Here is a 54,705-nt window from a genome sequence, read left to right as displayed (position 1 = left end):
CTGCAACTACGCCTACATCGGTGAGATTTGGCCCCAGCTCGACTGGTATCTCGATGGCGGCGACTTCTACGTGGGCGTGCAGACCAAGCGGGGCTGTCCCCACAACTGTTGCTACTGCGTCTACACGGTGGTGGAAGGGAAGCAGGTGCGGGTGAACCCGGTGGCGGAGGTGATCGCCGAGATGGGCCAGCTCTACGCCAAGGGGGTGCGGGGCTTCTGGTTCACCGATGCCCAGTTCATCCCGGCCCGGCGCTACATCGACGACGCCAAGCAGTTGTTGCGGGCGATTCAGGCCCAGGGTTGGAGCGATATCCGCTGGGCCGCCTACATCCGCGCTGACAACCTCGACGCCGAGCTAGCTGAGCTGATGGTGGCCACCGGCATGGATTACTTCGAGATCGGCATTACCTCCGGCTCCCAGGAGCTCGTGCGCAAGATGCGCATGGGCTACAACCTGCGCACCGTGCTCGAAAACTGCCGCTTGCTGGCCCGGGCAGGGTTCCGCGAGCACGTGTCGGTGAATTACTCGTTCAACGTGATCGACGAGCGGCCCGAAACCATCCGCCAGACCGTGGCCTATCACCGCGAGCTGGAGCGCATCTTCGGTGCCGACAAGGTGGAGCCGGCGATCTTTTTCATCGGCCTGCAGCCCCACACCCACCTGGAGCAGTACGGCTTTGATCAGGGCCTGATCAAGCCCGGCTACAACCCAATGAGCATGCTGCCTTGGACGGCTCGTCAGCTGCTCTGGAACCCTGAGCCGATGGGCAGCACCTTCGGCCGCATCTGCCTAGAGGCCTTCGAGCGCAACCCCGGGGATTTTGGGCGCACCGTGATGGACCTACTTGAGCGTGATTACGGCCTCGCCCCACTGGAAGAGGCCCTGCATGCTCCAGTCGAAGGTCGCAAGGCCCTAGCTACGGCGACCCGCTAGCCCCGTCCTTGCTCCACCAGCGGCGGCGAATCCAGAGCAGGGCGCCTAGGCCTATCCAGCCAATCAGTCCGCCGATCGGGTTGATGTCGGCGCCACCGGGCCCCACCAGCCAGCCAGGCGCTGCTGGGGAAATCTGCAGCAGGCCCTTCTGCACTAGAAACCAACCCCCCACCAGGCCGCCATGCAGGCCTATTGCTCCCCATAGGGAGCCCGCGTCGGCTCGCCGCTGCAGAGCCAGCACCAGACCCAACAGAATTAGGCCCCCCAGCAGCCCCAAGGCTTCGAGCCCAGGGGCCCGATACCAGGGGTGCAGCAGGGCAAAGATCAGCGCCTGCAGCACCAGCGCCCTGCGGGCCCCCAGCTGGAGCTCCAGTTCGCCCCATAGCCAGCCGCGAAATAGCAGCTCTTCGGCAAATCCCACCCCTGCCAGTAGCAGCAGGCCGTTGAGCAGCAGGGCCCCATTGAGCTCTCCAAGCCATTGGGCTTGGCCCGCCAGCATTAAGCCAGCGGCTACTAGAGCAAGCAACAGCAGCGCCTTCAGCAGCCCCCGCACGCCGCTGCGGAGGGCAAGGGCCGCTGGCACAGCCAAGCCCAGGCGCCGCCAGGGATTGGGCTCCTGCCAAACCCGCCTAAGCCTTAGGGGCAGGCTGGTCAGCAATAAAACCAAGGCCACTACCAGACCCGCCAGATCCACCTGGTCGGAGCGCCAGTTGGGGGCTAGCAGGGCAAGCGGCCTGGCCACCAACCAGCCGGCTAGGTAGAGCAAGGGCACGTAAAACAAGGTGCCCCACCAGTGCGGTCGCACTGCCGCATTAGCTGCCGCAGCAGGCGGCTCCATCAGCTTTCGGGCTCGAGGCTGCTGCTCAGGCCCTTGCCCTTCAGGGTTTCGCAATAAAACTCAGCAGGCTCTAGATCGCAAACGATCACCAGTCCTACGCCGGTGTTGTGGGCTTCCAGCATTACGGCAATGGCGTCCTGCTCACTGAGCGAGGGCACTACTTGGCGCAGGGTGGTCACCACGTATTCCATCGAGTTGACGGGATCGTTGTGCAGCAGCACCTTGTAGCGAGGCGATGGCTTACGCACCCGCTCCGGGGCCTTCTCCATCACGGCTGCCCCGCCGCTCTCGCGGCCGGGACTCTGGGTGGCGATTGGCATAGGAGTCATGGCAACAGACATGACGTTTGCCCTATTAAAGGGCCCGGATGCGCCCCATGGCTTCCTCCACGTTCTCGCGGCTGTTGAAGGCCGAAAGGCGGAAGTAGCCCTCCCCGGCGGCGCCGAAGCCGCTGCCGGGGGTGCCCACCACATGGGCCTGGCTCAGCAGACGATCGAAGAAGCCCCAGGAATCGAGGCCATCCGGCGTTTTCAGCCACACATAGGGGGCCTGCTCGCCGCCATACACCTGGATGCCCGCGGCGCTGAGCTCGCGCCGGATGATCGCCGCGTTTTGCATGTAAAAGGCCACCAGAGCTTGCACTTGGGCCTGCCCCTCGGCCGAATACACCGCTTCGGCGCCCCGCTGCACGATGTAGCTGACGCCGTTGAATTTGGTGCACTGGCGCCTGTTCCACAGGGCCCACAGCTCCACCGCTTCGCCATTGGCGGCGGTGCCCATCAGGCCGCGGGGCACCACGGTGAGGGCGCAGCGGGTGCCGGTGAAGCCGGCGTTCTTGGAAAAGGAGCGAAACTCAATGGCGCACTCGCGGGCGCCGGCGATTTCGTAGATCGAGTGGGGTAGCTCGGGGTCCTGGATGAAGGCCTCGTAGGCGGCGTCAAACAGGATCAGGGCATCGTTGGCGCGGGCGTAATCGACCCAGGCCTGCAGCTGGGCCTTGGTGGCTACAGCGCCGGTGGGGTTGTTGGGGAAGCACAGGTAGATCAGATCCACCTTCTCGCTGGGGATCTCGGCGGTGAAGCCGTTGGCAGCGGTTATCGGCAGGTAGGTGAGGCCGCCGTATTGGCCAGCGTCATCGGCATCGCCGGTGCGGCCCGCCATCACGTTGCTGTCCACATACACCGGATACACCGGGTCGGTCACGGCGATCTGGTTGCCCTCGCCCAGGATGTCGAGGATGTTGGCGCTGTCGCACTTGGAGCCATCCGACACGAAGATCTCCTCGGCGCTGATCTGGCAGCCGCGGGCCTGAAAATCGGCGGCGGCAATTTTTTCCCGCAGCCACAGGTAGCCCTGCTCGGGGCCATAGCCGTGGAAGCCCTCACGGGTGCCCATCTCATCGATGGCCGCTTTCATGGCGGTGCGGCAGGCTTCTGGCAGGGGCTCTGTCACGTCGCCGATGCCCAGGCGGATGATCGGCGCGCTGGGGTTGGCCTCGCTGAAGACCTTCACCCGCCGGGCGATCTCTGGAAACAGGTAGCCCGCCTTGAGCTTGAGGTAGTTGCCGTTGACCTGGGCCATGGTGCGCGGGGTGGGCCGCCGCCGGGCCCGGTGAGTGATGGGCAGATTGTCCTATGCGGGTTGCTGGCCCACCTCCAGGGGCGGCCGCACCCAGATGCCCGGGCGGATCTCGAAGCTCGTTTCCACCGGGGCGATCAGTGAGGCCTGCTCCGGTTGGAGCTGCTCCACCAGCTCATGGAAGCCGCGGGAGAGCTTCGGTGCCTTGGAGAGCTTGATTTCATAGACCCGCCGGCGCTGGCCCCGCTCCAGCACCAGGTCGAGTTCGGCGCCGTGGCCGGTGCGCAGGAAATGGGGACGCCAGCGCGGATGGGCGGCGATCAGCTGCTCAATCACGAAACCCTCCCAGCTCTCACCGGCCTGCGGGTGGGCCAGCAGATCGTCGTAGCTCTCGATGCCGAGCAGGTTGTGCAGCAGGCCGCTGTCGCGCAGGTAGAGCTTGGGCGAGCGCACCAGCCTCTTGCTCAGGTTTGCCTCCAGGGGCGGTAGACGCCGCAGCATGAAGGTGTGCTCCAGCGCCGCCAGCAGCTTCTGCAACCGGGCGCTGCTGAGATCAAGCAGGCCCGCTAGCCGGCTGGCATTGAGGGTTTGCCCCTGGAGGTGGGCCAGCAACCGCCACAGCCGCTCCATTAACGGCAGCGGCAGCCCGAGCTCCAGGGCGGCGATGTCGCGGCCCAGGAAGGTGCGGATGAAATCCTCGCGCCAGTCGATGCTGTCGTCGTCTGCACTAGCCAGCAGGCTCTCGGGGAAGCCGCCGCGCAGCCACAGCTGCTGCCAGCGGATGGCGGGGGCCACTTCGCTCAGTAGAAACGGGGTGAGCTCCACCTGGGCGATGCGGCCGGCCAGGCTTTCCTGGCTCTGGTGCAGCAGCGGGCCGGAGGCCGAGCCCAGCAGTAGGAACCGCCCGGGCCGGCGATCCCGGTCGATCTCGCCGCGCAGCAGACTGAAAAATTCTGGCAGTAGCTGGATTTCGTCGAGGCACACCAGGTCGTGGCGGTGGGCCTCGAAGAACAGCTCCGGCTCCTGCAGGCGGGCTCGATCGCTCCGGTCCTGCAAGTCGAGCAATACGGCATCACCGCGCTCGGCCAATAGTTGGCGCGCCAGCGTTGATTTGCCGCACTGCCTGGGGCCCAGCAGCAGGGCCGCCGGCGCCCGGTTCAGGGCCTTGCTGAGCGCCAGCTGGGCTTGCCTGGGTAAATAACCGTGCATTTCTGCAGCATAGGCGCCAAATTGCACGGTTATTACCGGTGTTGCGGGCATGCATACGATTGAGCTCTTGCCTGCCGTCGGCACCTGTGACCGTTGCCACCTCGGCTGATGCGCCGGTCGACTTCGACGCCCTAGTGGATCTGGGCATCAGCAAGCCCGCCCGCTACCTGGGCAATGAGCTGGGGGTGAAGCCGCGCGACTGGGAGGCCGATTGGAAGCAAGTAGGGGTGCGGTGGGCGCTCACCTACCCCGAGGTCTACGAGGTGGGGGCAAGCAACAGCGGCCACATCATTCTTTATTCAATTCTCAACGCCGTTCCCGGCCAGCTGTGCGACCGCAGCTACCTGCCGGCGCCTGATCTGGCCGCCCGCCTGCGCGAGCGCGGCGCGCCCCTGTTTGCGGTCGAGAGCCGGAGGCCCCTGGCCGCCTTCGACATCCTGGGCTTCTCGCTCAGCTACGAACTGGGCGGCACCAACATCCTCGAGATGCTGGAGCTGGCCGGCATCCCGATCCGGGCGGCCGACCGCGGCGACCTGCCCCTGGCTCACCCGGATGCGCCACCGCTGATCTTTGCCGGCGGCCCCACCGCCACCAGCAACCCGGAGCCCTTCGCCGCCTTCTTTGACTTTGTGGCCCTCGGCGATGGCGAGGAGCTGCTGCCGGAGATCGGCTTAGTGGTGGCTGAGGCTCGCGCTGCCGGCCATACGCGCCGGCAGCTGCTGCGCGATCTGGCTCAGGTGCCTGGCGTGTACGTGCCCTCGTTGTATGGCCCCGGCGTCGATGGGGTGAGCATCGAGCCGCTCGAACCAGGCGCCCCTGCTCGGGTTCAGCGGCGCACCGCCACGCCCATGCCCCACTACGCCATGGGGTTGGTGCCCCATATCGAAACCGTGCATGACCGGCTCACGGTGGAAATTCGCCGCGGCTGCACCCGCGGTTGCCGCTTCTGTCAGCCGGGGATGCTGACTCGCCCTGCCCGCGATGTGGAGCCAGAAGCGGTCATTGAGGCTGTTGAGGAGGGCATGGGCCGCACCGGCTACAGCGATTTCTCGCTGCTGTCCCTGAGCTGCTCGGATTACCTGGCTCTGCCTGCGGTGGGGGTGGAGCTGCGCAACCGCCTGGCTGACAAAAACGTGTCCCTCACCCTGCCTAGCCAGCGGGTGGATCGTTTCGATCAAAACATCGCCCACATCCTGGGCGGTACCCGCAAGGCGGGCCTCACCTTTGCGCCGGAGGCCGGCAGCCAGCGCCTGCGCGACATCGTCAATAAGGGGCTCACCGATGCGGAGCTGCTGGCCGGCGTGCGTACGGCGATGGAGAACGGCTATCGCAAATTGAAGCTCTATTTCATGATCGGCCTGCCGGGTGAAACCGATGCCGACGTGCTTGGCATCGCCGATACCTGCCAGGCCCTGCAGCAGCAGTGCTCAGATCTGGGCCGGCTGGAGCTCAACCTCACGATCAGTAATTTCACGCCCAAGCCCCACACGCCATTCCAGTGGCACAGCGTCAGCACCGATGAATTTCGGCGGCGTCAGGAGCTGTTGCGCCGCGCCCTGCGCCAGTTGCGGGGCCTCAAAACTAATTTCAGCGATGTGCGCCTTTCCGCGGTGGAAGACTTTGTTGGCCGCGGCGACCGCCGCCTCTCAGCGGTGATTGAGGCGGCTTGGCGGGCCGGGGCGGGCTTGGATGCCTGGTTTGAGTCGGCCGAGCGCAGCTACGCCGCCTGGACCGGTGCGATCGAGGCGGCGGGTCTAGGCGGCCGCTATCGCCAGCTGGAGCTAGGCGCTTGGAGCGCGGTGGAGGCGATGGATGCTGCTGACCTGGAGACCTTTTGCGAACAGAGCCTGCCCTGGGACCACATCGATTCCGGCCTGGATAAGCGCTGGCTGGCTGAGGACCTGCAGCGAGCCCTGGCTGCCACCGTGGTGCCCGATTGCTCCTTTGAAGGCTGTAGCAGCTGTGGTGTGTGCGGCCCGGAGCTTGGCCACAACGTGGTAATTCCGCCGCCTGCCATTCCGGCGGCCCTTCCCCAGCGGGCCCCTGCCAGCGACCGGGTCGACCGGCTCCGCATTGGCTTTGCCAAAACTGGCTCCCTTGCTTTGATTAGCCACCTAGACACCTTGCGGATGCTGGAGCGGGCCCTGCGCCGCTCCGGCTTGCCGGTGAGTTTCACCGGTGGCTTCCATCCTCTGCCTCGCCTGCAGCTAGCCCTGCCGCTGCCCTTAGGGGTAGAGGGCAGCGGTGAGTGGCTGGATTTGGAGTTCACCGAACAGGTGGATCCAGGCCTGGTGCGCTCTCGGTTGCAGCCTGAGCTTCCACCTGGCTTCCAGTTGCTCTCGGCTATTCGGGTTGAGGTGTTTGGCGTCAGCCTTTCCCAAGAGCTGGCTTCTGCCCATTGGCAGTTTGTTTTGCAGTCCCAAGCCGGGGCGGCACCGACCCTGGAGCAGTGGCAGCAGGCCCGCGCCAGCCTGCTCGCCGCGGAGACGCTGACCTGGAACGACACAGATAAAAAAGGTCGCCCCCGCAGCCGCGATTGCCGGCCGTTTCTGCTCGATTTGCAATGGGCGGAGCCGCAGTCGGATGGCTCCTTGCTGTGCAGCCTATGGGCTGCGATTGATGCCGCTGGCCGCAGTCTCCGCCCTGAGCAGGTGCAGCACTGGCTCGCTGAACGGCTCGGTCAATCCCTTGCCCTGAGTGGCTTGCGGCGGAAGGACTTGGTGCTGAAGCCGTGCTAATTTCCTACCAAGGCGAATAGCCGATTGGGCTCGGTTTATTGATCGAGTTCCAGCGGTTGCCGGTAGCCAGGTTCGCTGGTTTAACCGCCCCAGGACACCTCTGTCCCAGTCTTCGCCCCACCGCTCTCAGGAAGCTCGATTCTTGAAAGCTGTTTCGCGGCACTTGATGCGCGAAAGATTCAGAACAGCATTTTTTGCAGCATTGCCGCCAGAACGATCCGGATTTGCCGGCGTTCCGATCATTTTCTGGGCTTCCAATAGTCCAAGTTTTTTGGCTTGTTGATGTTTGTCTGGCCTGCCCCCGTAGGGCTTGCACCAGGTTTCAGCCTTCAAGTCCGCCCATATCCATCGTCTTATCCCTGGCCGGGCCCGTCGGGCCCATCCCATTCCCCATGCCCCAGCAGATCGTCATAGCCGAGCAACTGCGAATCGCCGCAGTTCTCAACGACGAACGTGTTGATGAACTGGTTGTAGCCCAAGGCCGCTATCAGATCGGAGACGTCTATCTAGGCACCGTTGAAAATGTGTTGCCTGGCATCGATGCCGCTTTTGTAAATATCGGCGAAAGCGAAAAGAACGGCTTTATTCACGTCACCGATCTGGGTCCCCTGCGGCTGCGCAAGGGAGCGGCCGGCATTACCGAGCTACTGGAGCCGCGCCAGAAGGTGTTGGTGCAGGTGATGAAGGAGCCCACCGGTACCAAGGGCCCCCGCCTCACCGGCAACCTGGCCTTGCCGGGGCGGTTTTTGGTGCTGCAGCCCCACGGCCAGGGAGTGAACATCTCCCGCCGCATCAACGGTGAGAACGAGCGCAACCGGCTGCGGGCCCTCGGTGTGCTGATCAAGCCACCAGGCGCCGGCCTGCTGATCCGCACCGAGGCAGAAGCTGTTAGCGAAGAGCTGCTAATTGACGACCTTGAAGCCCTGCTGCGCCAGTGGGAGGGCATCCAAACCGCCGCAGAAACCGCCAGCCCACCGGTGCTGCTCAACCGCGACGAAGACTTTGTGCATCGCGTCTTGCGCGATCTCTACAGCCCAGAGCTGGTGCGGGTGGTGGTTGATACCCCGGAAGCGGTTGCCCGGGCCAATGCTTTTCTTGGCTCTGATCACACCACGGTGCTGGTGGAAGCTCACACCGAATCGGCGGAGATTCTCGAGCACTTCAAGGTCAATGCCGCCATTCGCGATGCCTTGAAGCCGCGAGTTGATCTGCCTTCCGGCGGCTACGTGATTATCGAGCCCACCGAGGCGCTCACTGTCATTGATGTCAACTCCGGCTCCTTCACCCGCTCGGCCAACTCCCGCGAGACGGTGCTCTGGACCAACTGCGAAGCGGCGGTGGAGATCGGCCGCCAACTGAAGCTGCGCAATATCGGCGGCGTAGTGATCATCGACTTCATTGATATGGAGTCCCGTCGTGATCAGCTGCAGCTGCTCGAGCATTTCACCCAGGCTGTTCGCGACGATGCCGCCCGTCCCCAGATAGCCCAACTCACCGAGCTCGGCCTAGTGGAGCTCACCCGCAAGCGCCAGGGTCAGAACATCTACGAACTGTTTGGGCGAGCTTGTCCCAGCTGTGGGGGCTTGGGTCATGTGGCCGTGCTGCCAGGCAAAGACACGCTGCAGCCCCTGGCAATCCTCACCGGCCTGGTGCGCTCCGCCGCATCGGCTCGCGCTGAGGTACTCAGCCCCGCCATCCCCGATGCCGCTACCGGTCGCCGCCGCCGAGGCGGTCGAGGCGGGCGCAATGGCAGTGAGTTCCTTGATGCGCCTGGCACGCAGGCCGCTGATGGGGTCGAGATCGTCCCGATCGAGGCACCTGTCTCAGGCAGCGGCGCCAGCATGGAGCCGGCCCCCCGCCGCTTTGATCAGGAGCTGGTGGCCGTGCCGATGGATGCGGACCAGGAATTGGTGTTTGGCTGGATGGGCCTCAATCCCGCCCTGCTGCTAGAGCAGCCCCCCAGCAACGACAACGTCGTGGTCAGGGTGGTTCGCCCCGGCATGGAGGCGGAAGAAGTGCTGGAGCAAGCCAGGCAGCAGCTGGCCGCTGCCGGTTCCCGTCGTCGCCGCGGACGAGGTGGTCGTGGCGGTACCGCGGCCGCCGCTGACGCTCAGTACGGCCATGGAGATATGCCGGCCTCAGGCTTAGATGCTGTGGCTATGCCGGCCCCGGTGGAAATAACGCCCCTGCCAGAGCTCAGCGAGCCCGAGACTGTGGTCACGGTGTCGGTGCCGACCACTGCCAGCATCGCTCCTCCTGAAGTCGAGATTCCAGCTCGCCGCGGTCGCACCCGCAGTTCTGCGGCCAAAACCCCTGCAGCGAAAACCCAAACCTCCCAGGCCACAACCCCCCAAGCCCCAACCTCCCAAACTGACACCGCGGTGGCAGTTGCTGAGCCAGAGCTTGATGAGTCAGGCGAACCGCGCCGCCGCCGCCGTCGCTCCTCGGCCTCCAGCTGAGTGGGCCGGCCGGAGCCGGATCCCTGGCAGGGCCGGGATCCGGGCGAGTGCGCCGGCGTTGATGAGGTAGGTCGTGGCTGTCTGTTCGGCCCTGTGTTTGCCGCTGCGGTAGTGCTGCCGGCCGCAGCGCTACCGCCCTTGGCTGGTCTGGGGCTCACCGATAGCAAAAAGCTCACCGCCCGGCGCAGGGCGGCCCTGATACCCGTTATCCAGCGTCTGGCGGCTTCCTGGGCCCTCGGCCAGGCCTCAGCGGCAGAAATCGATCGCGGCGGCATCCGGCTAGCAACCGAGCTGGCCATGGCCCGCGCCCTGCAAAAACTGTCGTGTCCGTTTGAGCTGCTGCTGGTGGATGGGGTGCTGCCCCTGCGGGGCTGGCACGGCGACCAGATCACAATTGTGCGAGGCGATAGCCACTGCCTGGCGATTGCGGCCGCCAGCGTGCTGGCTAAGCAGGCCCGGGACGCCTTGATCACCGCCCTGGCGCAGCGCTATCCGGGCTATGGGCTGGAGCGACACGCTGGTTATGGCACGGCCTTGCATCGCGCCGCCCTCCAAAACCTCGGCACAACGCCGCTGCATCGTCATAGTTTTTTGGGGCGGCTGGAGCTCAGTGCTCCTGGCACCAGAGGCGATAGTCGCTGAGTAGCTGCTGCCCCACCCGGCCCTTGATGCCCAGCAGGATGCCCGCCAGCAGAGAGCGGCCGGTGGCCTCCAGCACCTTGGCTGGAATCAGTTTGAGCAGCGATGGCTGGCTCACCGTCACGGCCAAGCTGGCTTCCCCTTCCAGCCCGTTGGCACCCGCTGCCAACCAGGATCCCAGGGTGAGCTGGAAATCATCCACTAGCCCCAAACCCTCCAGTTCACACTCGGTGGCTTCCAGCACCAGCCGTTCTTGGGCCAGACGGATGCGCAGATCTACCACCGGCTGAATCTGCAGTTGAAATACCTGCAGATGGGTCACCGCGTAGCGATAGCGACCTGGGCCAAGGGGCTCGAGCTGGTTGGGATCCAGCAGGGCTTTGACCACCCGATCCTGATCGCTCAAGTAGGCGGCCAGCCGTTCGGGCTGGTGGCTCACGTCAAGTTGCAGTTGCTGACTGGCGCAGAAGGCCAGGGGCATGGCCTGCGGGCCGGCGCGGCATGATCCTATCGGTCACCACTCGATGGCCTCTCCTCGGTTTCGGAAACGATGCGTTTTGCCTTCCTCGGGCCGGCCGGCACCTACGGCGAGCAGGCAACCCGGCAACTGGCCGAGTTGGAAGGTGTCGCCAACCCTGAATTGGTGCCTCAGCTAGGTATCCGGGCTGTTGTTCAGGCCCTAGCCCAGGGCACCTGTGATGCGGCAGTGGTGCCTGTAGAGAATTCAGTGGAGGGGGGGGTGACGGCCTGCCTGGACGCGCTCTGGGAGCATCCGGATCTCAGCGTCGCCCGTGCCTTGGTGCTGCCGATCCGCCATGCCCTGCTTGGCAGCGGCCCGATTACGGGCGTGAGTGAGGTGTTGTCCCATCCCCAGGCCCTAGCCCAGTGCAGCCAGTGGCTGTCGGAACACCTGCCCCAGGCCCTGCAGTTGCCCACCAGCTCCACGGCGGAGGCGGCCCGCATGGTGGCGGGCAGCCGCTTCCGCGCAGCGATCGCCTCCCAGCAGGCCGGCACGGAGCATGGCCTGCTGGAGCTGGCCTATCCGATCAATGATGTGGCGGGCAACTGCACCCGCTTCCTGTTGCTGCGGCGGGGCCCGCGCTCATCGCAGGGCCCGATGGCAAGCCTCGCCTTTTCCCTGCACTCCAACCAGCCAGGGGCCCTGCTCGAAGCGCTTGGCTGCTTTGCCCAGCGCGGGCTCAACATGGGCCGGATCGAGTCGCGCCCATCAAAGCGGGAGATGGGCGAGTACATATTTTTCGTTGATCTGGAGCTTCCCGATGGATCGACCCCTCTGGAGGCAGCCCTTGCTGAGCTAGCGCCCCTTTGCGAGCACCTGGCCCTATTTGGGGCCTACCCAGTCACCAACCTCGCTTAGGCCTGGCTGGGCTTGCGGCCGCGAAAGACGCCAAATTGCATCAGTCCGGTGGCGAAGGCCCAACGCATCAGCAGGATCGTGGGAGTTTCGCGCAGGCCTTGCAAAACTGCGGCGGGACCCAGGCCCAGGATGGCGCCGGGCCGGCGTACCCCCTCAAAGATCGATTCGATCCAGGAGGGCAGGGTGGCGCTGGTCCAGTCGCCTGTTTCGATGCTGATGCCACCGGATTGGGCGCTTGATTCCAGGTGCTTTTGCAGTCCGCGGATACTGGCGAATTCAGGATGGGCCCACTGTTCAAGCAACTGACGCATCACCCAGCGCTCTCGCCGATCCATGGCGCCATCGGCCGGATCGCGCCGGTTCCAGTCGGCTACAGCCAGCAGGCCGCCTGGTTTGAGCACACGCAGCAACTCATCGGCGTAGCGCTGCTTGTCGGGCATGTGGGGACAGGCCTCCACACTCCAGACGGCATCAACGCTGGCATCGGCAATTTCCAGGGCCAGGGCATCCATCACCGCAAAGCGGCAGCTGAGGCCGGCTGGCGTTAGGGCAGTGGCCCGGGCTATCTGGGCCGGGCTGATGCTGATACCCAGGACGTTCAGTCCATAGTCCCTCGCCAGGATGCGGGCGCTGCCGCCAATGCCGCAGCCCACATCAAGCACGGTGGAGCCGCGGGGCAGTTGGTCGAGGCCGCTCCAGCGCGCTAGTTCATGGACGAAGGTTTCTTTGGCAACTCGGAAATCCTGGTGGCGCGACCTGGCGCTACCACTCTGGCGGTAGTAGCCCAGGTGGATATGGTCCCCCCAGAGCCGCTCCAGCAGCTGGTCATTGGTCCAGCGGTCGTAGGCGTCTGCCACGCTTGCTGAGGATTCATAACGCCGCCGGCGTTTCAGCCAAAGGCGTGCCGATAGGGCGACGGCAAGGCAGCCAAGGGCTCCGGCCCCGATGGTGGCGGCCAGGGGCCAGCTCAGGACGGTCATGGCAGGAGTTATTGGGGCTGGAAGGTGTCTTTGAGCACGGTGCGTGCCGCCAACTGCCTCCTGGTCTGGTCCAGCAGTTCGTATTCCTGGCGCAGGCGCTCGCTGGTATCAGTGATCTCCAGCAGGGCCTGCTGGTGGTCGGCAACGGGGCCACCTAGGTGGGCTCCGATCCAGAACGACAGCTCCCTGGGTAGGTCGGGCAGGTCGTTGGGCAGGCTGGTGGGTTTGCCAATCAGCTTGCCGGTTAGTTCCACCACATCCCGCAGGGCTTGGCCGACATCGCCCGCCAACGCAGCCAGCTCCGCATGGCTTGTCTCGGGTTCATCCTCAATCCAGCTAACCATTCCCACCCGAAAGGGCGCCTCACGCACGATGTCGAGTACGCGAAAACGCTGTTGCCCCATGGTCACGATGTTGCTGTGGTCGTCGTCCTGGGTCTGACAGTGCAGGATCTCGGCACAGCAGCCCACATCGGCCATTGTTTGGTTTTGGGGGTCCCAACGCACAACTCCGAAGCGCTGGTCTCCGGCCATCACCGTGCGCAGCAGCATCCTGTAGCGGGGCTCAAAAATATGAAGTGGCAGTACTTCCTGGGGGAAGAGCACCACGTCGGGCAAGGGAAACAGCGGCAGCTCCCTTACGGCCAGCTCGCCCATGGCTTGAACAGGAGATGCGACTCCATCCTAGAAAAAATGCCCCTGCCACGCGTTGGCGTGACAGGGGCTCCGGCTGCGGTCAGCGACTGGGCAGGCAGGATCACCCGAGATTGGGCTCAGAGCTTGACTTCAATATCAACGCCGCTGGGCAGGTCAAGCTTCATCAGTGCGTCGATCGTCTTTGCCGAAGGGCTGTAGATATCGATGATGCGCCGATGGGTGCGGGTTTCGAAGTGCTCGCGGGAGTCTTTGTCGACGTGGGGCGAGCGCAGCACGCAGTAAATCTTGCGCTTGGTGGGCAGCGGAATGGGGCCGATCGCCGTTGCGGCGGTGTGGTCGGCGGTTTCGATGATTTTTTCGCAGGAGAGATCAAGCATCCGGCGATCAAACGCCTTGAGGCGAATGCGGATCTTCTGCTGGGCAATGGCTGTGGACATGTCGGATCAGGCGTCAGGAAGCTCCTGGGCGAAACGCCCGGGTGGCTGGTGGAGCTGGATTGTCGAGGAGCGGCAGGTGGGGTGGAGACCGTGGAGGTCCCACCCCAAAAACCTACCTCAGGATCAGGCGATGATCTTGGAGACCACGCCAGCACCGATGGTGCGGCCACCTTCGCGGATAGCGAAGCGCATGCCCTGCTCAATGGCCACGGGGCAGATGAGCTCGCCGGTCATCTTGATGCGGTCGCCGGGCATAACCATTTCGACGTTGGCACCGTCGTCAGAGGTGAAGGCGGTGATCTGACCAGTTACGTCCGTTGTACGGATGTAGAACTGGGGGCGATAGCCAGCAAAGAAGGGGGTGTGGCGGCCGCCTTCTTCTTTCTTCAGCACGTAGACCTCACCTTCGAATTTGGTGTGGGGCTTGATGGAGTTGGGCTTCACCAGCACCATGCCGCGCTCGATGTCCTCCTTTTGGATACCGCGCAGCAGTAGTCCACAGTTGTCGCCAGCCAAACCCTCTTCGAGCAGCTTGCGGAACATTTCCACGCCGGTGACAGTGGTCTCGCGGGTGTCGCGGATGCCGACGATTTGAACGGTTTCGCCAACCTTGACCTTGCCGCGTTCGATACGGCCGGTGGCCACGGTGCCGCGACCGGTGATCGAGAAAACGTCCTCGATGGCCATCAAGAAGGGTTTGTCTACTTCGCGCTCAGGCTCAGGAATCGACTCGTCGACTGCGTCCATCAGGTCGAGGATTTTGTCAACCCACTCATTGGCACCACGCTCGGCCTTGTTGCCAGCTTGGATAAATTCGAGGGCCTTCAGGGCTGAACCTGCCACCACGGGGATGTCATCGCCAGGGAAGTCGTAGCTGCTGAGCAGCTCGCGCATTTCCAGTTCGACAAGCTCGAGGATTTCCTCGTCGTCGACCATGTCCTTCTTGTTGAGGAACACCACTAGGGCGGGAACACCCACCTGTTTGGCAAGGAGGATGTGTTCCTTGGTCTGGGCCATCGGCCCGTCGGTCGCGGCTACTACCAGGATCGCGCCGTCCATTTGGGCGGCACCGGTGATCATGTTCTTGACGTAGTCAGCGTGGCCGGGGCAGTCCACGTGAGCGTAGTGACGCTTTGTGGTCTCGTACTCGACGTGCGCCGTGTTGATAGTGATGCCCCGCTCTTTCTCCTCAGGAGCACCATCGATCTCGTCGTAGGCCTGGGCCTTGGCCATGCCTTGGGACGCCAACACGTTGGTGATGGCAGCCGTGAGGGTGGTTTTGCCGTGGTCAACGTGGCCGATAGTGCCAATGTTGACGTGGGGTTTGTTCCTTTCGAACTTCTCGCGTGCCATGAGTAGAAAGAATCGGGGGGGTTAGTGGGTAGAGGAGAGATCAGGAATTGCCCTGATTCTTGGAGATGATGGCCTCAGCCACATTGCGAGGAACTTCCTCGTAATGGCTGAACTCCATCGAGAAAATACCCCGACCCTGGGTCATGGATCGGAGCTGGGTGGCGTAGCCGAACATTTCGGCCAGGGGCACTTTTGTTTGGACCTTGGACTGACCATTATCAATGGACTGTCCTTCGACCTGGCCTCGACGGGATGAGAGGTCGCCGATGACCGACCCAAGGAAATCCTCGGGGATCTCGACTTCCACCTTCATCATTGGCTCAAGAAGTACGGGATTGCACTTCTTGACGGCGTCTTTAAAGGCCATGGATCCGGCAATTTTAAACGCCATCTCCGAGGAGTCGACGTCGTGGTAAGAGCCGTCAACCATGGTTGCCCTGACGTCGATCATGGGGAAACCAGCAATCACACCGGATTGGCAGGTCTCCTTCATGCCGGCTTCTGCGGGACCGATGTACTCCTTGGGAACGATGCCGCCAACAATTTTGTTGACAAATTCGAATCCTGTGCCTGGCTCGCCGGGCTCCATTTCGATCACTACGTGACCGTATTGGCCTTTACCACCGGTCTGACGGGCAAATTTGCCTTCACCCTTGGAGCTGGTGCGAATGGTTTCGCGATAGGACACTTGGGGAGCGCCGATGTTCGCTTCAACCTTGAACTCGCGCAGCATCCGATCCACCAGGATTTCAAGGTGGAGTTCTCCCATGCCAGCAATAACTGTCTGGCTGGTTTCAGGATCGGTGGAGACCCGGAAAGTGGGGTCTTCTTCTGAAAGTGACTGAAGAGCTTTGGAAAGCTTCTCCATGTCACCCTTGGTTTTCGGCTCAACAGCCACCGAGATCACGGGCTCGGGGATGAAGAGCGATTCGAGAATGATCGGGTCAGATTCGACGCAAAGCGTGTCTCCAGTGGTGGTGTCCTTAAGGCCCAAGACAGCCCCAAGATCACCGGCACGCAGCTCATCAACCTCTTCACGGTCAACAGCCTTGAGCAAGATCAAGCGGGAAATGCGCTCCTTCTTGTCTTTGGTGGAGTTGAGCACATAGCTGCCTTTGTTGAGCACCCCGGAATACATGCGCACAAAAGTGAGCTTGCCGTAGGGGTCAGCCATCACCTTGAAGGCCAAGGCGCTGAAGGGCGCGCTGTCATCGCAGGGGCGGTTTGACTCGCTGCCGTCTGGCAGGAGGCCAGTGATGGGAGGCACATCAACTGGTGCTGGTAGGTAGTCGACCACTGCGTCCAATACCAGCTGCACGCCCTTGTTTTTGAAGGCTGAGCCACACACCATCGGCACCAAGCCGTTGTGGATGGTGGCCTTACGGATGCCTTTGATCAACTGCTCTTCGGTGAGCTCGCCATTTTCCAGGAAGGGATCGATTAAGTCTTCGTCGGACTCAGCGACCGTTTCCATTAACTTGAGGCGCCACTTTTGAGCCTCTTCAATCATATTTTCAGGAATTTCACCTTCAATGATGTCGGTGCCGAGATCATTGGTGTAAATAATCGCCTTATTGCGCACAAGGTCGATAATTCCCTTTAGTTCGCCCTCTGCTCCGATCGGCAGCTGGATCGGTGCGGCATTGGCTTTGAGCCGATCCTTGATTTGGTCGTAGACCTTCAGGAAGTCGGCACCGGTCCGGTCCATCTTGTTGACGAACACGATGCGAGGCACGTTGTAGCGGTCAGCCTGACGCCAGACGGTCTCTGACTGGGGCTGTACGCCACCAACGGCGCAGAAGACAGCAACCACGCCGTCCAGGACCCGCATCGAACGTTCCACCTCGATGGTGAAGTCGACGTGCCCGGGGGTGTCGATGATGTTGATGCGGTTGTCTTTCCAAGTGGTGGAAATGGCAGCCGCGGTGATCGTGATACCACGCTCACGCTCCTGCTCCATCCAGTCGGTGACCGCTGCACCGTCATGTACCTCGCCCATCTTGTGGACGACGCCTGAATAGAACAGAATCCGTTCAGTAGTCGTGGTTTTGCCCGCATCGATGTGGGCGGCAATACCAATATTTCTAACGCGTTCCAGTGGAAAGGCGCGGGCCACGGGGGAGGTCTCCGAAAGGTCAACAAAACGTGGGCGTCACTCTACAGACTGGGTCTGTTGAGGCTGAAGTCGCCCTGGGCTTCAGCAGTTCAGGCGGGATCAGTAGCGGTAATGGGCGAAAGCCTTGTTGGCTTCAGCCATCTTGTGGGTCTCTTCCCGCTTGCGAACCGCGCTACCGGCTTCGTTGGCTGCATCCATCAGCTCACCAGCCAATTTCTGGGCCATGCTGCGACCGTTGCGGGCGCGGGAGAAATTCACCAGCCAGCGCAGAGCCATGGCTGTACCGCGCTCCTGGCGAACTTCCATCGGGACTTGGTAGGTGGCACCGCCAACCCGGCGGGCACGAACCTCAACCAACGGAGTGGCATTCCGTACAGCTGTCTCAAACAGCTCAAGCGGATCATTACCAGTGCGGTCATTGATCAAGGAGAAGGCATCCGAAAGGATGCGCTGTGCCGTGGACTTTTTGCCGTGCTTCATGAGCCGGGCCACGATCATGGAGGCCAAGCGGCTATTGAACTGGGGGTCGGGAAGCACTGGGCGCTTCTCGGCGGCATTGCGGCGAGACATGGTCGACCGGAGCGGGGAGAACTAGGGGAAGGGAATTGAGCGGGCATCGGTGAAGCCCTTTGCTGAAGTTGCTGGTCAGCGGCTAGTCACGCTGATCTAGGCGGGTTCAGTTCTTTGGCGTCTTGGCGCCGTACTTGGAGCGGGACTGGCGACGGTCCTTGACGCCCGCGGTGTCCAAGGTGCCGCGGATGATGTGGTAGCGGACGCCAGGCAGATCCTTGACGCGTCCACCTCGGATCAGAACCACAGAGTGCTCCTGAAGGTTGTGCCCAATGCCAGGGATGTAGGCGGTCACCTCAAAGCCAGAGGTGAGACGCACCCGAGCCACCTTGCGCAGGGCCGAATTCGGCTTCTTTGGGGTGGAGGTGTATACGCGTGTGCACACACCGCGGCGCTCGGGACAAGCGCGCAGGGCGGGCGACTTGGTCTTCCGGGAAAGACTCTGGCGCTCAGTACGGATTAGCTGCTGAATGGTGGGCATCGAGGACCGGGGTCTGGTCGGAGAATATTGGTCGGACGTCCGACCGATTTCGACAATCCGTCACCTTACTGGGTCGCCTGTCGTCCTCCTCCTGAGCGGCTGAAGGCAGTGCCGCAGGCGCAACTCACCGTGCCTTCGCCTGGACGTACCAAAAAGCCGCCGCCGCTGATGTCACCCCGGTAGTCCAGGCTCAGGCCGCTCAGCAGGTTCAGCTGCTCTGCTGGCGCATAAAGGGTGATGCCATCGGCGCGGGCAATCGGCGTGCCCGCCAGGTGGCCGGGGCGCAAGCGAATCGCCCAGCGCTCACAGCGCCCATCTACTAAATCCAGATGCATCATCCCGGGGGTGCCCGCCACAGCTGCGTGCCGGCCCAGCTCGGCGGCGGCGGCGGCGGTCACGCGCAGGCTGTGCGCCTTGGCCATGGGGATGGGAGGCTGCATATCTGAGCTCACTTTGGCAGCCTGCTTACGGCACCAGTCCGACACCGTTGTGAACCGATCCGGCCACACCCCGCCCTTTTACCTGCAGGGACCCCCCCAGTACCAGCCCGGTGGAGCTGCCGCCATCGAGATTCAGGGCGTCTTGCAGTCCTAGCTGTTGCAGCAGGGCCGCTGTTTCCCCCAGGGAGGGGCCGCTGTCCTGGATCCCTTCCAGGGTGATCAGCCAAATCTGGCGGTCGTCTCTGGCCAGCACGGTGCGGGGTGCTCCTTGGCTGAGGAAGGCGGAACTGAAGTTTTCAGCGGCGCCATTGAGCACGATGCGGCCAGCCTGCAAAAGCAATGGCCCCCCGCCGATCACGTGTGTTGCGAGGCCGAGGCTGCTGCTGGGGCGGCTTTCGATCTGGAGCCGATCGCCCAAGCCCCAGGGCAGCTCACTGCCGCCCCTTCCCACCAGCAGCAGGTCATCGCCCCGTAGCGGCACACCCGCATCCAGTTCCGAGGGGCCAAACTGCTGCCGCACCAGGCCCCCTTGGATTAATAAGCCAGTCTCAGAGCCACTGAGGGCTCGGTAGTTGGGCCCCCAATCGGCTGTATAGCGGCTGATGCCTCGCTGCACGTAGCCACTGTTGACAACGGCGACCGGTAGACGCAGAGCTCCGGGGCCCACAACCCATTCTGAAAGCTGTAGCCGGCCAAAGCGGGGCATGGTTCGCTCGTCCCAGGCGGCGACTCCCCGGTTCAAAATTGGCCCGGAAAGCCAGCGGCCGTCTTGTTTTACAGCCCCCAAGGGCAGGCGCCTTACCCGGTTGAAGTAACCCCCATTGATCGCTACCCAGGCCTGCTGCTGGTTGGCGAGCTGCACCAGGGAGCTGAGGCCCTCCATGGCTCCAGGCCTAGCCAGGGGCCGCAGCTGCAATGAGGCGTTAAGTGGATCAACGCGGATCGCGTTAATGCGCACCCCCTGGCGGACCAGGCGATCCCACTGAAGTTCCTTGCCAAGCAGGTCCTGCAGGCGCGGATCGATCGGGGCTGGACTGTCGGGGCGGCTAGCGGCCCCCTGGTCCGGCCACTCGATCACCACCCGGTTGGGTTCGCCAAGGCTGAATACCCGCGTCAATTTGGCTGCGGAGGGTTTGAGCCTCAGCCCGGCGCTGTCCTGCTGGGCCTGGAGGCCCAGACTCCCCAGCAGGGTCTGTTGGTCGCTGCGGCTGAGCAGGTCGACCACAAGTCCGGCGTCGTCTCTACCAATGGTCGCCGGGCCGCCCAGATCGAGCACGATTCGCTTGACGGGGCCAGGGTTTGAGCTGCGCACCTGGAGTAGCTGGGGCCTGGCCAGCTCCAGGCTGAGCAGGCTGCCCTCCTGGCGTAGGCCCACGCCGATGCGGCCGAACAGGCTGCTCACCTCTACCGCTACCTCGTCTTCAAGGCTGCGTTGGGCGCTGGCGGACACCTTGAGTTCCTGGCCAAACCACTCCAGCTCCAGAGTCCCATCGCTGCGGCTGCGGCTGGAGACCCCGAGCTGGTTCTCGAGCACCTCTAGGGGTATCCACAGTTGTTGGGGCGTGTTGCCCAAGCCCCCAACCCAGAGCCAGCGGGCGCTCTGGAGCCGGCCGTTGATGCGGATACTGCTGCCCTGGCGCTCAGTTGCGGCGGCTGCACCGATTGGGACCAGCGGCGGTGGCGGCGGCGGCGTAATCGGCATGGCCTGGCCGACCCCTGGCAGGCACAGAACCAGGAGCCAGCCAGCCAGCAATGCAGTAGGGGCCATGGGCCAGCCAGGCCGACAGCCATGAAAGCTAGCCCTCTTTATGAGTGAGGGCGCCCTGGTTTGGGGATGTGCATCCCTAGGATCGGCAGCTCTGCTGTTGCCAGCACCTATTGGTGTTAGCGGCGCTGCCCTGACAGATCACCTGCCGGACCGTCTCGGGTTATGCCTCACTTCTCTCGCCCTGTTTGGCCCCATTGCGATAGCGCTGCTCCGGCCGCTGTCGCTGGCGAAAAGGACGCCTGTGGTGTGGGCTTTCTGGCCAATCTTCAGGGCGAAGCCAGCCACTGGGTGCTGCAGCAGGCCCTGCGCGGCCTCGACTGCATGGAACACCGCGGTGGTTGCGGTGGTGATGGTGATTCCGGCGATGGGGCCGGGGTGCTCTGCGGCATCCCCTGGAGCTATCTAGAAGAGGTATGGCCTGAGGCGGCGGCAGCCAAGGGAGCGGCTCGCGGTCTGGGCATGGTTTTCCTGCCAGCCGATGCTGCAAAGCGCGAGCAGGCAAAACTTTTTTGTGATGATGAGGCCGCCAAGCTGGGGCTGGTCAGCCTGGGTTGGCGTGCAGTCCCTCTGGATGCATCTGTTCTCGGCCCCCTGGCCCGCCAGACCGCTCCGGCCATTGAGCAGTGGCTGCTTGCCGCCGACCAAGCTGGTGATGACCTGGAAGCGCTGCTGTTTCGACTGCGCCGCCGTTGCGGCGATCGGGCCCGCGCCGTTTGGGGGCCAGGGCCGGGTGAGCTCTATTTCGCTTCCCTGAGCAGCCGAACTGTTGTCTACAAGGGCATGGTGCGTTCAGCGGTGCTGCCTGCTTTCTATGGCGACCTGCGCGATGCACGCTTTGCCGTGAGCTTTGCGGTGTATCACCGCCGTTTCAGCACCAACACCCTGCCCCGCTGGCCCCTGGCCCAGCCCATGCGGCTGCTCGGACACAACGGTGAGATCAATACTTTGTTGGGCAACCTCAACTGGGCAAGGGCTTCGGAAGCCAATCTCGATGCGGTATGGGGGGAGGCGGCTGCAGAGCTGAAGCCAGTGGTGAACCCCGCCTTCAGCGATTCCGCCAACCTCGACGCCACCCTTGAACTGCTGGTGCGCAGCGGCAGGCCGATCACCGAGAGCCTGCTCACCCTGGTGCCAGAAGCTTTCCGCGACCAGCCCGAGCTGGCAGATAAGCCCGATATCCAGTCTTTTTACGAGTATTCCGCCTGCACCCAGGAGCCATGGGATGGTCCGGCCCTGCTGGTGTTCGCCGATGGCCGCTGCGTGGGAGCCACCCTCGATCGCAACGGCCTGCGCCCCGCCCGCTACTGCATTACCAGCGACGGTTTCGTGGTGATGGGCTCAGAAACCGGTGTGGTCGAGCTTGAGGAGAGCCGCATCATCGAAAAGGGTCGCCTCGGCCCTGGCCAGATGCTGGCAGTGGATCTGGAGCAGGGCCGCCTGCTGCGCAATTGGGAGGTGAAAGCCGAGGTGGCCGCCCGCCATCCCTACGGTGACTGGTTGGCGCAGCATCGCCGCACCCTCGTCCCCCAGCCCTGGACCCAGGAGCGTCAGCTGGGAGATCTGGAGCTGCTGCAACAGCAAACGGCCTTTGGCTTCACCGCCGAAGACTTCGAGCTGGTGATCGAGGACATGGCCGGCGCGGCCAAGGAGCCCACCTACTGCATGGGCGATGACATCCCCCTGGCGGTGCTCTCAGACAAGCCCCACCTCCTCTACGACTACTTCAAGCAGCGCTTCGCCCAAGTCACCAACCCGCCGATCGATCCGCTGCGGGAAAAGCTGGTGATGAGCCTGGAGATGCATCTGGGCAAGCGGGGCTCGCCGCTGCGCCCCGAAGCTGCCTCGGCGGCGGTGCTGCACCTGGCCAGTCCGATCCTCAATGAGGCGGAGCTTGCGGCGGTGAGCCAGCAGGGCCTGCCCACTACCACCCTTTCCACGCTGATGGCCGTCACCGATGGCCCTGGAGGCCTCGAGGTTGCGGTGCAGCGCCTGCGCAGCGCTGCCGAGGCGGCCGTGCGCGCTGGCAGCCAGATCCTGGTGCTGAGCGATCGGGGCGGCGAGGCTGGTGGGATCAATGCCACCACGGCCACCATTCCACCGCTGCTGGCCGTGGGCGCGGTGCATCACCACCTGCTCAACCTGGGCCTGCGGCTGCAGGCTTCCCTGGTGGTGGAAACGGCCCAGTGCTGGAGCACTCACCACCTGGCCTGCCTGATTGGTTATGGCGCCAGTGCCGTCTGCCCCTGGCTCACCTGGGAAACCAGCCGCCACTGGCTAGCCCACCCCCGGGTGCAGAAGCTGATCGAAACCGGCAAGCTGCCGGCGCTCAGCCCCGATCAGGTGCAGGCAAATGTGCGCAAGGCCCTAGAAGACGGCCTGCGCAAGATCCTCTCCAAGATCGGCATCTCCCTGCTGGCCAGCTATCACGGCGCCCAGATCTTCGAAGCCATCGGCCTTGGCGCCGATCTGATCCAGCTTGCCTTCAGTGGCACCACCAGCCGGGTGGCTGGCCTGAGCTTGGGCGAGCTGGCCAGCGAAACCCTCAGCTTCCATGCCAAGGCCTTCCCCGAGCTCAACCGCACCAAGCTCGAGTTCATGGGCTTCGTGCAATACCGCACTGGCGGCGAGTATCACCTCAATAGCCCGGAGATGGCCAAAGCCCTGCATGCCGCTGTCAAGGCGGGCCCCGGCTACGACCACTTCTCCACCTACAAAACCCTGCTGGAGCACCGGCCAGTCACGGCCCTGCGGGACCTGCTGGAACTCAAGCCCGCGCCCGCCCCACTGCCTATCGAGCAGGTGGAGAGCGTGGAGAGCATCTGCAGCCGCTTTTGCACCGGAGGCATGAGCCTCGGTGCCCTTTCGCGCGAGGCCCACGAGGTGTTAGCCATCGCCATGAACCGCATCGGCGGCAAGAGCAACAGTGGCGAGGGCGGCGAGGATCCGGCCCGCTTCCACACGCTCAACGATGTGGACGGCGACGGTCATTCGCCGACCCTGCCCAGCCTCAATGGCCTGCGCAACGGTGATACCGCCTGCTCCGCCATCAAGCAGATCGCCTCAGGGCGCTTCGGTGTCACGCCCGAATATCTGCGCAGTGGCCGCCAGCTGGAGATCAAGGTGGCCCAGGGGGCCAAGCCGGGTGAGGGCGGCCAGCTGCCTGGTCCGAAAGTGGATCCCTACATCGCCTGGCTGCGCAACAGCAAGGCCGGTGTGGCCTTGATTTCGCCGCCTCCCCATCACGACATCTATTCAATTGAGGATCTGGCCCAGCTGATCCACGACCTGCACCAGGTCCATCCCGCCGCCAAGGTGAGCGTGAAGCTGGTGGCTGAAATCGGCATCGGCACCATCGCCGCTGGCGTGGCCAAGGCCAACGCCGATGTGATTCAGATCTCCGGTCACGACGGCGGCACGGGCGCTTCACCACTCAGCTCGATCAAACATGCCGGCAGCCCCTGGGAGCTAGGCCTCACCGAGGTGCACCGGTCCCTGCTGGAGAACGGCCTGCGCGATCGGGTGCTGCTGCGGGCCGATGGCGGCCTCAAAACCGGCTGGGACGTGATCATCGCTGCCTTGCTGGGCGCCGAGGAATACGGCTTTGGCTCGGTGGCGATGATCGCCGAGGGCTGCATCATGGCCCGCGTTTGCCACACCAATAACTGCCCGGTGGGGGTGGCGACCCAGAAGGAAAACCTGCGCAAGCGCTTCCCCGGCGTGCCCGAGCACGTGGTGAATTTCTTCCTGTTTGTGGCCGAAGAGGTGCGCCAACTGCTGAGCGTGCTCGGTGTGGCCCGCCTCGAAGACCTGATCGGCCGCAGTGAATTGCTGCAGCCCCGGGCCGTGGCCCTGGCTAAAACCCAGGCCTTGGATCTCTCCTGCCTGATTGACCCGATCCCCGCTGCTGCTGATCGCAGCTGGCTTCAGCACGACGCCCAGGCCCACGGCAATGGACAAATCCTGGAAGATCAGCTGCTGGCCGATGCCGAGGTGATGGCGGCTATCGAGGGCCACGGCCGCGTGGCCCGCATCCTGACGATCGTCAACACAGATCGCAGCGTGGGCGCCCGCCTCTCCGGTGAGATTGCGGCGCGCCACGGCAACACCGGCTTCCAGGGCCAACTGGATCTCACCTACCTAGGGGCAGCTGGTCAGAGCTTCGGGGCCTTCGTGCTTCAGGGCATGAACGTGCGCCTGGTGGGTGAAGCCAACGACTATGTGGGCAAGGGCCTCAATGGTGGACGCCTCAGCGTGGTGCCCCCCGCCGGCGTCAACGACCCTGGCAACCAGGTGATCCTGGGCAACACCTGTCTCTATGGCGCCACAGGTGGAGAGCTGTTTGCCCTAGGCCGCGCCGGTGAGCGCTTTGGCGTGCGCAATAGCGGGGCCAAAACCGTGGTGGAGGGCGCCGGCGATCACTGCTGCGAATACATGACCGGTGGCGTGGTGGTGGTGCTGGGCAGCACCGGTCGCAATGTGGCCGCCGGTATGACCGGTGGTGTGGCCTTCATCCTGGATGAAAGCGGCGGCTTGGCGGAGCGGGTAAATCCGGAGATCGTGGCCATTTGTGAGCTCACCACCCCAGAGCAGGAGGCCCTGCTCAAGCCCTTGCTGGAGGCGCACCTTCAGGCAACCGGCAGCGCCAAGGCAGGCGCGATTCTGGCCGATTGGGAAGGCTGGAGGGGCCGTTTCAAGCTGCTGGTGCCCCCCAGCGAGAAGGCCAGCGTGGGTCTGGCGGAACGGCAGGCCGTGGCGGCTTAGCGCGGATACTCCCGCATCAGCCGCTGCACCTCGCCGGCGTGATAACTGCTGCGGGTGAGCGGGCTGCTCACCACTTGCAGGAAGCCGAGCTTCTGCTCGCCGTGCTGCTTGAACGCCGCAAATTGCTCCGGGGTCACGAAGCGATCCACTGGCAGATGTTTGGGGCCTGGCGAGAGGTACTGGCCGATGGTGACGATGTCCACCTGATGTCGGCGTAGATCGGCCATCACATCGAGCACCTCGGTGTCGCTTTCGCCCAGGCCAGTCATCAGGCCGGATTTGGTGTAGGTGCGCGGCCAGCCGCTACGCACCCGCTGCAGCAGCTCCAGGGAGCGCTCGTAGATGCCCTGCGGCCTGGCTTTTTTGTAGAGCCTGGGCACGGTTTCGATGTTGTGATTGAGCACCTCAGGGGCGCCTTCCATTACGGCGGCCAGCGCCTCCCAGTTGCCGCAGAAATCGGGGATCAGTAGCTCGATCGTGGTGAGTGGTGAGCGCTGGCGCACCTGCGCGATGCAGGCCACAAACTGGCTGGCGCCGCCGTCTACCAGGTCGTCGCGGTTAACCGAGGTGATCACCACGTGGCTCAGGCCCAGGCGGGCTACGGCTTCGCCGAGTCGTTCAGGTTCGCTGGGATCGAGCTCCCTCACGCTCTTGTCGAAATCGATGTCGCAATAGGGGCAAGCGCGTGTGCAGCCCGGCCCCATGATCAAAAAGGTGGCCGTGCCGCCGGCAAAGCACTCGCCAATGTTGGGGCAGCTGGCCTCCTGGCAGACGGTGTTGAGCTTGAGATCCTGCAGCAGGTCTGCCACCTCACCAATGCGCTCCCGCTGGGGGGCCTTGACGCGCAGCCAGTCGGGTTTGAGCAAGGCGCCAGTAGGGCCCCGGGGGGCCAGAAGAAGGGCTAAGACCAACTTTAGGAAGCCAGCAGCAGGCCAAGGCCTACAGCCGAGTTGATCCCCTAAACTCGCCTCATCGGGATGTGGCGCAGCTTGGTAGCGCACTTCGTTCGGGACGAAGGGGCCGCAGGTTCGAATCCTGTCATCCCGATTCTTTCAGCTGAGCTCGGCTCCCGGGTAACCCCTGGGGGTCACCATGCGTCCGTCTTTGGCGTAGCTGCTGCTATTGCCAATCAGCACCAGGGTCAGCATGTCCACTTGCTCCACCGGTAATTCGCCCAGGCTATGCAGGCTGACGGCCTCATCGGCTCGCCCTAGTTGGCGGGCCAGGGCTACCGGTGTTGAGGCCGGCCGGCCCTCCAGCAGCAGCTCCCTGGCTCGGGCCAGTTGCCAGTCGCGGCCCAGGGAGCGGGGGTTGTAGAGGGCTACTACAAAGTCTCCCGCAGCCGCTGCTTGCAGCCGCTTTTCGATCACTTCCCAAGGGGTGAGTCGGTCGCTGAGGCTGATGGTGCAGAAATCATGCATCAAGGGAGCTCCGGCCCTGGCAGCGGCGAGTTGCAGGGCCGAGATGCCCGGATGCACGCTGAAGCTGGGCCGGCCATCGGCTGGGCTGGCCAGCCAAAGCTCCAGGGCCAGGCCGGCCATGGCGTAGATGCCGCTGTCGCCAGAAGAGACCAGGGCCACATTCAGCCCCTGGCTCGCTAATTCCAGGGCCAGGGCGCAGCGGGCCCGTTCCTCGGTGAGTTGGCCGTTCCAGCGCAGCTGATCAGGTCGCCGCAGCGGTTCAAGCAGGTCGAGGTAAAGGCCGTAGCCCACCCACACCGTGGCTTCCGCTAGGGCGCGGCGGGCATCCGCAGTGAGCAGCTCCAGGCTGCCCGGGCCACTGCCCACTAGATGTAGCTGGCCCCGCTCGGGAGCCCATTGACTCTCGGCCAGAGCCACTGCCAGGGTGGCTGCCCCGAGCTCGCCTGGGTTGGCATGCTCGATGCGCTTGGTTTGCAGCAATTGGGCTGCGGGGCCAGCTGCCAGCAGGGCTGCGGCCTCGGCCACGCTGGCGGTGCCCATCTCTTGGGCCACGGCCGCCGATGGGGTGGGTACTGGCACTGCAGCTAGGGAATCGGCCCCAAACCAGCGCACTGGCCAGCCTCTTTTAGCTGCTAGAGCAAGCAGGGCCGGCTCATCGGCCTTGCGGTCGATGCTTGCCAAACCAGCTACGGATTCAGGTGCCAATTGCTGGTCGCCCAGGGTCTGTTCCAGCAAGCGCTCCAGCAGGCTCAGGCTGGTGTTGCGTTCACAGCCCATACCAAGCCAAAGGCTCGGCGGATGCCAGCGGCAGCCAGCGCCGGTGTGGATATCTACGACCAGATCTGCCTCTGGGTTCTCGCCAGAGCCACTGCCAGAGTCACCAGCGCGCTCTAGCAGGCAGGTGGCGGCCTCGAGCTCTAGCCAGCGGCGGCTGCCGTGGTGAGCTTCCAGCCGCAGCGGTTGATCCACATGGGCTGCCTTACGCATCAGGGCGCTCCAATCGCCCTGCCCCCGCTGCCAACCCCAGTCTTTGCCGAAGCTGTCGAGGCTCAGTAAGCCTGCTGCAGCCGTTGCCCCGGTGAGCACAGCCTGGCCGCCCAGGCAGGCGGCAATCTGGTGGCTCAGTCGCTCGGCCCCGGCCGCGTGCCCGCCTAGCAGGGGAATGGCGAACCGACCCTGGGGATCCATCACCACCACGGCAGGATCGCTCGTTTTATTCCCGAGCAGCGGCGCAATCAGCCTGGTCACAAGGCCACAGGCACCAACGACTACAAAGCCGCTGGCCGTTGACCACTGCTCAATTAAGCAATCCCCTGCGGCGTGCTGGTCGTCAGGTCCCACCTGGGAGTCGATCAGGCCGGCCTGAAGGAGCTGGTCCAGCACGGGGGCGCTGGCAGGGCTGAAGCCCAGGCCCCAGCGGCGGGCGCGCGGCGCGGCCTGCTCGGGGCGGTTGTTTGGTGAAGTCACGTACCTAGCTTCTGACGCAGCCCGGCCAGGGGACCGGGCGCCTTGGGCTTGAGCAGGGAACCATCTGGATTTAGCTGGCTGCGGGCCGATCCCCCCAGGCTGGTGGAGGTGCTGATCCGATCAGTGGGGGCCGTAGAGCTGGCGGCCGCTGGTGGGGCATCTTGCTGCGCAGGTTCGGCTAACTCAGCTTCAACAGCGGGCTCCAGCTCAGGCAGTTGTTCCGGCTCAGGCAGGGGCTCGGGTTCGGCTGGCGATTCTGGTTCCGGCGAAGCTTCCGGTTCAAGTGGGGATTGGGGCTCAGTTGCGGGCAACGGTTCAGCCACGCTTTGGGGCTCGCTGACCGGCGGCGGATTGATTTCTATTGCTACTACTGGTGCCTCTGGGACTGGTTCAGGTTCTGGTTCTGGAGCCGCCGGCGTTGCAGGCTGCTCTCCCAGCAGCTGGGCTAACTCGTTGGCATCCAGGCGCCCCCGCTGCCAACTGGGCGGGGGCAAGGAACTATTAATCGTCACCTCGTTAACCAAGGTGTTGAAAGGGGGGTTAAGGGGGGCGCCGCGGCCATCAACCAGCTCCATCAGCACGCTGTTGCTGCCGCTGTGCCAGCCCTTGAGCCACAGAGGCGAGTTCTGATCCACCAAAAAACTGTCACCGTTGACCGTCACCCGCAGGCGCCAGCTGCCGTCGTTGTCGCGCAGGCCCTGGAGGGGAGCGTCTATTAACAGCCAGTCGAGCAGCACCGGTTCGCGAGCGGCCAGATCTGCTGTGCTTACGCCGATCAATTGGGGTGTGCCCAGCTGGGGAGTGGCCAGCGGATTGGCGGCCACCCGGTTTACCCGCACCTGGTCCCAGGCGCCTGGACTTTTCACCACTTCCCCCCAGGGTTTGGCCGCATAGGCGGTAAGGCGATGGCTGCCCGGGCCCAGGGGCGGAAGTTCGGCGTCCAGACGAGTTGGGAATTGTCCAGAGCGTGAAGCGGTGAGGCGTTGGGGCGGTAGGTCATCAACTTGCACCACCAGGTGAGGCCCCAGCCCGAGCCCTCCCGCATCAACTAAAGGCCAATCACGAACCTCCACTTGCAACTTGACCGGCCCGCCTGGCAGATCGCTGCCATTTCGCGGGATCTGGATCGTTACCTGGGGCTGGCTTTCGGCGAGGGCCGCTTGAACTTGTTGTACGGCGGCAGGTGGCGCAACTTCCTGCAAGCGGCCACTTGGCCCTTGGACTGGAAGAGGAGCTGGGGCTAGGCCGCTGCTGCGGCTAGCGGCTACTCGATTGCAGCCTGCCAACAACATCAACACTGCCACTAGCAGGACCGCTAGCAGTCTCTGACGCCATCGCATGGGGCGACACGGGAGGGCTGGATGGGTTGCGCTGCCTGCGCCCACTCTGGGTTGCTCAGCTTGTAGTGGATGCATTCTGCTGGCCGGTGCCACCCCGGGGAAACGGGATGCGGCAGACTGCTGTTTTTGACGCTCTCTAAGTAATAAAAAATCTCCCGCAAGATGGTTGAAGTTGATGATTCTTTCTGTTCTGTAAAGCCCTGTGCTGGCCTGGGAAGCGCCGGGATTGAACCTTTGTAACTGCTAGTCAAAACCTCTCGGAAACGACCCCTATACTTCGGCGAGCGGTCCCCTAATTGGGGCCCAAAGCTCCAGTTGTGGCAAGCGGTTTTGCGTTTTCGTGGACCCCCTTCCCGGCTGGTGCCCATGAACGATCGGAGGCCTCGGCCGCCGGTCGTTCATGGGGCCCAACGGCAGGCTCTCCGGCCTGCTGCAGGGGTGGACCCACCACCTCGATCCCGTCCCTCGAGGAACGTCTCGATGACCATCAGCCCACCAGAGCGTGGGGAAAAGGCGAAGGCCATGGTCGACCGGAACCCAGTTCCGGCCACCTTCGAATTGTTCGGCAAGCCCGGCCATTTCGATCGCAGCCTTGCCAAAGGTCCCAAAACCACCACCTGGGTTTGGAACCTCCACGCCAATGCTCACGATTTCGACAGTCACACGAGTGACCTTGAAGAGGTCTCTCGCAAGATCTTTTCGGCTCACTTCGGCCATTTGGCCGTCATCTTTATCTGGCTGAGTGGCGCCTTCTTCCATGGAGCGCGCTTCTCCAACTACACCGGTTGGTTGACCGATCCCCTGCACGTAAAGCCTTCGGCGCAGGTGGTGTGGCCCATTTTCGGCCAGGAAATTCTCAATGGAGACATGGGTGCCGGGTTCCACGGCATTCAGATCACCTCCGGCCTCTTCCATGTCTGGAGGGCCTGGGGCATCACCAATGAAACCCAGCTGATGGCCCTGGCCATCGGTGCGTTGGTGATGGCCGGCTTGATGCTCAATGCCGGCGTCTTCCACTACCACAAGGCGGCTCCCAAGCTCGAGTGGTTCCAGAACGTTGAGTCGATGCTCAACCACCATCTGGCCGGCCTGCTCGGTCTGGGATCTCTCTCCTGGACAGGACACCTGCTGCATGTGTCCCTGCCCACCACCGCGCTGATGGACGCCATCGACGCCGGCCAGCCGCTGGCGCTCAATGGCAAAACCATCGCCACTTACGCCGACATTCCCCTGCCCCACGAGTTCCTGAACCAGGACGTGATCGCCCAGATATTCCCCGGTTTCGGGGCTGGCGTTTCAGCCTTCTTCACGGGCAACTGGGCCGCTTATAGCGATTTCCTCACCTTTAAAGGTGGGTTGAATCCTGTGACCGGCAGCCTCTGGATGACCGACATCGCCCATCACCACTTGGCGATCGCGGTGTTGTTCATCGTGGCTGGCCACATGTATCGCACCAACTGGGGCATTGGTCACAGCATCAAGGAGATTCTCCAGGGCCAGAAGGGCGATCCCCTGCTGTTCCCCGCTCCCAATGGTCATGACGGACTCTTCGAGTTCATGACCACCAGCTGGCACGCCCAACTGGCTGTGAACCTGGCGATGCTCGGCTCTCTGAGCATCATCGTGGCCCAGCACATGTATGCGATGCCTCCCTATCCCTATATCGGGATTGATTACCCCACCCAGCTGTCGATCTTCACCCATCACATGTGGATCGGTGGTTTCTTAGTTGTGGGTGCTGGTGCGCACGCCGCTATCGCGATGATTCGCGATTACGACCCCGCCAAGCACGTCGATAACGTGCTGGACCGGGTACTTAAAGCTCGTGATGCCCTGATCAGCCACCTCAACTGGGTGTGCATCTGGCTCGGCTTCCACAGCTTTGGCCTTTACATCCACAACGACACGATGCGTGCCTTGGGGCGTCCCCAAGACATGTTCAGCGACTCCGCCATTGCCCTGAAGCCTGTCTTCGCGCAGTGGATTCAGGGTCTGCATGCTGCTGCTGCAGGTGGCACTGCGCCCAACGCCCTCGCGGGTGTGAGCGAAGTGTTCAACGGCACCGTTGTAGCGGTGGGCGGCAAGGTGGCCGCCGGTCCGATTCCTTTGGGAACGGCCGACTTCATGGTCCACCACATCCACGCCTTCACGATCCACGTCACCGTGCTGATCCTGCTGAAGGGTGTGCTGTATGCGCGTAGCTCCCGCCTCGTTCCTGACAAGGCGAATCTTGGCTTCCGCTTCCCCTGCGACGGCCCTGGCCGTGGCGGTACCTGCCAGGTGTCGGCTTGGGACCATGTGTTCCTTGGCCTGTTCTGGATGTACAACTCCCTGTCGATCGTCATTTTCCACTTCTCCTGGAAGATGCAGAGCGACGTGTGGGGCACCGTCAACGCTGATGGCAGCGTCCAGCACATCACCAACGGCAACTTTGCCCAAAGCGCCATCACTATTAATGGTTGGCTGCGGGACTTCCTCTGGGCTCAAGCCGCACAGGTGATCAACAGCTACGGCTCGAGTTCCAGTGCTTACGGCTTGATGTTCCTTGGAGCCCACTTCATCTGGGCCTTCAGCCTGATGTTCCTGTTCAGTGGCCGCGGCTACTGGCAAGAGCTGATCGAGTCCATCGTCTGGGCTCACAACAAGCTGAGGGTTGCACCCGCGATCCAACCGCGGGCGCTTTCCATTACCCAGGGCCGTGCTGTCGGTGTCGCTCACTATTTGCTGGGCGGTATTGCAACAACCTGGGCATTCTTCCTGGCCCGCATCGTCGCGGTCGGCTGACCTTTTCTGACCTCTCCCAATGGCAACGAAATTTCCTTCGTTCAGCCAGGGTCTGGCACAGGACCCGACAACCCGCCGGATTTGGTACGGCATTGCCACGGCTCACGATTTCGAGAGCCACGACGGCATGACCGAGGAGCGGCTTTACCAAAAGCTGTTCTCCACCCATTTCGGTCACCTGGCCATCATTGGCCTCTGGGTTTCGGGCAACCTGTTCCATATCGCCTGGCAGGGCAACTTTGAGCAGTGGGTCGCCGATCCTCTGCATGTGCGTCCCATCGCTCACGCGATCTGGGATCCCCACTTCGGCCAGGGAGCTATCGCCGCCTTTACCCAGGCTGGTGCTACCTCCCCTGTGAACATTGCTTATTCGGGTCTGTACCACTGGTGGTACACGATCGGGATGAAAACCAACGCTGAGCTTTATCAGGGTTCCATCTTCATGATGATCCTGTCTGCTTGGGCGCTGTTCGCAGGCTGGCTCCACCTTCAGCCCAAGTTCCGGCCTTCCCTGGCCTGGTTCAAGAATGCTGAATCCCGCCTAAACCACCACTTGGCGGTTCTGTTTGGTTTCAGCTCTATTGCTTGGACCGGTCACCTGGTTCACGTGGCTATCCCTGAGGCCCGTGGTCAGCACGTTGGGTGGGACAACTTCCTCTCAGTGCTGCCTCACCCCGCTGGTTTGGCTCCGTTCTTCACCGGCAACTGGGGCGTGTACGCCCAGAACCCTGACACCGTCTATCAACAGTTCGGAACTGCTGAGGGTTCTGGCACCGCGATCCTTACCTTCCTGGGTGGCTTCCACCCCCAAACAGAAGCTCTTTGGCTCACGGACATTGCCCACCACCACCTAGCGATCGGTTGCATCTTTGTGATCGCTGGCCACATGTACCGGACAAACTTCGGTATCGGCCACTCGATTCGCGAGATTCTGGAAGCCCACAACCCACCCAAGGGCACCCCTGGTGACCTCGGCGCTGGCCACAAGGGCCTCTACGACACGATCAATAACTCGCTCCACTTCCAGCTTGGTCTGGCTTTGGCAGCTCTGGGTGTGGTCACCAGCCTGGTGGCCCAGCACATGTATGCGATGCCGTCCTACGCGTTTATCGCTAAGGACTACACAACGCAGGCTGCGCTTTATACCCACCACCAATACATCGCCATCTTCCTGATGTGCGGTGCTTTCGCCCACGGTGCGATCTTCTTCATCCGCGACTACGACCCGGAAGCCAACAAAGACAACGTGTTGGCCAGGATGCTTGAGCACAAGGAAGCCCTAATCAGCCACCTGAGCTGGGTCTCCCTGTTCCTTGGCTTCCACACCCTGGGTCTCTACGTCCACAACGACGTGGTCGTGGCTTTTGGTACTCCCGAGAAGCAGATCTTGGTGGAGCCCGTCTTTGCCCAATTCGTTCAGGCCGCTTCCGGCAAGGCGATGTACGGCATGGATGTGCTGCTATCCAATTCCGCATCCGCAGCTAGCACCGCTAGTGCGGTTTATCTGCCCGGTTGGATCGACGCCATCAATGGTGGCAACGACCTCTTCCTGCAGATCGGTCCGGGTGATTTCCTTGTTCACCACGCCATTGCGCTTGGTCTGCACACCACGACTCTGATCCTGGTGAAGGGTGCCCTGGATGCCCGGGGTTCCAAGCTGATGCCCGACAAAAAGGACTTCGGCTATTCCTTCCCCTGCGACGGCCCTGGCCGTGGTGGTACCTGCGACATCAGTGCCTGGGACTCTTTCTATCTGAGCGTCTTCTGGGCCCTGAATACCGTCGGTTGGGTCACCTTCTACTGGCACTGGAAGCACCTCGCCATCTGGCAGGGCAACGTGGCTCAGTTCAACGAATCCAGCACCTATCTAATGGGTTGGTTCCGCGACTACCTGTGGCTTAACTCCTCTCAGCTGATCAACGGTTACAACCCGTTTGGCAGCAACAACCTTGCCGTCTGGTCTTGGATGTTCCTGTTTGGTCACCTGGTTTGGGCCACCGGTTTCATGTTCCTGATCTCCTGGCGCGGCTACTGGCAGGAACTCATCGAGACCATCGTCTGGGCTCATCAGCGCACCCCGCTCGCCAACCTCGTTGGCTGGCGCGATAAGCCTGTCGCTCTTTCGATCGTCCAGGCTCGTGTTGTGGGTCTTGCTCACTTCACTATCGGCTACATACTCACGTATGCAGCTTTCCTGATTGCTTCTACCTCGGGTAAGTTCGGCTAATCGCGGCCTGCTTGATTCCCTCGAGGGACGAATTAACCCCGGCGCAAGCTGGGGTTTTTTATTGTCCATTGGTAGTTGGTTATCTTGCCCATCACTGATCACCACTGCCCAACATTGCCCAGCGCCGGCTCATTCCCCCAAGGGTGAGAGCTTTGCTCCCAAGAGCTTGGCTCGTGGCTCGGTGGCCACTGGCTATCAAGCTGGCTTAAACAAGATCATCCCAATCAAAAGCCCAATAAAGGATCATTAAAAACATCCAATAAAAAAGCCCCGCCTTGGCGGAGCTTGCAGGGGATTGGAAAACCGCTTGGGATTCAGTTGACGCTCCAGACGCCGCCGGCGATGTTGACCAACGGGGCAACGATCGCGGTGCCGGCCAGGAACCAGGCAAAGGCGGCGCCACCGCAGCCACCCAGCCAGAAACCACTGGCAAATTCTGCCCAGCCAGCCTTGGTGAACAGGTCTGCGGGTGGGTTGTCGATGGTGGCGTCAGCCGGCTGGATGTTGGGTCCGTTGCCAGCGGTGCCGTAGATCGAGAGACATACGGTCAAGATCGACACCAGTCCAATGCTGGCGAGTAAACCAGCGGTGCTGGCGTACTCGGTGAGCCGCAGGGGCCCACAGACGGCGAAGGGTCCGTAAAGAAAGAAGCCATGGGCCATGCCCACTTCCAAACCACGACGGTTCGGAGATAGGGAGGGGCGGTAGGCGGGCAGGGCGTTTATGAAGGCCCGGCTGAAATAGCTGCTGTTGACGGGGGTTGCCAGATTGCCGACGCAGGGGTCGGCCACGGGGGTCACGGTCATGGTGGCGGGGGTAGGCGGTGAGGCTGAGCGACGGCTTGGGTCGGGCTCAGTCGCGGGCTTCGATTACGTTGAAAAGCAGGGCCATGGCCACGGCTGGGCCGAGGATTCCAACAAGTGGGACTAACACCGAGGGCAACCAAGCGGCAGCAAATTCTCCAGTCATGGCGCGGGCCAATAGCAACCGTTAATACTGTACGAAGACCTCCCGAGGCAGCCTGCGGGGTCGGCAAGTGCGACATAAAAATTCAATCCCTTTGCCACGCCCCTCAGCCGCCGGATCCGCGCACGATGCCGCGCACCCGGTAGATCGGTCGTCCCTGGCTTTCGTGGTACGTGCGCATCTGCAGTTCGGCCAGCAGGCCAAAGCAGAACAGCTGCACCCCTGTCAGAAAACTCAGTAGGGCCATCAGCAGCAGGGGGCGATCGCCAATGTCTGCGCCAAACAGCAGTTTCTCGCCTACAAGCCAGAGGCCGATCAGCAGCCCTGCGCCCATGGCGGCCAGGCCGCCGAAGCCGAAGACGTGCATCGGCCTGGTTAGAAAGCGCTTCATGAACCAGACCGTCAGCAGGTCCATCAACACCCGGAAGGTGCGGTCGAGTCCGTATTTGCTCTCCCCATAACGACGGGGATGGTGGTTTACTTTCACCTCGCTGATCCGGGCACCTTCGATGAAGGCCAGGGCAGGCAGGAAGCGGTGTAGTTCGCCGTACAGGTTGAGATCACTCACTACCTCGCGCCGATAAGCCTTCAGAGAGCAGCCGTAGTCGTGGAGTCGTACCCCAGTTACCCGGGCAATCAGGCTGTTGGCGATGCGGCTCGGCAGCAGCCGTTGCATGGCCGCATCCTGGCGCTGGTGGCGCCAGCCACTTACCAGGTCGAAGCCTTGCTCGAGCTCAGCTAGCAGTAGGGGGATATCGGCTGGGTCGTTCTGCAGATCGCCATCGAGGGTCACGATCACCGCCCCGCCGCTGGCGTCAAAGCCGGCCGCCATGGCCGCCGTCTGGCCGTAGTTGCGGCGCAGCAGCACTGCCACCAGCTCAGGAACCGTGGCGGCCAGCTGGCTGAGCAGCTTCGCTGTGCCGTCCTTAGATCCGTCGTCTACCAGCACCAACTCAAAGCCCAGCTGCAGCGGTCGCAGTGCCGCCAGCAACTGCTCCACCAACTGGGGCAGGCTCTCCTCCTCGTTGTATAGGGGCACCACTACGGAAAGCTCGGCCAGGCCTTCCCCCGTTTGCTGCATGTCTTTGTCAGCCCTAGGCATCGACCCTAGGTGGGTAGGGGGCTGCCGTTATGGCTGTGCATTACCCGCCCCGCTCCCCGCAGTTCCAGTCGGTAGTGGCGCGCCACCGGGTCGGGGTTTTGGGGCGCCAGGTTGTCGAGGCCGATGCCGTTGCGGCCGTGGGCGACGCCGGAGCTATGTAAATAGCGGCCGCCACCTAGGTGCAGTCCCACGTGGCTGCAGCGCTGGGGTGTGCCAAAAAAGATCAGGTCGCCAGGCTCCAGCAACTGCACCTGGCCAGGGCGCACCGCCACTGGCTGACAGAACCGCTCCTGTAGGTAGGCATCGCGCGGAATCCAGATGCCGGCGCTGGCATAGGCCCGCTGCACCAGACCGGAGCAGTCGTAGTTGGGGCCCAGGCTGCCGCCCCAGAGGTAGGTGTTGGCTAGGCGCTGGCTGGCCTGAGCGAAGCTCAGCACCTGCTCAAGCCTGCGGGCAATGCTGCAGCGCTGCAGGAGTTGGGGCTGGGGCGGGAAGCAGGCCACTGCTCGCCCCAGCAGGGCATCGGGCTCAAGCCAGCCTGGGTAGCCATCGTCGAGCGTTCGTACCCGCAGGCGCATTCCTGGTTCTGTAGCTGCAGGGCTGGTCAGGATTTTCAGGTGGCGGCCAGGCCAGGCCTGGCTGGCTAGCCCCTCACCACGGGCCTGGCTGTAGAGGTCGACGCTGCCAGTGAGCTGCCAGTTCGTGCCGGCGAGGAGCCATTCCGGCGCGGCTGGGGTGCCGGCAGCCAGCGGGGCAGGGTTGATGGTGTTCACTGTCAGCACAGCTAATCTCGCCAATACGTTGGCCGGCGGTGATGGCTTTTTACAGCCCCGATCCAGCCATGGCTCAGATCCTGGCCGATCTGGTGCGGGCTCTAGAGCTGGAGGGACGACCTGGTTTAGCCCAGCACCTCTCCATTACCTGGCTCCGCTACGACCAGCCCTTGCTTGGCCGGGCTGCCGATCTCGATCCCGATAAGTTCTGGGCCCAGCCGGTGCAGGGGGCGAGCTGGGCTGGGGATCGGCCCCGCTACCCAGCCAGCGTGGTGAAGCTGGTGTACCTGGTGGCGGCCGAGGCCTGGCGCCAGGCTGATTTGCTTGCGGATACGCCCGAGCTGCGGCGGGCCCTTTCAGACATGATTCGCGACTCCAGCAACGACGCCACCTCCCTGGTGGTGGATTTGCTGAGTGGCACCACCAGCGGCCCTTCTCTGCTCCCCGAGCGCATGGCCCACTGGGTGGAGCAGCGTCAGCTTGTCAATGGCTGGCTGAGCGAGCTTGGCTGGCCGGAGCTGCAGGGCTGTAATGCTTGCCAGAAAACCTGGGGAGATGGTCCCTACGGGCGGGAGCGGGACTATTACGGCAGCGAGCTTGAAAACCGTAATCGCCTCAGTACCGACGCGGTAGCCCGTCTGTTGCAGGCCTTGCTGGCGTCGGCCCTGGTCTCGCCACCGGCTTGCGCCCGGATGACAGCTCTGCTGGCGCGCAGTCTGGATCCGGCCCTGAGGCTTGAGGATCCAGAAAACCAGGTGGATGGCTTCATTGGTGAGGGTTTGCCTCTGGGCTCTCGCCTCTGGAGCAAGGCGGGCTGGATGAGCCAGGCCCGGCACGATGCTGCCTACGTGGAGCTGCCAGCTGAGGGCTCAATGCCAATAGCGGCGCCCTTCCTGCTGGTGATTTTTTCCGAGGGCCAAGCCTGCGCCCAAGATCCCAAGCTCCTACCCGAGATAGCTAGCCGGCTGGCTGCAGCCAGCCGTAACTAAGCATCCGGACTTAACAACGGAGAGGGAGGGATTCGAACCCTCGACAAGAGTTGCCTCCTGTAACTCCTTAGCAGGGAGCCGCTTTCAACCACTCAGCCACCTCTCCAGGGGCTTGCTGACTTTATCAGTGAGCCCTATCGCCTGGGGCCTCCCAGGCGGCCTGGGCGGCGGTGAGTCGCGGCAGGCGGTGCTTAAAGCCGCAGAGGATTTCCCAGGGGATGGTCTGGCAGCGATCGCTCCAGTCGGTGGGGGTGATTTGTTCGCTTCCCTCCTGGCCTAGCAGGGTCACCACCGACCCCACCTCCAGTTCCGGGCAGTCGGTGGCATCGAGCACCATTTGGTCCATGGTGATGGCTCCCACTTGGGGCAGACGTTGGCCTGCAAACAGCACTTCCAGCTGGTTGGAGAGCTGGCGGGGCACTCCATCGGCGTAGCCAATGCCAACAACGGCCAGACGGCTGGGGCGGCTGGTGCGGAAACGATGGCCGTAGCTCACCCCCACCCCGCTACCCACCTCCCGAATCAGGCTGACGCGGGCGTGCAAGGTCATCGCTCCCTGCAGGGGTGTGACAGAAGCCAGGTGGGCCGCAGGGCTGTGGCCGTAAAGCGCCAAGCCGACTCGCACTAGGTCGTAGTGCAACCCTGGGCTGCGCAGGGTGCCGGCCGAGTTGGCTAGGTGGCGGATGCCAGCCTGCAGGCGCTGGTGCTCCAGGGTCTGAAGCACCGTCTCGAACAGTCGCTGCTGTTGATCGGTGAGCCCGTCATCGGCGTCCGCTGATGCATCGGCACTGGCGAGATGGGAATAGAGACCGGCCAACTGCACGGCTTCCAGTTCCGTGATCGCGGCCACGAGTCTGGGCCCCTCTTGCCAATCGGCCCCGAGCCGAGCCATGCCAGTGTCGAGCTTGAGCTGCAGGGCCATCGGGCGGCCTTGGCCGCTGGCGAGGTTTTGGCAGAGCAGGGCTTCGCGCATGCCGCTGATGGTGGGCATGAGCTGCCAGTGCAGACAGCTGCGCAGCTCCTCTACCTGGGTGAGGTTGCCGAGCACCAGGATTGGTGCTTCGATGCCGGCCCTGCGCAGCTCGATGCCTTCGCTCAGGGTGGCGACACCGCACTGACTGGCTCCACCAGCGAGGGCGGCCCGGGCCACGGGGATCGATCCATGGCCATAGCCGTCGGCCTTGACCACAGCCATCAGCTCGGTGCCATTGCCTATGCAGCGTTTCAGGCTGCGGGCGTTGGCACTTATGGCGCCGGTATTCACCTCTACCCAGGCCCGTTGCCGAGCCAGGCTGGCCTCATGGGCCGGGGCACTCCAGCTGGTCTCGGTCGCTTGGGTCACGGATTACAGCGAAGATTGCCACTAGCATGCCGCCGATCACGGGTGCTGGCATGGGCCACGTTCTCGTTCTAAACGCGTCCTACGAGCCCCTCAACATCACCACCTGGCGTCGTGCGGTGGTGATGGTGCTGAAGGGGAAGGCGGAGGGGCTTGAGCATGACCCGGACCGCAGGATTCGCGAGGACACCCTGCTGCCCACAGTGATCCGCCTGCGTCATTTCGTGCGGGTGCCCTACAAGCCGTTGCCCCTGACCCGCCGCAACCTGTTTCACCGCGATGGCCATCGCTGCCAGTACTGCGGTGCCAGCGCTGAGCAGCTCTCTGTCGACCATGTGGTGCCCCGCAGCCGCGGTGGCCTCGATACCTGGGAAAACGTCACCACAGCCTGTCTGCCCTGCAATGTCCGCAAGGGGAACCGCACGCCGCGGGAGGCGGCCATGCCCCTGCTGCGGCCACCCCATCGGCCCCTGGGCAGCTTCAGCTTTGAAGCCAGTCGCCAGATCTCCGCTGGTCAGCATGGCGAGTGGGCCAAATATGTGATTGGGTCCTGAGAAGCCTCAGCTGGCTACCTGTTGGGCCAGCTCTTCGAGCTGGCGGCTCTGATCGGCGGCTATTGAGGCACTGATCAGGTCGTGGAGCTGGCCGTTGAGCACCGGCTCAAGCGCGAAGTTGCGGCCGAGGCGGTGGTCGGTAGTGCGGTTGTCTTTGAAGTTGTAGGTGCGGATTTTCTCGCTGCGGTCGCCGCTGCCTACCTGGGCCAGCCTGGTGGAGCGCTCCTGGGCGTTGGCTTCTGCCAGTTGGCGCTCATAGAGCTTGGCCCTCAGGATTTCCATGGCGCGCTCGCGGTTCTGCAGCTGGGAGCGCTGCTGGGTGCAGAACACCCGAATGCCGGTGGGCTTGTGCAGCAGGTCTACGGCCGTTTCCACTTTGTTGACGTTTTGGCCGCCGGCGCCACCGGAGCGGGCGGTACTGATTTCGATATCGCCGGGTTCGATCTGAACCTCCACGGGATCGGCCTCAGGCATCACGGCGACCGTGGCGGTTGAGGTGTGCACCCGGCCCTGGGACTCGGTGGCCGGCACCCGTTGCACCCGATGCACGCCAGCCTCGAACTTCAGCTGGCTGAAAACCCCATCACCCTTGATGGCGAGGATTAGTTCTTTGTAGCCCCCGAGCTCGGCTTCGGAGGCGCTTACTGGCTCCACTCGCCAGCCCACCCCTTGGGCGTAGCGCTCATACATGCGGGCTAGATCGCCGGCCCAGATCGCCGCTTCATCGCCACCGGCGCCGGCGCGGATCTCCAACATCACGCTGCGCTCATCGCGGGGGTCTCGGGGCAGCAGGGCCACCGTGAGCTTGTCGAGCAGGCTGGCCGTGGCTTCCGCCAGGGTTGCCAGCTCCTCGCTGACCAGTTCCTCCATGGCGAGGTCGCCCCGATGTTCTTTCAGCAGGGCGCGAGCTTCGCGCTCTTCCTGCTGCAGTTTCTGCAGGCTCAGGTGGTCCTGCACCAGGGGCTCAAGGCGAGCTCTCTCGCGGGCGATGGCCTGCATCTGGCTGGGATTAGCCGCCACGGCTGGATCTGCCAGCTGGCGTTCCAGGGTCTCGAAGGTGCGGCGGGCCGTCTCCAGGCGCTCATGCAGCAGGGAAGGATCCATCAGCGAGGTAGGAGGAGCCCGCATGGGCACCAGACAACACAAAGCCGGGTGCCCGTAAGCACCCGGCTGGGGGGTTCAATCAGGCCTGCAGAGATCAGGCTTCGGCCACAGCGGGGGCCACGGTCTCAACTTGGCTTGCAGCTTCGGCCGAGGCCTCAGCCTGGGGCTCCTGCTTGGCAGCGGCGTTGGAGAGGGAATCGGCTCCACCCATGCCGTACTTGCGCATGAAGCGGTCTACACGGCCCTCGGTGTCGAGGATCTTTTGGGTGCCGGTATAGAAGGGGTGGTTGCCACTCCACACATCGACGTGGAGTTCGGGGGAGGTGGAACCGGTGGTCATAACCACCTCTCCGTTGCAAATCACCTTGGCATCGGGGTACCAGGTGGGATGAATTTCGGCCTTGGGCATGACGGGAAAGGGGCTGATGGCGGGGAGAAGAAATCAGCGCTTGGAGAACTGAGGTGCCTTACGGGCTTTCTTCAGGCCGTACTTGCGACGCTCCTTGGCGCGAGGGTCGCGGCTGAGGTGGCCTTCGGTTTTAAGGGGCTTGCGGTTGTCCGGGGACAATTCACACAGGGCACGAGCTGCACCCTGCTTGATGGCGTCGGCCTGGCCGGTAAGACCACCACCACGCACATTTACCAGCAGGTCGTAGTCGGTTGCCAAGCCGAGAGTCTGCAGTGGAGCTTTGACCGCTGCGAGATAAACGGGGTTGTAGTTGAGATAGTTGTCGCCAGGGCGACCGTTGATGGTTACGGTGCCGGTCCCGGGAACCACACGCACTCGGGCAACTGCCGTCTTACGACGACCCGTACCCCAATAGACGACTTTGTTAGTGCTCATCGGGCGGCAGTGGCGGGATCGAGGGCTAGGGCTTGGGGTTGTTGGGCAGCGTGGGGATGCTCAGTACCCTTGTAAACCTTCAGCTTGCGGAACAGCTGACGGCCCAGGGCGTTGTGGGGAAGCATGCCTTTGATGGCTTTCTCCACGATCCGCTCAGGGATCCGGGCTTGCAGGTGGGCGAAGGTCTCGGTCTTCATGCCACCGGGCCGGCCGGAGTGGCGGCGGTAAATCTTCTGGGTCGACTTGTTACCGCTCACCTTCACCTTGTCGGCGTTGATGACGATGACGAAATCGCCTGTGTCGAGGTGGGGGGTGTAGCAGGGCTTGTTCTTGCCACGCAGCACTTGGGCCACTTCGCTCGCCAGGCGACCGAGGGTCTGATTCTCTGCGTCCACCAGATACCACTGGCGGTCGAGGGAATCAATGGAGGGCAGGGGGGTCTTGTTCATTTCGCCTGATCAGGCACCGGCAGGCCGGAAGTGGGGCAGGACAGCTGGTCGTTGGAAACCCAACGCCCGGGTTCAGTGACCTTACCGCCTGGTCGGCGCGCCCCCAGGAGGTAGCTGCGCTGAACTGACGAAAGGCTGGGCTGAACCAGGCTGGAGATCCGGAGAATCGGAAATCTCGAGCTGATACCGCGGTTGGCAATCATACCAGGCGGCTTGGGGGAATACTGGCTTGGGGTAGCCCACCCGCAGCAGGCAGAGGCCCTGAGGTGGTGCTGCCTCTTTCACTTCCAGGCGCTGGCACTGGCGCCAGCGGCGCTCGAAGTCGGCGCCGCTGAGCCGCCCCTCGCCAACCGCCACGAGTTGGCTCAGCACTAGACGCACCATGCCGTAAAGAAAACCGCTGGCTTGCAACTCGACGCTGATCAGGTCACCCTGGCGCTCCAAACGCACCTCCTGAAGGGTGGTGCGGCCGTGGGCGCGGCGGCTGCCGGCTCGTTGAAAGGCAGAAAAGTCGTGTTCGCCGAGCATGGCTTCCAGGGCCAGGCCCATGGCTTGTTCATCGAGCCGGCGCTGATAGCGGTGCCAGCTCCAGGGGGCCAGGAACAGGTTGGGGGTGCGGGCGTTGTAGATCGTGTAGCGATAACGCCTGTAGCTAGCGCTGAAGCGGGCGTGCCAGCTGGGGTCAACCTCTACAGCCGCCCGGATGCGGATCGTGGCCGGTAGCCGACCATTAAGTGCCTTGGCCCAGCGCTCTGGCGGAATTGGCCCAGCCGCTTCGAAGTGTGCCACTTGGGCAGCAGCATGCACGCCCGTATCGGTGCGGCCAGCAGCCATGGTGCGGTTGGGTCCTTGGGGGTCAAGCCCAGCTATCGCTTGCTCCAGGGTCTGCTGCACGCTGTGGGCATTGCGTTGCCGCTGCCAGCCGCAGTAAGCGGAGCCGTCGTATTGCAGGCAAAGAGCGATGCGGCGCAGGGCGGCGGGGGCGGGAGTCAGCACGGGAACCATGCAGCCATTAAAAAACCGCGGTGGGCTTACGCCACCGCGGCAGTTTGGGATCTCGCCAGAGGGGGAGAGGTTTAGACCAGTTCGATGATGGCCATCTCGGCGTTATCGCCGCGGCGGGGAACGGTGCGGATGATGCGGGTGTAGCCACCTTGGCGCTCGCCGTAGCGGTCTTGGGCTTTGTCAAACAGGGCATGAACCAACTGCTTGTCATAGATGTAGCCGATGGCGCGGCGACGGGCAGACAGGCTGCCGTCCTTGGCCAGGCTGATCATGCGCTCAGCTTCATCGCGTAAAGCCTTGGCACGGGCTTTAGTCGTGGTAACCCGACCCTCGCGGATCAGCTGGGTGGTGAGACCCCGCAGCATGGCTTTGCGTTGGTCGGCGGGGCGTCCCAACATGGGGACTCGGCACTGGTGTCTCATTGGGCTGACTCAGGTGAGAAGGCTGTCGGTAAAAGGGGCCGCCGATCAGGCGCTAGTGCGGCTCTGGGGCAGGGTGATGCCGATGCGCTCCAGCGCTTCGATCACCTCGTCGGCAGATTTGGAGCCGAAGTTTTTGATCTCCAGCAGATCTTCGTAGCTGAAGCCCATCAGGTCGGACACGGAGTTGACCTGGGCGCGCTTCAGGCAGTTGTAGGCCCGCACGGAGAGGTTGAGTTCTTCGAGGGGAATTTGAGCCTCGGCGGAGGGCTCGGGCTCAAGGCCGGGCTCTTCCACCATGGTCAAGCTGGCCAGGGGCTGGAACAGACCGATCAGCTGGTTGGCTGATTGGGCCATGGCGTCGTCTGGTGTGACGCTGCCATTGGTTTCGATCTCCAGGCGCAGTCTTTCGCGAGCGGATCCACCTTCGCCAACGGCGGTTTCATCAACCGTGTAGTTGACCCGGCGCACGGGCTTGAACACGGCATCGATCTGCAGCAGATCGATGGCGCTGGTGTCTTCGCTGTGGCGATTGACGGGCCGGTAGCCGACACCACGCTCAACGTGTACCTCCATTTCGAGGCTGTGGCCTTCAGCCACGGTCGCGATCAGGCGATCTGAATCGATTACCTGCACCTGGGAGGAGAACTGCAGATCCGCGGCGGTAACTGTCGCGGGGCCGTTCACCACTAGGCGGCCGATCTCCAGCTCGCGGTTGCGGCTGCTAACGGAGATCTGCTTGCAGTTGAGCAGAATGTCGAGCACGTCTTCACGGACCCCGGGCACGGTGGCGTACTCGTGGTTGACCCCGGAGATGCGAACTGCGGTAATGGCACTGCCTTCCAGGCTGCCGATCAGGACGCGTCGCAGGGCATTGCCAAGCGTGGTGGCCTGGCCGCGATCGAGCGGGCCGATCAGGAAGGTGCCGGTCTGGGATCGGTCTTCCGCGACCTGATGCTCAATGCGATCGATTTGGTAATGCAACACGTTCTGAAGGGTCGAAAGGTTGGAGAAAGCCCAGGGGGCGGGAACGAAACGACGACTCAGACGCGACGGCGCTTGGAGCGACGGCAACCGTTGTGGGGCAGGGGAGTCACGTCGCGGATCAGGGTGATTTCAAGGCCGGCCACCTGCAGGGCTCGGATTGCGGTTTCGCGGCCTGAACCAGGACCCCGTACCAGGACTTCGATCTGGCGCATGCCTTGCTCGAGGGCGCGTCGGGCGGCTGCTTCAGCTGCGGTTTGGGCGGCAAAGGGTGTGCCTTTACGGGCTCCTTTGAAGCCGCTGGCGCCGGCCGAACTCCAGGAGATCACCTCTCCGGCCGTGTCAGTGATCGACACGATCGTGTTGTTGAAGGTGCTCTGAATGTGGGCAACGCCGTTCGGGACGTTGCGCTTCGTTTTCTTGGCGCCGGATTTTTTGGCTGGCTTTGCCATGGCGGAAAGGCCTGCTGGTGCAGGAGGTGATCAGGGGAACGTCGGGGGGCACCCTGGTGACGCCGGTCGCTTGCGCAGTTGGCGGCAGGGTGGGAGCAGGTAAAGGAAGGCGGGGCCTTACTTCTTCTTGCCGGCCACGGTTTTGCGAGCACCACGACGGGTGCGCGCATTGGTGCGTGTGCGCTGGCCACGCACGGGCAGGCCCATGCGATGGCGGCGACCGCGAACGCAGCCGATGTCTTGGAGGCGCTTGAGGGCCATGCCCTCTTGACGGCGCAGGTCGCCTTCGAGGGTGAAGGTTTCGGCCGCACCGCGCAACTTCTGGACGTCGGCGTCGCTGAGGTCTTTTACCCGGATGTCTGGGCTGACACCGGATTTGGCCAGAATCTTCTGGGCACGGGTAAGACCGATGCCATACACGTAGGTGAGGGCAATCTCGACGCGCTTTTCGCGTGGGATATCAACGCCGGCAATCCGAGCCACGTAGGAATTCGATGAGGGGGCAAGGGGCTCCGCCTGAGCGGAGCGGGGAAATGATGCACAGCTGGCCCCCAAGGGGGCTGGCTAGGGCTGGTCAGCCTTGGCGCTGTTTGTGCTTGGGGTTGGTGCAGATCACCATCACCCTGCCGTGGCGACGAATCACCCGGCATTTGTCGCACATTCTCTTGACCGAGGCACGCACCTTCATGGAAGTTGTGCTCTCCTAATTTGCAAACCGACAAGCTACCACACAGGTCAACACCCTCTGGCGATTCAACCGAGCAGGGCGGCGATCCCTTCGGCGATCGCATCGACGCTGCCATTGGCCTCAATGGCCTGCAGCAAGCCAAGCTGCTGATAATGCTGAATCAGCGGTGCGGTCTGTTCCCGGTAGACCTCCAGCCGGTGGCGAATCACGCTTTCGTTGTCGTCAGAGCGCCCCCGGCTTAGGAGCCTTTGGATCAAGACGGCGTCGTCGAGCTCCATCAGCACCACCAGCTCGATCGGTTGCTGCAGCTCATCGAGCAATAGACCCAGAGCCTCGGCTTGAACGAGGTTGCGGGGGAAGCCGTCCAGTAACCAGCCGCCGCCGCCGCTGGCGGCCAGTGCTTCCAGCCGGCCCCGCACGATCGCCAACACCAGCGCATCGCTCACCAGCTCACCACGGGCCATCACGGCCTCGGCTTCCTTGCCGAGATCGCTGCCAGCAGCAACCTCCGCCCTCAGCAGGTCTCCCGTAGAGAGGTGCAGCAGCTGGCGATCGGCGGCCAGTTGCTGGGCTTGGGTGCCCTTACCAGCTCCTGGGGGGCCAAGGAAGAGGAGACGTTGCTTCATCGCTGAACTTGGGAGTTGGAGGAAGGGGTTGCTGCGAGGGCCGCAGCAAGGGGCTGATGGTCACTGGCGCACCATGCCCTCGTAGCGCTGGGAGATCACGTAGGTCTGCACCTGTTTGGCTGTGTCGATCGCAACGCCCACCAGAATCAGCAGGGAGGTGGCCCCCAGCCCCTGGAAGGTGCGCACCTGGGTAGCCCCTTCCACCGCCGAGGGAATGATCGCCACGGCGCCGAGGAACACACCACCCAGCAGGGTGAGTCGGTTCTGCACGCCGCTGAGGTAGTTGGCAGTGGCTGAGCCGGGGCGCACGCCGGGGATGGCCACGCCGCTGCGCTTGAGATTGGTGGCGATGTCCACCGGATTCACTGTGAGTGAGGCGTAAAAGAAGCCGAAGCCGCAGATCAGGCCGAAGAACACCAAGGCATACAGCCAGGGAGTGCTGCTGTTGGGGTTGAGGTATCCCGCCAACTTGATCAGCCAAGGGTTGCGGGTGAGGTTGGCAATGGTGAGCGGCAAAAACACCACGGCCGAGGCAAAAATGATTGGCATCACGCCGCCGGCGTTGAGCTTCAGCGGCAGGTAGCTCTGCCGTGCCGCAAGCACCCCAGCGCCCCCCACTTGGCGCTTGGCGCTCACAATTGGGATGCGGCGGTTGCCTTCCTGCACAAAGATGATCCCCACGATCGTCAGCAGGAAAACCAGCACCAGCACGACGATGCCGCCAACTGTGCTGCGGTCCCCGCTCTGGGCCAGCTCGATCGTTGATCCCAGGGCCTTGGGCAGGGTGGCAACGATGTTGACGAAGATCACCAGGGATGCGCCTTGACCGATGCCCCGCTCGGTGATCACCTCGCTGATCCACATCACCACCATGGAGCCGGTCACCAGGGCGAGGGCCGTCTGGATTACAAAAACTGGCTCGGAAAGGCCCTCTGTGGCGTATTGCCGCAGGATCAGGGCAAAGACCAGGCTCTGCAGGATGCCCCAGCCCAGAGCCACGTAGCGGGTGATCTGGGCGATCTTGCGCCGACCGGCCTCGCCCTCATTCTTCTGGAGGTCCTCCAGTTGGGGCAGGGCTGCGGTCAGCAGCTGAATGATGATCGAGGCGTTGATGAAAGGCAGGATGCCCAGAGCAAAAACGCCGAGGGTGGATAGGCCGCCCCCAGTGAAGATGTCCAGGAACCCGATCAGCTGACCGCCCTGGGAGAGGAACTGCTGAAAGGCCACCCGGTCGATGCCTGGCATCGGGATGTAGATGCCCAGCCGGACCAGCAGCAGCAGGCCGAGGGTGGTTAGCACCCGGTCGCGTAGTCCCTTCGACTGGATCAGTTGGCTGAGGATTTCCCCGGCACTTGGGTTGCGACCCCGGCTAACAAGCATGGCGGCGTGTGATGGACATGAAAAAACCGCCCATCAAGACCCGTGGCGTGCCCGGGGCTCGACTGGACGGCTCAGACCTTAGGGCGGAGGCCCGCAAGGCGATCAGATGACTTCGCAGCTGCCACCGGCAGCTTCGATCTTGGTGCGGGCGCTGGCAGTAAATGCGGCGGCCTGCACGGTGAGCTTGACGGAGAGTTCACCGTTGCCAAGCACCTTGAGGGGATGCTTGGGGCTGGTCACGAGACCTTCCTTCACCAGGGAATCGAGGCTGATAGTGCTGCCGGCTTTGCAGTCGGCGAGCTTGGCCACGTTGATGATCGTGAACTCCTTTTGGTTGACCAGCTCAAAGTGCTTGAGCTTGGGGATGCGGCGGTAGAGAGGCATTTGGCCACCTTCGAAGCCAGGACGGGTCGGACGACCCGAGCGGGACTTCTGGCCGCGCATGCCGAAACCGCAGCTGGCGCCCTGGCCTGCTGCAATGCCGCGACCCTTGCGGAGCTTGCGGCGCCGGGCGCCAGCGTTGGGTTTTAGGGACTGGAGATTTAACGTCATGGCGAGGCCTTAGGAGTAGATCTGCTCAAGGGAGATGCCCCGCTCCTTGGCGGTCTCCTTGTGGGTGCGAAGGCCGGCCAAAGCCTCCATCGCAGCGCGGGCATTGTTGAGGGGGGTCTTGGATCCGAGGCGCTTGGCCAGCACATTTTTGATGCCGGCCAGTTCAAGCACCGTGCGGATCGAGCCGCCCGCAATCACCCCGGTTCCGGGCGCTGCCGGGCGGATCAGCACGCTGGCGGCACCGTCGCGGCCGTTGCTGAGGGTGGGGATGGAACTGTGACGGGTTAGGGGCACCTTGACCAGGTGCTTCTTGCCATCGGCTACGCCCTTGCGGACTGCGCCGATCACGTCGCCGGCCTTGCCGACGCCCACACCTACTTGGCCCTTCTCGTTGCCAACGACAACGATGGCCCGGAAGCTCATCTTCTTGCCGCCTTTAACGGTCTTGGAGACGCGGCGGATTTGCACCACCCGCTCCTGCCATTCGGAGTCGCGCTCCTGGCCGCGACGGTTGTCGCGCCCGCGGCCGCCACCGCGACGGCTATCGCCGCCTCGGCCTTCAGCCCGACCACCGCGGCGATCCTGCTGGCCTTCGGCAGCAGCAGGTACATCCGACGCGGCCGGGATGTCGTTGGACTGAACTTGATCGTTGGTTTCGGTCATGGTGAGAGCAGGGATCAGAACTGAAGGCCCGCTTCCCGGGCGGCGTCAGCCAGGGCCTTGACCCGGCCGTGGTACAGGTTGCCGCCTCGATCGAAGACCACCTGCTGGATGCCCTGGGCGAGCGCCCGTTTGGCTACCAGCTCGCCTACCGCCACGGAGGCATCACAGGTAGAGCTGGCGTCGAGGTTGGTGCGCAGGTCCTTGTCGAGGGTCGAAGCCGCACAGAGGGTGTTCTGGGCGTCGTCGTCGATGACTTGGGCGTAGATGTGGTTGTTGGAGCGGAACACGGCCAACCGGGGGCGGGAGGACGTGCCAGTGAGCTGACGACGCAGGCGGCGGTGACGCTTCTGGGTCTGCTGTTTGCGGGAGATGGATGACATTGCGATACAGGGTAACGACGCTCAGGCAGACCTCATTTCTTACCGGTCTTACCGGCCTTGCGCAGGATGCGCTCACCCTCGTACTTGATGCCCTTGCCCTTGTAAGGCTCAGGTGGACGAATGGCACGCACCTTGGCAGCTTCGTTGCCCACCAATTCCTTGTTGGCACCTGAGACAAACACGGTGGTGTTTCCCTCTACGGCGAAGGTGACGCCCTCGGGGGGCACCATCTCCACTTGGTGGCTGTAGCCAGCTGAGACCACAAGCTTTGTGCCTTGGACGGCGGCGCGGTAGCCCACGCCAATGATTTCCAGCTTGCGGGTGTATCCCTGGCTGACGCCTTCCACCATGTTGGCGACAAGCGTGCGGCAGAGACCGTGGCGCTCGCGGGAGCGACGGGTTTCGCTGCTGGGGCTCACCACCAGGGTGTTGCCGTCCTGGGAGATCTGCACCCCTTCGGGCAGGGTGCGGCTGAGTTCGCCCTTAGGCCCCTTCACGGTGACTGCCAAGCCATTGAGGCTGACACTCACCTTGTCGGGGAGGGGAATCGGCGCTTTACCAATACGAGACATGGATCAATCTCCCAGATTCAGTAGACGTAGCAAAGCACTTCGCCACCGACGCCCTGCTTACGGGCATCGCGGTCGCTCATCACCCCTTTCGACGTAGAGATGATGGCAACTCCCAGGCCGCCCAAAACTTTGGGCAGCTGGCGATTGTTCTTGTAGATGCGCAGGCCTGGCTTGCTGACTCGCTGTACAGAGCGAATCGTGGGCTGGCGATGCTTGCCGCTGTATTTGAGCTCAAGCACCAAGTGCTTCATGACGCCTTCACCTTCTTCGGTGATTGCGGCAATGAAGCCTTCCTGCTGCAGCACATTGGCGACGTTACGCACCAGTCGGGATGCAGGAATCTTGGTGGTCTCGTGGCGCTTCTCACTCGCATTGCGAATGCGGGTGAGCATGTCTGAAATTGGGTCGTGATTGGCCATGGTCGGGTCCGAAGAGGGCTCAGTTGCTGCGGAACGGCATTCCCATCTCGCGGAGGAGGGCCCTGCCCTCTTCGTCGTTACGGGCGTTGGTCACAATCGTGACGTCCATCCCCCGGATCGCATCGATTTTGTCGAAGGAGATCTCAGGGAAAATGATTTGTTCGCGGATCCCCAGGGTGTAATTCCCCCGGCCGTCAAAGCTCTTGGGGCTCACACCGCGGAAGTCGCGGATGCGGGGCAGAGCAAGATTGATCAGGCGCTCCAGGAAGGCATACATCCGCTCACCACGCAGGGTGACGGCGACACCGATTGGCATCCCCTGGCGAATTTTGAAGCCAGCGATTGCCTTTTTGGCTCGAGTCACCACCACTTTTTGGCCAGTGATTGTGGCCAGTTCGGTGATTGAGGCCTCGAGGGCTTTGGCATTCTGGGCGGCTTCACCGAGGCCCCTGTTGATGGTGACTTTCACCACCTTGGGAACTTCGTGAATATTGGAGAGATTCAGGTCCTTGAGGAGTTTGGGCTGAATCGACTCCCGGTAGCGCTTTTTCAGTGACATGACGGGGAGAGGGGGGTGCGCTTCTGGTCTGGGTCAGAAGGCTGACAGGGACTGGAGTTGAAGTTGGCGGGGCCTGTGCGAGCGATCGCAAGGCACGCTTCTGGAGCTCAATCGAGGATTTCTCCTGTCTTCTTGAGGCGACGCTTTTTAGTGCCGTCTTTCTCCACCACGATTTCGACGCGGCTTGCCACCTGTTTTGAGCTGGAGTAGAGCATCACATTCGAGGCATGCACAGAGGCTTCCTCGGTGACGATGCGGCCACTCTCGCCTTCCTGGGTTGGCTTGACGTGGCGGGTGCGCAGGTTTACTCCTTGCACTACGACACGATTTTCATAGGGAAGGGTGCGTAGCACCTCTCCGGTTTTGCCCTTGTCCTTGCCGGAGATCAGCTGGACGGTGTCACCCTTTTTGAGGCGCATCTTGATGCGCTCAGCGGGTTTTGCCTTGGGAGTTGCGGTCGCCATTTCAGATGACCTCCGGGGCGAGGGAAACGATCTTGGTGAAGTTGCGCTCGCGCAGTTCACGGGCAACCGGGCCGAAGACTCGGGTTCCCTTGGGGTTGTTGTCGTTACCCAAGATCACGGCTGCGTTGTCGTCAAACCGGATTGAATTGCCGGTGTCACGGCGCAGGGTGGCTTTGGTGCGCACCACTACGGCCTTGACCACATCCGATTTTTTCACGCCCATATTGGGCATGGCATCTTTGACGGCTGCCACGATCACGTCGCCAACGTGGGCGTAGCGACGGTTGGTGCCGAGCACCCGGATGCATTGGATGCGCTTGGCGCCGCTGTTATCAGCGACGTTTAAATAGGTTTCTTGTTGGATCATTAGGAGTTCTCCTCAACCGGCGGTGCTGTTGGTGAGAACTTCGGCCACGGTCCAGCGCTTGGTGCGACTGAGCGGGCGGGTCTCGGTGATGCGAACCCGGTCACCCACTTTGCAGCTGTTCGCTTCATCGTGGGCTTTGTAACGGGTGGTGCGGCTGACCGTCTTTTGATAGATGGGATGGGGGAAGCGGTTTTCCACCGCCACGACCACCGTTTTATCCATCTTGTCGCTGACGACGGTGCCGACCCTTTCCTTGAGTGCCATGGGGATCGAGGGGGTATCAGGAGGCTGAAGCAGCCGTGGCGGCGGAGCGTTGCTGCTCCTGTTGCACCGTCATCAGGTGGGCCAGCTTGATGCGAGCCTGCTTGAAGCGGTGAGTATTTTCCAGCCGGCGGGTGGCTTGCTGGAAGCGCAACTCAAACAGTTCACGCCGGGTGGCGTTGACCTGTTCGTTGATCTGTACACCGGTGAGCTTGCGCACCTCGGCGATGTTGGGTTTTGCCATCGGTCAGGCCTCCACTGGGGCTGCATTTTCCTGATCCGCCAGGCTCAGGAATTTGGTCTTGAGGGGAAGCTTGAACTGCGCCAGGCGCATGGCTTCCTTGGCGATCTCGGGGGTGATTTCAGCACCACCCATTTCAAACAGAATGCGCCCCGGTTTGATAACGGCCACCCAGAATTCCGGGTTGCCCTTACCGGAACCCATACGGGTTTCGGCGGCGCGCATCGTGACTGGTTTGTCAGGGAAGATCCGGATCCAGATCTTGCCGCCGCGTTTGACGTGGCGGGTCATGGCTCGGCGGCTGGCTTCAATCTGGCGGGAGGTGATCCAGCCACATTCCTGGGCCTGCAGTGCAAACTCTCCGAAGGCAATCGTGTTGCCCCGGGTAGCGACACCGCGCATGCGGCCTCGCTGTTGTTTGCGGAATTTGACGCGTCTTGGACTCAGCATGGTTCAGGGCTCCGGATCACTCTTTGTTAGAGCGGTCTTCAAACTGTTGCGGCTGCCGGCTGGTCCGGCGGCGGGGCGCAGCACCCACGGGCAGCTGCTCTTTCTGGCCAGGTAGCACCTCGCCTTTGAAAATCCACACCTTGATTCCCAGCACTCCGTAGGTGGTGCTGGCCAGCTTGGTTGCGTAGTCGATGTCGGCACGCAGGGTGTGTAGGGGCACTCGACCTTCCCGGGTCCATTCGGTCCGGGCGATCTCGGCGCCGTTGAGGCGGCCGGCCACCATGATTTTCAGGCCGAGCACTCCAGCCCGCTGGGCCCGTTGCACGGCCATGCGGATGACGCGGCGGAAGGCAACGCGCTTCTCCAGTTGCTGAGCGATGTACTCGGCCAGCAGGAACGAGTCGGCATCGACCCGCTCGACCTCCACCACGTTGATGCGCACCTGACGGTTGGCATCGCCGAGGGTTTTCTGAATACCGGTGCGCAGCTCTTCAATGCCGCTGCCCTGACGGCCAACAAGCACGCCAGGACGAGCGGTCTTGAGTTCAACCTCCAGTTGATCGGCCTTGCGGGCAATCAGCACATCGCTGATGCCTGCGGCGCCGTACTTCTTGTGGATGAACTTGCGAATGCGGTCGTCTTCCTGAAGCAGGATTGGATAGGTCTTACTGGGGGCGTACCAACGCGAGCGGTGTTCCTGGGTAATCCCCAGGCGCAGGCCGGTTGGATGGATCTTGTGTCCCATCTTTCGGTGTCCTCGGGGGTTAGGTGGAAGGAGCCACAGCAATGCTGATGTGGCAGGTTTGCTTTTTGATCGCGAAGGCACGACCCTGGGCGCGGGGGCGGAAGCGCTTCAGGCAGGGACCCATGTCGGCGATCGCTGAAGCGATCACCAAGGTCGAGGGGTCCAGGCCGAGATTGTTCTCGGCGTTAGCCACAGCCGAGCGCAACACCTTGGTGATGGGGCCGGTGGAGCGGTAGGGCATGAACTCGAGCATGATCAGGGCCTCGCGATAGCTGCGGCCACGGATCTGGTCGAGAACTCTTCGCACCTTGGATACGGAACCGCGGATGAAGCGGCCGTGGGCGAGAGCTTGGTTGGAAGGTGTGTTTGCCATAGCGTCAGCGGCCTCCTTTCTTATCCTTGATGTGGCCCCGGAAGGTGCGGGTGGGGGCAAATTCCCCGAGTTTGTGGCCCACCATCTGTTCCGTCACGTAGACGGGAACATGGGATTTGCCGTTGTGAACAGCAATGGTGTGGCCGATCATCATCGGCAGGATGGTGGAAGCACGTGACCAGGTTTTGATCACGGACTTGTCATCTGCGCCGTTTTGCTTTTCAACCTTGCGAAGCAGGCTGTCGGCAACAAACGGTCCTTTTTTGAGCGAACGTCCCATGGTTGATTAAGCGAACAGCAAAGCGGTGTTGATCATCAGGAATCGCGTCCGCCACGGCTCCGTTTGGAGGTACGGCGACGTTTCCGGAGCACAAACCGATTGCTGGGTTTGTTCCGCTTACGGGTTTTGTA

General features: G+C 63.0%; 59 protein-coding genes, 2 tRNA genes and 1 pseudogene (1 of these 62 only partly in view). 11 read left to right on the top strand and 51 right to left on the bottom strand.

Translation table 11 applies throughout. The annotated features are described in order from the left end of the window. Window positions 1-934, top strand: partial view of a photosystem II high light acclimation radical SAM protein gene (locus tag KBY75_RS10295; RefSeq protein ID WP_255023828.1) — the 3' portion only. It extends 653 nt beyond the left edge of the window; 934 of the gene's 1,587 nt are visible here — the last part of the coding sequence; its start codon lies beyond the left edge, outside the window; it ends in the stop codon at window positions 932-934. Here the strand turns inward: KBY75_RS10295 and KBY75_RS10290 are convergent. From KBY75_RS10290 to KBY75_RS10275, 4 genes are read right to left on the bottom strand one after another with little or no spacing between them, the layout of a single operon-like run. Next, window positions 918-1,772: a CPBP family intramembrane glutamic endopeptidase gene (locus KBY75_RS10290; RefSeq protein WP_255023827.1), complete on the bottom strand. Its 855-nt coding sequence runs from the start codon at window positions 1,770-1,772 to the stop codon at window positions 918-920. The genes KBY75_RS10295 and KBY75_RS10290 overlap by 17 nt on opposite strands. Continuing rightward, window positions 1,772-2,092: an ATP-dependent Clp protease adapter ClpS gene (gene clpS, locus KBY75_RS10285; protein ID WP_254937677.1), complete on the bottom strand. Its 321-nt coding sequence runs from the start codon at window positions 2,090-2,092 to the stop codon at window positions 1,772-1,774. The genes KBY75_RS10290 and clpS overlap by 1 nt, the downstream gene beginning before the upstream one ends. Window positions 2,093-2,126: 34 nt before the next feature. Continuing rightward, on the bottom strand, window positions 2,127-3,353 hold the full coding sequence (locus tag KBY75_RS10280; RefSeq protein WP_255023826.1) for an LL-diaminopimelate aminotransferase: 1,227 nt from the start codon (window positions 3,351-3,353) through the stop codon (window positions 2,127-2,129). A gap of 51 nt (window positions 3,354-3,404) precedes the next feature. After that, on the bottom strand, window positions 3,405-4,610 hold the full coding sequence (locus KBY75_RS10275; protein WP_255023825.1) for an ATP-binding protein: 1,206 nt from the start codon (window positions 4,608-4,610) through the stop codon (window positions 3,405-3,407). 35 nt (window positions 4,611-4,645) lie between these two features. Between KBY75_RS10275 and KBY75_RS10270 the strand changes: the two genes are divergently transcribed. Beyond that, window positions 4,646-7,297 carry a TIGR03960 family B12-binding radical SAM protein gene (locus KBY75_RS10270; RefSeq protein ID WP_255023824.1) on the top strand — a complete coding sequence of 884 codons (2,652 nt, stop codon included), beginning with the start codon at window positions 4,646-4,648 and terminating at the stop codon, window positions 7,295-7,297. A gap of 126 nt (window positions 7,298-7,423) precedes the next feature. Here KBY75_RS10270 and KBY75_RS10265 read toward each other — a convergent pair whose 3' ends face one another. Continuing rightward, complete coding sequence (locus KBY75_RS10265) at window positions 7,424-7,630, bottom strand: hypothetical protein (protein ID WP_255023823.1); 207 nt, start codon at window positions 7,628-7,630, stop codon at window positions 7,424-7,426. Window positions 7,631-7,689: 59 nt separating this feature from the next. Here KBY75_RS10265 and KBY75_RS10260 point away from each other — a divergent pair, with 59 nt between their 5' ends. After that, entirely contained in the window at window positions 7,690-9,756 is a 2,067-nt protein-coding gene (locus KBY75_RS10260; protein ID WP_255023822.1) for an Rne/Rng family ribonuclease, read from the top strand. Then, window positions 9,757-10,398: a ribonuclease HII gene (locus tag KBY75_RS10255; protein ID WP_255023821.1), complete on the top strand. Its 642-nt coding sequence runs from the start codon at window positions 9,757-9,759 to the stop codon at window positions 10,396-10,398. Here KBY75_RS10255 and KBY75_RS10250 read toward each other — a convergent pair. Continuing rightward, the gene (locus KBY75_RS10250; RefSeq protein ID WP_255023820.1) at window positions 10,364-10,876 is read right to left on the bottom strand and encodes a DUF1997 domain-containing protein; all 513 of its coding nucleotides are present in this window, start codon (window positions 10,874-10,876) and stop codon (window positions 10,364-10,366) included. The genes KBY75_RS10255 and KBY75_RS10250 overlap by 35 nt on opposite strands. Window positions 10,877-10,945: 69 nt before the next feature. Here KBY75_RS10250 and pheA point away from each other — a divergent pair, with 69 nt between their 5' ends. Then, on the top strand, window positions 10,946-11,773 hold the full coding sequence (gene pheA / locus KBY75_RS10245; protein WP_255023819.1) for a prephenate dehydratase: 828 nt from the start codon (window positions 10,946-10,948) through the stop codon (window positions 11,771-11,773). Here the strand turns inward: pheA and KBY75_RS10240 are convergent. The 9 genes from KBY75_RS10240 to KBY75_RS10200 all read right to left on the bottom strand — a co-directional run bounded on the left by KBY75_RS10240 (window position 11,770) and on the right by KBY75_RS10200 (window position 20,574). Next, complete coding sequence (locus KBY75_RS10240; RefSeq protein ID WP_255023818.1) at window positions 11,770-12,753, bottom strand: methyltransferase domain-containing protein; 984 nt, start codon at window positions 12,751-12,753, stop codon at window positions 11,770-11,772. The two genes, pheA and KBY75_RS10240, sit on opposite strands and share 4 nt — an antisense overlap. An 8-nt stretch (window positions 12,754-12,761) precedes the next feature. Beyond that, window positions 12,762-13,409: an LON peptidase substrate-binding domain-containing protein gene (locus KBY75_RS10235; RefSeq protein ID WP_254937655.1), complete on the bottom strand. Its 648-nt coding sequence runs from the start codon at window positions 13,407-13,409 to the stop codon at window positions 12,762-12,764. A 116-nt stretch (window positions 13,410-13,525) separates the two neighbouring features. Further along, window positions 13,526-13,846, bottom strand: coding sequence for a 30S ribosomal protein S10 (gene rpsJ, locus KBY75_RS10230; protein ID WP_006910513.1), 321 nt, complete (start codon window positions 13,844-13,846; stop codon window positions 13,526-13,528). 123 nt (window positions 13,847-13,969) lie between these two features. Then, window positions 13,970-15,199 carry an elongation factor Tu gene (gene tuf / locus KBY75_RS10225; protein ID WP_254937654.1) on the bottom strand — a complete coding sequence of 410 codons (1,230 nt, stop codon included), beginning with the start codon at window positions 15,197-15,199 and terminating at the stop codon, window positions 13,970-13,972. Between the two features lie 40 nt (window positions 15,200-15,239). After that, complete coding sequence (gene fusA / locus KBY75_RS10220) at window positions 15,240-17,315, bottom strand: elongation factor G (RefSeq protein WP_254937653.1); 2,076 nt, start codon at window positions 17,313-17,315, stop codon at window positions 15,240-15,242. A 99-nt stretch (window positions 17,316-17,414) separates the two neighbouring features. Next, window positions 17,415-17,885 carry a 30S ribosomal protein S7 gene (rpsG, locus tag KBY75_RS10215; protein ID WP_254937652.1) on the bottom strand — a complete coding sequence of 157 codons (471 nt, stop codon included), beginning with the start codon at window positions 17,883-17,885 and terminating at the stop codon, window positions 17,415-17,417. 106 nt (window positions 17,886-17,991) lie between these two features. Continuing rightward, window positions 17,992-18,366, bottom strand: coding sequence for a 30S ribosomal protein S12 (gene rpsL, locus KBY75_RS10210; protein ID WP_255023817.1), 375 nt, complete (start codon window positions 18,364-18,366; stop codon window positions 17,992-17,994). Window positions 18,367-18,431: 65 nt separating this feature from the next. Continuing rightward, window positions 18,432-18,788, bottom strand: a complete 357-nt coding sequence (locus KBY75_RS10205) for an AIR synthase (protein ID WP_106632416.1) — start codon at window positions 18,786-18,788, stop codon at window positions 18,432-18,434. A 43-nt stretch (window positions 18,789-18,831) separates the two neighbouring features. After that, window positions 18,832-20,574, bottom strand: coding sequence for a phosphodiester glycosidase family protein (locus tag KBY75_RS10200; RefSeq protein ID WP_255023816.1), 1,743 nt, complete (start codon window positions 20,572-20,574; stop codon window positions 18,832-18,834). A 162-nt stretch (window positions 20,575-20,736) separates the two neighbouring features. Between KBY75_RS10200 and KBY75_RS10195 the strand changes: the two genes are divergently transcribed. Next, window positions 20,737-25,335: a glutamate synthase-related protein gene (locus KBY75_RS10195; RefSeq protein WP_255023815.1), complete on the top strand. Its 4,599-nt coding sequence runs from the start codon at window positions 20,737-20,739 to the stop codon at window positions 25,333-25,335. Here the strand turns inward: KBY75_RS10195 and lipA are convergent. Continuing rightward, the gene (gene lipA, locus KBY75_RS10190; protein WP_255023814.1) at window positions 25,332-26,201 is read right to left on the bottom strand and encodes a lipoyl synthase; all 870 of its coding nucleotides are present in this window, start codon (window positions 26,199-26,201) and stop codon (window positions 25,332-25,334) included. The two genes, KBY75_RS10195 and lipA, sit on opposite strands and share 4 nt — an antisense overlap. A gap of 107 nt (window positions 26,202-26,308) precedes the next feature. Here lipA and KBY75_RS10185 point away from each other — a divergent pair. Next, window positions 26,309-26,382 (top strand) — tRNA-Pro (locus KBY75_RS10185). A 5-nt stretch (window positions 26,383-26,387) separates the two neighbouring features. On the opposite strand, the gene cobJ is transcribed toward KBY75_RS10185, so the two are convergent. Continuing rightward, window positions 26,388-28,223: a precorrin-3B C(17)-methyltransferase gene (gene cobJ / locus KBY75_RS10180; protein WP_255023813.1), complete on the bottom strand. Its 1,836-nt coding sequence runs from the start codon at window positions 28,221-28,223 to the stop codon at window positions 26,388-26,390. Continuing rightward, entirely contained in the window at window positions 28,220-29,563 is a 1,344-nt protein-coding gene (locus tag KBY75_RS10175) for a hypothetical protein (RefSeq protein WP_255023812.1), read from the bottom strand. Before KBY75_RS10175 ends, cobJ begins: the two co-directional genes overlap by 4 nt. 480 nt (window positions 29,564-30,043) lie before the next feature. Between KBY75_RS10175 and psaA the strand changes: the two genes are divergently transcribed. After that, window positions 30,044-32,347: a photosystem I core protein PsaA gene (gene psaA, locus KBY75_RS10170; RefSeq protein ID WP_254937645.1), complete on the top strand. Its 2,304-nt coding sequence runs from the start codon at window positions 30,044-30,046 to the stop codon at window positions 32,345-32,347. 19 nt (window positions 32,348-32,366) lie between these two features. Further along, window positions 32,367-34,574: a photosystem I core protein PsaB gene (psaB, locus tag KBY75_RS10165; protein WP_254937644.1), complete on the top strand. Its 2,208-nt coding sequence runs from the start codon at window positions 32,367-32,369 to the stop codon at window positions 34,572-34,574. 314 nt (window positions 34,575-34,888) lie between these two features. Here psaB and KBY75_RS10160 read toward each other — a convergent pair whose 3' ends face one another. The 4 genes from KBY75_RS10160 to KBY75_RS10145 form a co-directional block, all read right to left on the bottom strand. Then, a complete protein-coding gene (locus tag KBY75_RS10160) occupies window positions 34,889-35,380 on the bottom strand; it encodes a photosystem I reaction center subunit XI (protein WP_254937643.1) in 492 nt (163 codons plus the stop codon). Between the two features lie 46 nt (window positions 35,381-35,426). Further along, window positions 35,427-35,543 carry a photosystem I reaction center subunit VIII gene (locus KBY75_RS10155; RefSeq protein ID WP_106632445.1) on the bottom strand — a complete coding sequence of 39 codons (117 nt, stop codon included), beginning with the start codon at window positions 35,541-35,543 and terminating at the stop codon, window positions 35,427-35,429. Window positions 35,544-35,646: 103 nt separating this feature from the next. Next, a complete protein-coding gene (locus tag KBY75_RS10150; protein ID WP_255023811.1) occupies window positions 35,647-36,642 on the bottom strand; it encodes a glycosyltransferase family 2 protein in 996 nt (331 codons plus the stop codon). 5 nt (window positions 36,643-36,647) lie between these two features. Continuing rightward, window positions 36,648-37,424, bottom strand: coding sequence for a C40 family peptidase (locus KBY75_RS10145; protein ID WP_396098204.1), 777 nt, complete (start codon window positions 37,422-37,424; stop codon window positions 36,648-36,650). A 32-nt stretch (window positions 37,425-37,456) separates the two neighbouring features. On the opposite strand from KBY75_RS10145, the gene KBY75_RS10140 reads away from it, so the two are divergent. Further along, a complete protein-coding gene (locus KBY75_RS10140; RefSeq protein ID WP_255023810.1) occupies window positions 37,457-38,404 on the top strand; it encodes a serine hydrolase in 948 nt (315 codons plus the stop codon). Between the two features lie 17 nt (window positions 38,405-38,421). Here KBY75_RS10140 and KBY75_RS10135 read toward each other — a convergent pair. Then, window positions 38,422-38,510, bottom strand: a tRNA-Ser gene (locus tag KBY75_RS10135). An 18-nt stretch (window positions 38,511-38,528) separates the two neighbouring features. After that, window positions 38,529-39,746: an alanine racemase gene (alr, locus tag KBY75_RS10130; RefSeq protein ID WP_255023809.1), complete on the bottom strand. Its 1,218-nt coding sequence runs from the start codon at window positions 39,744-39,746 to the stop codon at window positions 38,529-38,531. Window positions 39,747-39,796: 50 nt separating this feature from the next. Between alr and KBY75_RS10125 the strand changes: the two genes are divergently transcribed. After that, window positions 39,797-40,297, top strand: a complete 501-nt coding sequence (locus tag KBY75_RS10125) for an HNH endonuclease (protein ID WP_255023836.1) — start codon at window positions 39,797-39,799, stop codon at window positions 40,295-40,297. Between the two features lie 6 nt (window positions 40,298-40,303). Here KBY75_RS10125 and prfA read toward each other — a convergent pair whose 3' ends face one another. From prfA to rplB, 27 genes and pseudogenes are all read right to left on the bottom strand, one after another. Beyond that, a complete protein-coding gene (gene prfA / locus KBY75_RS10120) occupies window positions 40,304-41,401 on the bottom strand; it encodes a peptide chain release factor 1 (protein ID WP_255023835.1) in 1,098 nt (365 codons plus the stop codon). Window positions 41,402-41,495: 94 nt separating this feature from the next. Next, window positions 41,496-41,810 (bottom strand): 50S ribosomal protein L31, encoded by a 315-nt coding sequence (rpmE, locus tag KBY75_RS10115; protein ID WP_255023808.1) that lies wholly within the window; start codon window positions 41,808-41,810, stop codon window positions 41,496-41,498. A 33-nt stretch (window positions 41,811-41,843) separates the two neighbouring features. Then, on the bottom strand, window positions 41,844-42,245 hold the full coding sequence (gene rpsI, locus KBY75_RS10110; protein ID WP_254960512.1) for a 30S ribosomal protein S9: 402 nt from the start codon (window positions 42,243-42,245) through the stop codon (window positions 41,844-41,846). After that, window positions 42,242-42,694, bottom strand: coding sequence for a 50S ribosomal protein L13 (gene rplM, locus KBY75_RS10105; protein WP_254960511.1), 453 nt, complete (start codon window positions 42,692-42,694; stop codon window positions 42,242-42,244). The genes rpsI and rplM overlap by 4 nt, the downstream gene beginning before the upstream one ends. 81 nt (window positions 42,695-42,775) lie before the next feature. Then, complete coding sequence (gene truA / locus KBY75_RS10100; RefSeq protein WP_255023807.1) at window positions 42,776-43,699, bottom strand: tRNA pseudouridine(38-40) synthase TruA; 924 nt, start codon at window positions 43,697-43,699, stop codon at window positions 42,776-42,778. Window positions 43,700-43,770: 71 nt separating this feature from the next. Then, the gene (rplQ, locus tag KBY75_RS10095) at window positions 43,771-44,121 is read right to left on the bottom strand and encodes a 50S ribosomal protein L17 (protein WP_106632400.1); all 351 of its coding nucleotides are present in this window, start codon (window positions 44,119-44,121) and stop codon (window positions 43,771-43,773) included. Between the two features lie 45 nt (window positions 44,122-44,166). Further along, on the bottom strand, window positions 44,167-45,105 hold the full coding sequence (locus KBY75_RS10090) for a DNA-directed RNA polymerase subunit alpha (protein ID WP_255023834.1): 939 nt from the start codon (window positions 45,103-45,105) through the stop codon (window positions 44,167-44,169). Between the two features lie 56 nt (window positions 45,106-45,161). Next, complete coding sequence (gene rpsK / locus KBY75_RS10085) at window positions 45,162-45,554, bottom strand: 30S ribosomal protein S11 (protein ID WP_010311626.1); 393 nt, start codon at window positions 45,552-45,554, stop codon at window positions 45,162-45,164. 117 nt (window positions 45,555-45,671) lie between these two features. After that, window positions 45,672-46,037 (bottom strand): 30S ribosomal protein S13, encoded by a 366-nt coding sequence (gene rpsM / locus KBY75_RS10080; protein WP_106632398.1) that lies wholly within the window; start codon window positions 46,035-46,037, stop codon window positions 45,672-45,674. A 91-nt stretch (window positions 46,038-46,128) separates the two neighbouring features. Beyond that, on the bottom strand, window positions 46,129-46,242 hold the full coding sequence (rpmJ, locus tag KBY75_RS10075) for a 50S ribosomal protein L36 (RefSeq protein ID WP_048018126.1): 114 nt from the start codon (window positions 46,240-46,242) through the stop codon (window positions 46,129-46,131). A 65-nt stretch (window positions 46,243-46,307) separates the two neighbouring features. Then, a complete protein-coding gene (locus KBY75_RS10070; protein WP_255023806.1) occupies window positions 46,308-46,868 on the bottom strand; it encodes an adenylate kinase in 561 nt (186 codons plus the stop codon). Window positions 46,869-46,928: 60 nt separating this feature from the next. Then, complete coding sequence (gene secY / locus KBY75_RS10065) at window positions 46,929-48,248, bottom strand: preprotein translocase subunit SecY (RefSeq protein ID WP_255023805.1); 1,320 nt, start codon at window positions 48,246-48,248, stop codon at window positions 46,929-46,931. A 102-nt stretch (window positions 48,249-48,350) separates the two neighbouring features. Further along, complete coding sequence (rplO, locus tag KBY75_RS10060; protein WP_254937633.1) at window positions 48,351-48,800, bottom strand: 50S ribosomal protein L15; 450 nt, start codon at window positions 48,798-48,800, stop codon at window positions 48,351-48,353. Between the two features lie 9 nt (window positions 48,801-48,809). After that, window positions 48,810-49,463, bottom strand: coding sequence for a 30S ribosomal protein S5 (rpsE, locus tag KBY75_RS10055; RefSeq protein ID WP_254937632.1), 654 nt, complete (start codon window positions 49,461-49,463; stop codon window positions 48,810-48,812). 14 nt (window positions 49,464-49,477) lie between these two features. Further along, a complete protein-coding gene (rplR, locus tag KBY75_RS10050; RefSeq protein WP_254937631.1) occupies window positions 49,478-49,843 on the bottom strand; it encodes a 50S ribosomal protein L18 in 366 nt (121 codons plus the stop codon). 32 nt (window positions 49,844-49,875) lie between these two features. Next, entirely contained in the window at window positions 49,876-50,415 is a 540-nt protein-coding gene (gene rplF / locus KBY75_RS10045; RefSeq protein ID WP_254937630.1) for a 50S ribosomal protein L6, read from the bottom strand. Between the two features lie 17 nt (window positions 50,416-50,432). Then, window positions 50,433-50,834, bottom strand: a complete 402-nt coding sequence (rpsH, locus tag KBY75_RS10040; protein WP_254937629.1) for a 30S ribosomal protein S8 — start codon at window positions 50,832-50,834, stop codon at window positions 50,433-50,435. 19 nt (window positions 50,835-50,853) lie between these two features. Further along, window positions 50,854-51,393: a 50S ribosomal protein L5 gene (gene rplE / locus KBY75_RS10035; RefSeq protein WP_254941848.1), complete on the bottom strand. Its 540-nt coding sequence runs from the start codon at window positions 51,391-51,393 to the stop codon at window positions 50,854-50,856. A 107-nt stretch (window positions 51,394-51,500) separates the two neighbouring features. After that, window positions 51,501-51,857 (bottom strand): 50S ribosomal protein L24, encoded by a 357-nt coding sequence (gene rplX, locus KBY75_RS10030; protein ID WP_254937627.1) that lies wholly within the window; start codon window positions 51,855-51,857, stop codon window positions 51,501-51,503. 1 nt (window position 51,858) lies between these two features. Next, complete coding sequence (gene rplN / locus KBY75_RS10025) at window positions 51,859-52,224, bottom strand: 50S ribosomal protein L14 (RefSeq protein WP_106632388.1); 366 nt, start codon at window positions 52,222-52,224, stop codon at window positions 51,859-51,861. A 12-nt stretch (window positions 52,225-52,236) separates the two neighbouring features. After that, window positions 52,237-52,488, bottom strand: coding sequence for a 30S ribosomal protein S17 (gene rpsQ, locus KBY75_RS10020; protein WP_094560052.1), 252 nt, complete (start codon window positions 52,486-52,488; stop codon window positions 52,237-52,239). Between the two features lie 16 nt (window positions 52,489-52,504). Continuing rightward, window positions 52,505-52,729, bottom strand: a complete 225-nt coding sequence (gene rpmC / locus KBY75_RS10015) for a 50S ribosomal protein L29 (RefSeq protein ID WP_255023804.1) — start codon at window positions 52,727-52,729, stop codon at window positions 52,505-52,507. A gap of 3 nt (window positions 52,730-52,732) precedes the next feature. Then, window positions 52,733-53,176, bottom strand: a complete 444-nt coding sequence (rplP, locus tag KBY75_RS10010) for a 50S ribosomal protein L16 (RefSeq protein WP_254937625.1) — start codon at window positions 53,174-53,176, stop codon at window positions 52,733-52,735. A gap of 16 nt (window positions 53,177-53,192) precedes the next feature. Next, window positions 53,193-53,921, bottom strand: a complete 729-nt coding sequence (gene rpsC, locus KBY75_RS10005; RefSeq protein ID WP_255023803.1) for a 30S ribosomal protein S3 — start codon at window positions 53,919-53,921, stop codon at window positions 53,193-53,195. Window positions 53,922-53,940: 19 nt separating this feature from the next. Further along, window positions 53,941-54,294 (bottom strand): 50S ribosomal protein L22, encoded by a 354-nt coding sequence (rplV, locus tag KBY75_RS10000; RefSeq protein ID WP_255023802.1) that lies wholly within the window; start codon window positions 54,292-54,294, stop codon window positions 53,941-53,943. A gap of 4 nt (window positions 54,295-54,298) precedes the next feature. Next, window positions 54,299-54,574: a 30S ribosomal protein S19 gene (gene rpsS / locus KBY75_RS09995; protein WP_106632383.1), complete on the bottom strand. Its 276-nt coding sequence runs from the start codon at window positions 54,572-54,574 to the stop codon at window positions 54,299-54,301. Window positions 54,575-54,609: 35 nt separating this feature from the next. Beyond that, window positions 54,610-54,705, bottom strand: a pseudogene (gene rplB / locus KBY75_RS09990) (50S ribosomal protein L2); the annotation flags it as partial.

Origin of the sequence: Cyanobium sp. T1G-Tous, assembly GCF_024345455.1 — a bacterium.
Classification (GTDB): domain Bacteria; phylum Cyanobacteriota; class Cyanobacteriia; order PCC-6307; family Cyanobiaceae; genus Cyanobium_A.
The sequence above is the reverse complement of the archived record's forward strand: the minus strand, read 5'-3'. Positions and strand labels throughout refer to the sequence as shown.

Bases quoted from the DNA above. Each gene is read 5' to 3' on its own strand.
- KBY75_RS10290 (WP_255023827.1), bottom strand. From the start codon at position 1,772: ATGGAGCCGCCTGCTGCGGCAGCTAATGCGGCAGTGCGACCGCACTGG.
- clpS (WP_254937677.1), bottom strand. From the start codon at position 2,092: ATGCCAATCGCCACCCAGAGTCCCGGCCGCGAGAGCGGCGGGGCAGCC.
- KBY75_RS10280 (WP_255023826.1), bottom strand. From the start codon at position 3,353: ATGGCCCAGGTCAACGGCAACTACCTCAAGCTCAAGGCGGGCTACCTG.
- KBY75_RS10275 (WP_255023825.1), bottom strand. From the start codon at position 4,610: ATGCCCGCAACACCGGTAATAACCGTGCAATTTGGCGCCTATGCTGCA.
- KBY75_RS10260 (WP_255023822.1), top strand. From the start codon at position 7,690: ATGCCCCAGCAGATCGTCATAGCCGAGCAACTGCGAATCGCCGCAGTT.
- KBY75_RS10250 (WP_255023820.1), bottom strand. From the start codon at position 10,876: ATGCCCCTGGCCTTCTGCGCCAGTCAGCAACTGCAACTTGACGTGAGC.
- pheA (WP_255023819.1), top strand. From the start codon at position 10,946: ATGCGTTTTGCCTTCCTCGGGCCGGCCGGCACCTACGGCGAGCAGGCA.
- KBY75_RS10240 (WP_255023818.1), bottom strand. From the start codon at position 12,753: ATGACCGTCCTGAGCTGGCCCCTGGCCGCCACCATCGGGGCCGGAGCC.
- KBY75_RS10235 (WP_254937655.1), bottom strand. From the start codon at position 13,409: ATGGGCGAGCTGGCCGTAAGGGAGCTGCCGCTGTTTCCCTTGCCCGAC.
- rpsJ (WP_006910513.1), bottom strand. From the start codon at position 13,846: ATGTCCACAGCCATTGCCCAGCAGAAGATCCGCATTCGCCTCAAGGCG.
- tuf (WP_254937654.1), bottom strand. From the start codon at position 15,199: ATGGCACGCGAGAAGTTCGAAAGGAACAAACCCCACGTCAACATTGGC.
- rpsG (WP_254937652.1), bottom strand. From the start codon at position 17,885: ATGTCTCGCCGCAATGCCGCCGAGAAGCGCCCAGTGCTTCCCGACCCC.
- rpsL (WP_255023817.1), bottom strand. From the start codon at position 18,366: ATGCCCACCATTCAGCAGCTAATCCGTACTGAGCGCCAGAGTCTTTCC.
- KBY75_RS10205 (WP_106632416.1), bottom strand. From the start codon at position 18,788: ATGGCCAAGGCGCACAGCCTGCGCGTGACCGCCGCCGCCGCCGCCGAG.
- KBY75_RS10200 (WP_255023816.1), bottom strand. From the start codon at position 20,574: ATGGCCCCTACTGCATTGCTGGCTGGCTGGCTCCTGGTTCTGTGCCTG.
- KBY75_RS10195 (WP_255023815.1), top strand. From the start codon at position 20,737: ATGCCTCACTTCTCTCGCCCTGTTTGGCCCCATTGCGATAGCGCTGCT.
- KBY75_RS10175 (WP_255023812.1), bottom strand. From the start codon at position 29,563: ATGCGATGGCGTCAGAGACTGCTAGCGGTCCTGCTAGTGGCAGTGTTG.
- psaA (WP_254937645.1), top strand. From the start codon at position 30,044: ATGACCATCAGCCCACCAGAGCGTGGGGAAAAGGCGAAGGCCATGGTC.
- psaB (WP_254937644.1), top strand. From the start codon at position 32,367: ATGGCAACGAAATTTCCTTCGTTCAGCCAGGGTCTGGCACAGGACCCG.
- KBY75_RS10160 (WP_254937643.1), bottom strand. From the start codon at position 35,380: ATGACCGTGACCCCCGTGGCCGACCCCTGCGTCGGCAATCTGGCAACC.
- KBY75_RS10155 (WP_106632445.1), bottom strand. From the start codon at position 35,543: ATGACTGGAGAATTTGCTGCCGCTTGGTTGCCCTCGGTGTTAGTCCCA.
- KBY75_RS10150 (WP_255023811.1), bottom strand. From the start codon at position 36,642: ATGCCTAGGGCTGACAAAGACATGCAGCAAACGGGGGAAGGCCTGGCC.
- KBY75_RS10140 (WP_255023810.1), top strand. From the start codon at position 37,457: ATGGCTTTTTACAGCCCCGATCCAGCCATGGCTCAGATCCTGGCCGAT.
- KBY75_RS10125 (WP_255023836.1), top strand. From the start codon at position 39,797: ATGGGCCACGTTCTCGTTCTAAACGCGTCCTACGAGCCCCTCAACATC.
- prfA (WP_255023835.1), bottom strand. From the start codon at position 41,401: ATGGATCCTTCCCTGCTGCATGAGCGCCTGGAGACGGCCCGCCGCACC.
- rpmE (WP_255023808.1), bottom strand. From the start codon at position 41,810: ATGCCCAAGGCCGAAATTCATCCCACCTGGTACCCCGATGCCAAGGTG.
- rpsI (WP_254960512.1), bottom strand. From the start codon at position 42,245: ATGAGCACTAACAAAGTCGTCTATTGGGGTACGGGTCGTCGTAAGACG.
- rplM (WP_254960511.1), bottom strand. From the start codon at position 42,694: ATGAACAAGACCCCCCTGCCCTCCATTGATTCCCTCGACCGCCAGTGG.
- truA (WP_255023807.1), bottom strand. From the start codon at position 43,699: ATGGTTCCCGTGCTGACTCCCGCCCCCGCCGCCCTGCGCCGCATCGCT.
- rplQ (WP_106632400.1), bottom strand. From the start codon at position 44,121: ATGAGACACCAGTGCCGAGTCCCCATGTTGGGACGCCCCGCCGACCAA.
- rpsK (WP_010311626.1), bottom strand. From the start codon at position 45,554: ATGGCAAAGCCAGCCAAAAAATCCGGCGCCAAGAAAACGAAGCGCAAC.
- rpmJ (WP_048018126.1), bottom strand. From the start codon at position 46,242: ATGAAGGTGCGTGCCTCGGTCAAGAGAATGTGCGACAAATGCCGGGTG.
- KBY75_RS10070 (WP_255023806.1), bottom strand. From the start codon at position 46,868: ATGAAGCAACGTCTCCTCTTCCTTGGCCCCCCAGGAGCTGGTAAGGGC.
- secY (WP_255023805.1), bottom strand. From the start codon at position 48,248: ATGCTTGTTAGCCGGGGTCGCAACCCAAGTGCCGGGGAAATCCTCAGC.
- rplO (WP_254937633.1), bottom strand. From the start codon at position 48,800: ATGACGTTAAATCTCCAGTCCCTAAAACCCAACGCTGGCGCCCGGCGC.
- rpsE (WP_254937632.1), bottom strand. From the start codon at position 49,463: ATGACCGAAACCAACGATCAAGTTCAGTCCAACGACATCCCGGCCGCG.
- rplR (WP_254937631.1), bottom strand. From the start codon at position 49,843: ATGTCATCCATCTCCCGCAAACAGCAGACCCAGAAGCGTCACCGCCGC.
- rplF (WP_254937630.1), bottom strand. From the start codon at position 50,415: ATGTCTCGTATTGGTAAAGCGCCGATTCCCCTCCCCGACAAGGTGAGT.
- rpsH (WP_254937629.1), bottom strand. From the start codon at position 50,834: ATGGCCAATCACGACCCAATTTCAGACATGCTCACCCGCATTCGCAAT.
- rplE (WP_254941848.1), bottom strand. From the start codon at position 51,393: ATGTCACTGAAAAAGCGCTACCGGGAGTCGATTCAGCCCAAACTCCTC.
- rplX (WP_254937627.1), bottom strand. From the start codon at position 51,857: ATGGCGACCGCAACTCCCAAGGCAAAACCCGCTGAGCGCATCAAGATG.
- rplN (WP_106632388.1), bottom strand. From the start codon at position 52,224: ATGATCCAACAAGAAACCTATTTAAACGTCGCTGATAACAGCGGCGCC.
- rpsQ (WP_094560052.1), bottom strand. From the start codon at position 52,488: ATGGCACTCAAGGAAAGGGTCGGCACCGTCGTCAGCGACAAGATGGAT.
- rpmC (WP_255023804.1), bottom strand. From the start codon at position 52,729: ATGGCAAAACCCAACATCGCCGAGGTGCGCAAGCTCACCGGTGTACAG.
- rplP (WP_254937625.1), bottom strand. From the start codon at position 53,176: ATGCTGAGTCCAAGACGCGTCAAATTCCGCAAACAACAGCGAGGCCGC.
- rpsC (WP_255023803.1), bottom strand. From the start codon at position 53,921: ATGGGACACAAGATCCATCCAACCGGCCTGCGCCTGGGGATTACCCAG.
- rplV (WP_255023802.1), bottom strand. From the start codon at position 54,294: ATGGCAAACACACCTTCCAACCAAGCTCTCGCCCACGGCCGCTTCATC.
- rpsS (WP_106632383.1), bottom strand. From the start codon at position 54,574: ATGGGACGTTCGCTCAAAAAAGGACCGTTTGTTGCCGACAGCCTGCTT.